Source organism: Cytobacillus firmus, from assembly GCF_023715565.1.
GTDB classification, from domain to species: Bacteria; Bacillota; Bacilli; order Bacillales; family Cytobacillaceae; genus Cytobacillus; species Cytobacillus firmus_C.
Window position 1 is genome coordinate 1 of the sequence record NZ_JAMBOJ010000009.1, and the last position, 57,671, is coordinate 57,671.

The window sequence follows — 57,671 nt, forward strand, 5'->3', positions numbered from 1 at the left end:
TGATAGGCGGGACAGCCCTCATTTCGAAGAAATGGTTCAAAGGCTTCTTGAGGAATACTTTCAACTAAGTGATGGACATGAAAGGCAATATCATTTTTTTGTATATTTACCTCACAATCCAAAGGCAGAACTAATTGATTCATGTTATAATTTTTAAACATAAGGACCCTTCTTTCTGATTTGATTTGGTATGGTAACTTAATTGTATCAGAAGTGGTCCTTATTTTTCTCAAAAACAATCAAAGCCGGTGACATTTTACTCGTCGTAAAATGTCACCGGCTTTTTCATTTCAGAGGTGGGTTTTGTCCCAGCCTCTTTTGTTTGCTAATTTACTCATATCAGTCGCCTTCTATTTTACTCTTTATTCTTACCTTCCCTTGCTTTTTCCTCCTGGCTGACAAAGAAACTATGGACTGGTTTTGCCAGCTGTTTCATGCTTTTTTCGAAGCGATCAGTAAGGTGGGAGGCACGCTCGTAAACAACAGCCTTTAAATGATCTAATTGCCTGCTGATCTTTTCGGCGATTGCCTCCTGCCGGTGTAAGCGTTCCATTATCGACTTGCTTGCCTGTTCCTGTTCTTGAAGCTTCTTGTTTAATTCTTCTTTCAATTGCTCCTGCGTATTAAACTTTTTTTCAGCTTCCTCCGAAAATGATGCGAACTGCTGGTCTAACCGCTCCATTACTGTTGTATGAAATACTTCTTGTACATCAAGATTTTTGCTTAATTCTGCTTTCATTTCTTCCTGTACCTTAAAATTTGTTACGGCCTCTTCAGAGAATGCCTCGAATTTATCAAATTTACGGGATAGGGCCTGTGTTGCCGCTTCATGACAGGAAACCTGTTCAAAAATCTTCTGGTTTAACGGCTCTTGAATTTCAAGAGTTTCAAGAATCTCTTTATTTATTCCCTCCAGGACTGAAAGCCTTTTACTCAATAAATCGTTTTCCTTAGCGCGCTCATTTATCATTTCCAGAAAACCCGTTAAAAAAGCATCCTGCTTGTCAATCTTTGCCGCCAAATATCCTATATGATTATTTTGTTTGCCAGCAGCACTTTTTACAAGCTTACCCATATCAACAAATGAATCCTCTAGCTGTGTCTTCATATCTTCATAAGTTTCTGATAAGCGGGTATTAACAGTCTGCTGCTCTTTAATTACTTCCTGCAGGAAGTTGAGACGGTAAGTACCCTGATTGGTCACAGTATCTGAATGGCTTAGATAAAGCTTAGGGTTAGCATCTTCATTTAATTTTTGTGCCATAGGAACACTCCTCAGTTTCACCTTTTTTATAGCCTATGCCAGATCTTTTTGTGATGGGTGGGCAATGTCCTATAAAGCCTAAACATTTTTCAGTAAAGCATCCTTTAATTAAACAAACTTCGTAAATCGTAATAAAATGTTGCAAATAATTTAAAAAATAGTTAAATTATTAATTGTCAGTTAATCGGCAGGGATGTCAACCCTCTGACTACATAGGGAGTCAACCAAAAATACCTCTAAACAAAAAGAAGGAGAGGACAAAAGCATGAGGAAATTATCTTTTTTGCTTTCAGCAGCTACACTGACACTAATGCTGGGAGCATGCTCAAACGAAGAAGCTTCTAAAAAGGATGAAAAGGAAGAGGCGGCAGCTGAAACGACAGAGTCTGCTGATGAATCCAAAGAAGTTCGCTCAGCTTTGCTGAACTTTCAGGGAGAAGTGACAAAAGTAATCCGCAACACAGATGCAAACTTAACTGTTGAAGGTCAGGATCCAGCGGAGGCTGCTGCAGCATTTGAAAAGGACGCAAAAGCCGTATCTGTACCCGAGGAATTAACAGACTATACTGAGGATATTGAAGCTGCGATTGATAGCTTATCCCAATACTATGTTAAAAAAGCCGAGCTTATAAAAGCTGGGTCTGAAGATATGGCGGAAGCAGAGCCATTTAAAGAGGAATATATTGATTCCATGACGAAAGTTTTTGAAGAAGTGGAATTATCTCCACCTGCTTTTAAAAGTGTTTTTCAATAATTGTCAAAAAACAGCCCATTTTATGAATTGGGCTGTTTCCTTATTAAGGGACATCATGCCCCAATGAAGTTTGATAAATCTCAAACCACTGATCCCGGTTAAGTTTATAAGATAACGAACGGACAGCACGCTCAATTCTTTCTATCCTGCCGGACCCGGTGATTGGCATGATGCGGGCAGGATGGTTTAAGAGCCATGCAAATAAAACCTCATCAATATCTTGCGCTCCGATTTCTTCTGCTACTTTAAGTAATACAGTTCTTAGACGCTCAGGTTTTTCTTCAGTACTGCTGAAGATTTTTCCGCCGGCCAAGGGGGACCAGGCCATCGGAGCAATTCTTTTTTCCAGGCATAGATTTAATGTGCCATCCTCGAAATTCTCCAGTTGAAAGGCAGACAGCTCAATTTGGTTAGTAATCAGATCCATTTCAAGGTATGACTGAAGCATTGTGAAATGATGGCTTTTAAAATTCGAAACCCCAAAATGCCTAACCTTGCCGTCGTTCTTTAATGTTGCAAATGCATCAGCAACTTCTTCAGGATCCATAAATGGATCAGGACGATGAATGAGCAGTGTATCTATGTAATCTGTTTTCAAATTTTGCAACGACTTCTCAACAGAAGCAATTATATGTTCTTTTCCGGTATTGTAATGATGTGATTTATGCTCTGGCCGGTTTGGTGATTCGAGTACAATCCCGCATTTCGTAACAATTTCCATTTTTCTGCGGAGCCCCGGCTTTATCTCCAGTGCCCTCCCAAATAGGCTTTCACATGTATAACTTCCATAAATATCAGCGTGATCAAATGTCGTAATGCCCTGTTCAATACACTGTTCTATTAATGCGATTAACTCTTCATCTGAAAATTTCCAGTCTGCCAGTCTCCAGAGTCCATGGACAATTCTTGAAAACGACAGATCTTCCGCCATTTGTACTCTATCCAAACATATCATCTCCCCATTTTTAGTATAGTTATTATCTCTGATAATCTTAAGAATACCAAGCTAAACGACTGCAAAAACACAAGAAAATGAGGAAACTGTCAAGTTACCTCAGTGTTATACTCATATTTTCTGCAGCGGTTTAACCATATAAAGAACAACGGGTAAAAAAGGAAGGAACAGAATAATCCATCAGATTGTTTTTTGTAGAACTTTTTTCCCGGCTCAATAGCAAATCGGTTTACGATTTCTTTTGAAACGTTTACACTAAAGGTATACATAGTTGACAGCTGCATATTTAGCGATGCTGTTAAAAAAATTTTTGAATCTGAAAGGATGGATGAACGTGGGTATTTCTTTATCGAAAGGGCAAAAAATTGATTTAACAAAATCAAATCCCGGATTGTCTAAAGTAATAGTAGGACTTGGCTGGGATACGAATAAATATGATGGCGGCTTGGATTTTGACCTTGATGCCAGTGTTTTCTTATTAGATGCCAATGGCAAATGTGCATCAGATAAAGATTTTATTTTCTACAACCAGCTTGAAGGAGGCAATGGCTCAGTCGTACATACTGGAGATAACAGAACAGGTGAGGGAGATGGCGATGACGAACAAGTCAAAGTTAATCTTAGCGCTATTCCTGCAGCCATTGAGAAGGTTTCTTTTGTTATTACTATCCATGATGGCGAAGGACGCGGCCAGAACTTTGGACAGGTTTCTAATGCATTTGTTCGCATTGTCAATGAAGAAACAAATGAAGAATTAATCCGTTACGATTTAGGCGAAGATTTCTCAATTGAAACTGCCATTGTTGTAGGTGAATTATACCGTCACAATGGAGAATGGAAATTCTCTGCGGTTGGCTCAGGCTACCAGGGTGGACTTGCACGTATTGCAACCGACTTCGGATTGCAGGTAGGTTAAGTTCTATTTTGCCAGGCAGAGCTGCAGTGCTTTAACCTGGCTTTCTCATTAGGAAATATTTACAGCTAATCAGTCGTGAAAGAACGGAACTGTGTTATGAAGGAGTGAGTATCTTGGGTATTCAATTATCAAAGGGTCAAAGAATAGATTTGACCAAAACGAACCCCGGTCTGACGAAAGTCATAATCGGTCTGGGCTGGGACACAAACAAATATAGCGGCGGACATGATTTCGACCTTGATGCATCTGCATTTCTCGTTGATGAAAACAATAAATGTGCAAATGATCATGATTTTATTTTCTACAATAATCTTCAGCATCCAAGCGGGGCAGTTATTCACACTGGAGACAATCGGACAGGTGAAGGGGACGGTGATGATGAGCAGCTTGTTGTAGATTTCACCAAAATCCCTTCTCACGTCGATCGCATTGGCATAACGGTTACGATTCATGAGGCAGAATTAAGGCAGCAGAATTTCGGCCAGGTTTCCAATGCTTTCGTAAGATTAGTGGATGAATCCAATGATCAGGAGCTGCTTCGCTTTGATCTTGGAGAAGTTTTTTCGATCGAAACAGCCGTAGTTTTCTGTGAGTTATACCGAAATGGAAATGACTGGAAATTCAATGCCATTGGCAGCGGATTTTCAGGAGGTTTGGCGGCCCTATGCCGAAACTACGGACTGCAGGTTTAATTTTCACCTCAGACACTCGACTTATATCGGGTGTCTTTTTTGTGCATTTACAGAGCTTTGGCTAATTATCCCATACTTGAAAAAATGGCAAGTGGGAACAATAGGTTTGAGAAAAACCTTGAGAGGAAGGGATGCCGTATGTCACTAGAATGGTTTGACAGGGTAAGCGGTGAATTGCAGGACCATCTTGAATCCATTTGCAGCAAATATGATCAGATTGGCCATATGTCGGTTGACCGGGGTGCCAAGCATCCCAGAATGGAATTTTTCATTGAAACCGATGATAATGACCGAGAGTACTTTTGCACACTTTTCTTTGATCCGCATAATGAAGAGTTCTATGTAGAAGACTTTGACTTCGAACTTGGACATACTTCTAAAACCATGCTTTTTGATATTGAAGACATCATCGATACTGTCCATGAAAGCCTTCATGACTATATGAATGAGGCAGATGATGTTGAATTCGACCTTGAAGATAATGATGAAATTCATGCATCAGAAGAAGATTTTATCATCGCCGATGAATATGACTTCGGCGGCGAAGGAGATATCTTTGAAGAAGTGGATGTAGAGTGGGAAACTCCTGAAGTGACCGCCTTTTTCAAGGAAGATGAAGTGGAGGTAACTTATCAGTTTGGAGTAGTCCAGGAAACAGGTGATGGCGTTCTGCGCAGGGTTAATCGCATTTGGACAGATGATGAGGAAATGATCAAGGATGAAGATCACTTTATCTTCAGTAAAGAAGAGGCAAGCACAATCATTGCTATGATTGCAAGCCACATGGACTCAATCGGCGGGCATGAAGCAGATTATCTGTAATATAGAAGGATCAACAAGTGGCTATCAAGAATTCTTAGAGCCACTTGTTTTTTGATAATAATGCGATTTGCAGATGTCAAATACACTGTTTATTCAACAGCAGCACAAAAGTGCCTTATTTTTCAGTTAGTACTATTCAGGCTTGCCACACCCATAAACTAACTTAAAAGCAAGTGAAAAGAGGTGCTTTATGGGAATTCACGTCGTTCAGGCAGGCGATAGTCTTTGGAGCATTTCTCAAAAGTTTAATATTCCCATCCTGGATATAATAACGGCAAACGGGCTTGAGAATGGGTCTGGCATTATCCCTGGTTTAGCTCTATATATTCCGGAAGATGGACCTGTTATCAGGGTTTATCTTGTAAAACAGGAAGACACACTTTGGAGCATTTCCCAGCGCTTTCAGACATCCATTAATGCAATTTTGTCAGCAAATCCGGGGATCATTCCGGATAGGCTCTATATCGGCCAGAAATTAAACATCCCATCAGCACGAAAATTAGGTATGGTGACTCTTGGCTTCATTGTCCCGTATGATCCCGAAACATTTTTACCTGCTTTCAGGGAAACAGCGCAACATTTAACCTACATCGCCATTTCCTCTTACTCGCTGACAAAGGAAGGGTATGCCTATATAGTGCTTGACGATACAGCCGTATTGGCAGAAAGCAGGCGTTTGAATGTTATCCCTCTGCTGATGATCCGAAATCTTGCACAAGAGGAGTTTAATGCTGAATTAATTGGAGGAGTACTCGAAAGCCCAGTTTATAGAAGGAATTTAATCTTAAGCCTAATGAACTTTGTCAGCCTAAAAGGGTATGGAGGCATCAGTCTGGATTTTGAATTTATCCCGCCGCAAAGGCGCCAGGATTTCAATTCATTCATTAAAGAATTAAAAAATGCCTTAGGGCCAAAAGTTCTACATGTTAATGTACATGCTAAGACGGAAGATATCCCGACAAACCGGATAATAGGGGCATATGATTATAAAACCATTGGAGAGGTAGCAGATATTGTTGCAATAATGACTATGGATTACGGTTATCCCACAGGTCCTCCCAATCCCATCGCTCCAATATGGTGGGTCGAGGAGGTTATTAAATACTCAGCCACCCAGATTGAACCGAAAAAACTCCAAATCGCCTTGCCGTTATATGGCTATGACTGGAGAATAGCGGATAATTTGACCCGCTCATTTTCCATGCAAGCCATACAAAATTTAGCATTAAACAGAGGTGCGATTATTCAATTCGATGGGTATGCAGCATCACCCTGGTTCAGATACTGGAATGGAGCAGAAGAGCATGTGGCCTGGTTTGAAGATATCCGCAGCATTACTGAAAAATATAAATTAATTGACCAGTATAATCTATTAGGGATGACATACTGGCAATTGAGCTTGCGTTTTCCGCAAAACTGGGCATTTGTGGAGAGAAATTTTACAATTATATAGCCTATTCTAAAGTATTTCCTTCATTTCTTCTTCGAAATAAAACATTTTCGGATTCTCTTTAATTGTATACGTGTATTTTTTCATTTTCGCCACATAGCATGTTTTGTTGATTGTCACTTTTTCTCCTGTATCAACCAGAATCACTACTTCATTATGATCAAATTTATTTCTGCGCTTCACACTGATCCCTCTTTCGTTCATTCGATTAGGTGTTATTTTCATTATCTCATACTTCGGGAGAATTAACCTTAGATATAATTAAACATTCATTTTTTCTTTTGCATAATGGGAGGTAAATGCTATATTAGTCTAATTGAATATCTTAGTGAATAAAGGACGAGACAAATGACATCTACACATGGGCTTTTAAGAGCTTGGCAAAAGGCCATCCAGGCAGAGATTTCACACTTAAAAAAATATGGGAGCTCCCGCTGGTTAATATTAAATGGGCGTCTGCTTTCAAAATCAGATGCCTTTTTGTATTTTTTCGATACACCTTCAGTCATTAAAATACCAACTGGATCATCCATAAAAATAGACTGGGGAAGTAAGAGGGTGGAAGGAAGAATACTTTCTGCTGAAGGAAATAATGTCATTTTGGCATTAAAAGAGGATATTGGCAGCGACTTATCGGAGGCCTATTTGCTTCATGACCCATGGGAACTATTGGATCAGCTTTTTCAGCGCTTAGAGGACATAAAAGACAGCAAAAGAAAGAGAGCCAGAATTAAAAAATTGATGGATCCTTCAATGTCTCCCAGACATCCTGCTGATAAAGTAAAGAGCAGTACCCATGAACTGATATTACGTTCTAAATATAATCCAGTCACATACGTCTGGGGACCGCCAGGCACGGGAAAAACCTACACACTGGCACGTGTGGCTGCCAATAAATATTTTAAAGAACAAAATGTTCTCATTCTGGCCCATTCCAATCAGGCAATAGATGTCCTTATGGCAGAGATTTCTATTTTTGCATCAGGCAAAAGAACAATTGCTGATGGTGATCTGCTTCGCTACGGATCACAAATCGGTCCGTCATTGATCAATCATCCTTCATTAACAGCCGAATTTCTTTTAAATAAGCAGCACTCTAATCTTTCAGGGCAAAAAGCGGATCTAATGGAGGAACGCCGCCTGCTAAAACAGGATTTATCACGCTCATTCAGCCAAAGAGATTCAGATCAGCTAATTGAAATTGAAAAGAAGCTGTCGGGGGTGCTTGAAAAAATCAGGCAAAAGGAAATAGATTTTGTAAAAAACGCTTCCATTATTGGCACTACACTTGCAAAGGCAGCAAGTGACCCGGCAATTTATGAAAAAAATTTTGATCTGGTCATCATCGATGAAGCCAGCATGGCTTATGTTCCACAGGCTGCCTTTGCGGCTTCGCTAGGAAAAAGGGTAATCATCTGCGGGGATTTTAAACAGCTTCCTCCTATTGCTGCCTCAAAACATAAGCTGTCGGAAAAATGGCTGAGAGAGGATATCTTTCACCACTCAGGCGTGTCTGATGCAGTCAACGATGGACACTTGCATCCGCACCTTTTTCTATTAAAAGAACAGCGCCGTATGCACCCTGACATTTCCGCCTTTTCCAATAAACATATTTATCATTCACTTGTAGGTGACCACCCCGATGTATTGGCCGCCAGAGCGCCTATTGCAGCCTGCACACCTTTTCCAGGCAAAGCCTCGATCCTGATCAACACCTATGCATCAGGTGAATATGGCATAAAAGATGGCAGCTCAAATTCAAGAATCAATTTTTGGAATCTACTCCTTGGATTTCAGCTGATACATGAAGCTTACATAGGAGGAAGCAGGTCGATAGGATATGTCACACCTTACCGCGCACAGGCATTATTAATGGAACAGCTGATCGGCGAGCTATATGAAGAAGAAAGAGCATCTGCAGATATTATTGCGGCGACCGTTCACCGTTTTCAGGGGAGTGAACGGGATGTCATGATTTTTGACTCTGCCGATACCGCTCCACATGACAGAGCCGGAATGCTGCTGACTGGAAAAGATAGCGAAAGGCTTTTGAATGTTGCCATAACAAGAACTAAGGGGAAATTCATTCATATTTGCGATTTGCAATTTATACAAAGCAAAGTATTTAGAAACAAAACATGGCGGAAGCTTGCAGATCATCAAGCACACAATGGACAGGCCATTCATCCTGAACAAATTGGCAGATGGATAAAAAATCAGCATCCGCGCCTTCATTGGATGCATGCAAGAAAATTGGAGAAAGTGTATGAGGATATTTCAAAAGCCAAGAAGGAAATTATTATTTCACTGCCAAATGGAGAGGGATTGGGAAAAGAGTGGGAACAGGTACTTTCGAAAAGGCCTCCAAGAACTAAGCTGATCCTGCATGGAAAGCATGCGGTCCCTTTCATTTTTCCCGATGAGATATCAGCAATATGCCTCCCGTTCCCGTTCCTATTAATAGACGGACATATTCTGTGGCTTGGCATGCCGGCGGAGACCCATAAAAACGCCTTGCCGCCATATGTAGCAGCCAGGCTCCAGTCAGCAGCCGCAGGTTCATACCTTACATCTTTAATCAAATAAAAAGGCTCTTTTCGTATAAATTGTTGTTTTTCGCTTATTAATGTTGTCCGTTGATTGCAGCGAGAGGATGCTCAGCGAACCACGGGGCGGGCGGTGAGCCTCCTCGACGCTGCGCGTCTGTAAGGTCTCACCTGTCCCACTTCTCCCCGCACGAAGAAAATGCGAATGCATTTTCGAGGACTCGCACCTTCCGCTCCAATCAACTCAGTAAATATAATATAAATAGCAACAAACTTTGCGATAACAGCCAATAAAAAAGACGCCCATAAGGGCGTCTTTTTCTACGTATTGCGGCGACACAACTGCACTCCACATAGTGCATTGCCCAAACGGGCGTGTCTGTCGTCTTATGCAATTAGCTCATCGCTTAATTAATATAGCATGATTTCAAATAGAAAACAAGCCTTTTTTGCGGGCAGTCCCTTATGCTGAAAGTTGAAACTTTTTATACAGTTTGTTCGTTTAATATATAATAAAGGGAAATAATAAGGGAACTTAAAGAAATAGCGAAGGAGTCACCATGGAAAAATTTCAGCGTTACAAAGAAGCTTTTGCAGGATTTTGGCGCAAAAAGCACCTGACACAAATTTTGCTGCTTTTATCACTAACTATATTACTCTTAACCATTCTCTTTTTTGCGTTTCTTGCAGCTACAGCAAATGTGGAGACTTTAAAAGAGGGATTAAGACAATCAACTGTAGTTTACGATAAAGATGGAGATGCCGCTGCCAGTCTTGCGGAAAATAGAGCAGAGGGTGCAAATATTGAAGAATTGCCTGAACATGTGGGCAATGCAGTTATCGCGATTGAAGATGAACGCTTTTATAAGCATAACGGCTTTGATATAAAAGGGATTGCCAGAGCCTTCTTCGGCAACTTATTTGCCGGGGGCATAACGGGCGGAGGAAGTACTATTACCCAGCAGCTCGCCAAAAATGCTTTACTTTCACCTGAACAGACCTACAAGAGAAAAGCTGAAGAACTGTTCCTCGCAGTTGAAATCGAAAAAAATTATAAAAAAGATGAAATACTGCAAATGTATTTAAATCAGGTTTACTTCGGAAGTGGCTCATGGGGAATTGAACAGGCATCCAATAAGTATTTCAGCAAAACACCAAAGCAATTAACCATCAGCGAAAGTGCATTGCTTGCAGGATTGCTTCAATCGCCTTCTGCACTCGACCCATACAATCATTACGAACGGGCAATGAAAAGAAGGAATGTTGTCCTTGGGAAGATGAAAGAGCATAAATTCATCTCAGCAGATGAGTATGAGAATGCAGTGAACGAAAAGATTCAATTACAGGAAGGAACCCGAAGCAAGAATGAAAGGAAATACCCTTACTATGTTGATGCAGTACTTGATGAAGCAATAAATACGTACGGATTAACACAGGAAGAGATATTTACCAGAGGATATAAAATTTACACGGAAATGGATCAAAACCTGCAATCAAGCCTTGAAAAGGTATATCAAAAAGACTCAATCTTCCCGGCCGGCATGAATGGTCAAATTGTCCAGAGCGGTGCAGTCCTTCTTGATCCAGCGACAGGGGGAGTCAGAGGGCTGGTCGGCGGCAGAGGTGAACATGTTTTCCGAGGATTCAACAGGGCCACACACATCAAAGCCCAGCCCGGATCAACACTAAAGCCTTTAGCCGTTTACACACCTGCCCTTGAAGAAGGATACTCACCAACATCGATGCTGAAGGATGAACCCGTCACATACGGTGATTACACACCGGCTAACGCTTCAGGACAATATGCAGGCGAAGTATCTATGTATAAAGCTGTGGAAAACTCGATCAATGTACCGGCTGTATGGCTGCTTAATGAAATTGGACTGGAAAAAGGGCTGGATTCACTTGAAAGATTCGGCATTCCACTCGAAAAAGAAGATGAATATCTCGGAATTGCCCTGGGCGGAATGAGAAAGGGAATTTCACCTTTAAAGCTGGCCGAGGCATACGCGGCTTTCCCTAATGGCGGCAAACGCAACGATGCCCATTTAATTACGAAAATTGTAGGCCCGACCGGAAGCATCATTGCGGAACGCGACAAAAAAACAGTTAAAGTGACGACGAAAACCGTATCTAACCAGATGACTTCCATGCTTTTAAATGTAGTTGAAACCGGCACAGGTAGCGCTACGAAGATAGAAGGAGTTCAAATCGCCGGAAAAACGGGTTCAACCCAGCTCCCCTATAAAGACATTAACGGAACAAAGGATCAATGGTTTGTAGGCTATACACCGAATTTGGTTGGCGCTGTCTGGCTGGGGTACGACCATACTGACAGGGAACATTATTTGTCAAAAAGCAGTTCGGAGACAGCAGTCCCTGTTTTCAGATCAATAATGGAGTCAAGCCTGCCACACATGCAGGAGGGCGAATTTGCGACTAAATCGGTAAATGAAAAGCTCGAGAAAAAGGAATTAACAGAAGAAATTGGTAAAACCATTAAAGAACAAGCTGAAAAATTCGAAGGAAAACTGAGAGAGGATCTTCCAATCTGGAAGGAAAAATTGAGAGAAGGAAAGCAGGAGCTTGAAGATTTCGGCAGATTCCTGAAGGACAAATGGGATCAATTCAGCAATTGAATAAGCGTTAAATGGAGAATGGCTTACATAGCTATTCTCCTTTTTCTCTCCGCAGTTTTCACATGGTTTGTTGCTATTTATATATTATTTACAGAGTTGATTGGAGCTGAAGGTACGAGATCCTCGAAAATGCATTCGCATTTTCTTTGTGCGGTGTTTTTCCCGGGAAGCTTATTCAACGTCCTGCGGAAGTAGCGGGACAGGTGAGACCCCGCATACGCGAAGCGTCACGGAGGCTCACAGCCTGCCCCGCGATTCGCTGAGCATCCTGGACCGGAAATCAACGGGCAACATTAATAGGCGAAAACCAACAATTTATATAAAAAGAGCCTTTCTTTAAGAAAACTTTATACTGGAATAATTCAAGAAAACAGTGTAATCTAAGTATTTATAGCACTCACTAACAAAATGACAGCATTCGCTATCATAATGCTAGCTGTCAGACATTAATAGCCAGGAGGATTACAATGAGTGGAGAAACCCGTATTCAGCTTAATGTCCGCATATCAAAAGAGACTTCAAATAAGCTTGATGAAATTGTTGATTATTATCAGGAAAACACGAAACTCGGCAGGATATATAAAGGCGATGTGTTAACAGATATTATTGAAAAATCATATGAAGTAATGAATAAGCAAAAAAACCTCAATAAGAAATTCTAATTTATAGCTGGAGGGAGATTACATGAGGGATGTTAAACTGACCGATATCTATCAGCATCGGATCGCACAAAAGTATATCACTCGCTCCGGCATCGCTCATGCTATTGCCGTTGCCTATCATGCATTCCAAATTGCAAAGGAGATGGAAGTAGATGTTGACTCAGCAGCCAAAGCGGGCTTTATGCACGACATCGGCCATTATACCTGGTACAAAAACGGAAAGTGGGATTATGACCTATACAGGCAGAATGACATTCATGCCATTAAAGGTGCCGAGCGGGCACATAAACTCCTGATCAGACTTGGCGAAAACCCGATCAAAGCAAAGGAAATTGCCTTGGCCATCCTTTTTCACACGGATTCATTTCTGCCTGGAGGAGAAGTTGTCAGAACCCCGCTGCAATCCCTGGTCAAACTGGCAGATGAAAAAGATGAAGAACCCGGTGGAGCTCATCACTATCGAGAACTTGATTTTGAGCGAGCTATGAACAGCCTCGAAATACTCGATAATAAGATTGATCATTACCTTGAGAAAAAAGAAGAATAACCTGCATTTCTGTCATGTTTTGCGCTTCCCCAGGAAATTCAGTTTTAATTTTTTGAAGGGAAGCGCATGTTTCATGAAGAATTATAATTTATAGCGATGATCATGTTTTTGAATTATTATGTGCAGGGATGGTGTTGCGGCAGTGAGGGCAAGGACACGAAGACAACAGTCATTAAATGTGGAAGAAATAAAATTTAGAGTAACAACTGTATTTCTGCATCTATCATTTTATGCAATGATTATATTTATCTTAATACTGTTTTTGGAGTTATTTGGTTAACGTACATAGAAAAATCCCGGGTAAAGCCAGCTTCTTTCCCGGGAACTGGTCTAGGACTTTGTCAAAACACCTTTTTCAGATAAATATTCTTCCACTTCTATAAAATCATTTACCGGAACAAACCTTATGCCCCTTTCCCGGAGAAGGTCCTGAAGCCCTTTTTTGGCAAAGGTAATATCAGCATGCTCTGCAGGGTGGGAGTCCGGTTCACTATCCCCCATAAAAAATACAGTTTCATATTCCTTCTGCAAGTCCTGAATGACCTTCGATTTATCAATGCCATATTGTTCATGATAATGCTGATGATTTTTATCAATATTCATATGAACATTCTTCTCATGGTAATATCCTTCATTCGAAAAGACCTTAACATCTTTAATACCATACTTCTTTAAGATGTGATGGATGTAATAGTCTGTGCCTGCACTTAAAATATAAAAATCTCCGCCATCCTGCTGTATCCTTTCAATAAACTCAGGAACATATTCATCTATTTCAATGGAATAAATATCGCTGATAATTTGTTCCTCATCCTGATTAATGGATGTGAAGACCTTATCCAAAAAGTCAATATCCTTAATCTCTCCAGCCTTCCATTTGGGCATCAGCTTGCGCCCCTCCGGAAAATATTTATCCATCATAATCAGATAAAAGTCTCTTTTAGAAATCGTTCCATCAAAATCCGAGACAAAAGCCCATTTTTTCATTTTAAAACCTCCAATAAGACATTTCTTCCTTTTAATCTATCTTAACTTTACCCTTTGTTTTTTATGTTCAATCAGGGAAAAAACGGCTTATGATTTTATTCCTGATGAGATTAATGGTATTATTAATTTGATTTTTACATAAGGAGATGATTAGTATGGCAGAAAAAGGATACATATTAATGAAAAACGGTGAAAAGATTGAATTTGAACTATATCCTGAAGCAGCACCAGGGACAGTTGAAAATTTCAAAAAACTTATAAATGAAGGCTACTATAATGGCTTGAATTTCCATCGTGTAATTCCTGGATTTGTAAGTCAGGGAGGCTGCCCGAACGGAACAGGCACTGGGGGTCCAGGGTACACAATCAAGTGTGAAACAGAAGGAAACCCTCATAAGCATGTAGAAGGATCTCTTTCTATGGCACACGCGGGCCGCGATACGGGCGGAAGCCAGTTCTTTATCGTTCATGAGCCACAGCCTCACTTAAATGGAGTTCACACTGTTTTTGGAAAAGTTACTTCCGGCATGGAAGCAGTTAAAGCAATGAGCAATGGCGATGTTATGGAGAAAGTTGAAATTCTTGAAGGATAATCAGTTTTAAAAGAGCCTTTAGGGGCTCTTTTTGTTTTTTACCAGACTATTTAGGTAAAATGAATATAGCTTGCAATATCGGAAGGATGGTTATATGGAGCCTATTAAAGACCATTTGAAAGAAAATCTTGATTTGCTTTTTGTCGGTTTCAATCCAAGCATTCGATCTGGAGAGACAGGCCACCATTTTGCAAACCCAAATAACCGCTTTTGGAAAATTCTTCATGAGTCACGCTTAACTCCCCGTAAATACACCGCAGCGGAAGATTATAAATTATTGGAATTGGGCTATGGAATGACAAACATTGTCGCGAGGCCTACTAAAGCAGCTGATGAAATAACCAGGGAAGAATATAAAGAAGGCAGAGAAGATTTAATAAAAAAAATCTCTGAACTTAAACCAAAAGTCGTTTGCTTTGTTGGGAAAGGCGTATATCAGGAATACAGCCGCAAAAAAAAGCTGCCATGGGGAATTCAGGAGAAATCAGTAGTTCCCGGCACTATCGATTTTGTTGCACCTTCATCTTCAGGGCTGGTGAGAATGAAAATTGATGAAATTATTCAAATCTATGCAGAGATTCCGAAGCTGTTAAAGACTCTTTAATTCAGCAGACTGCCATTTATAGTCCAATTTTCACAAATTTTGCCTTTTTATCCCGCAAATTCTATTAAAGATCACTACCATTGATACTGTCGTTAAATAGTCAGAATTGTTAAAATGTAGTTAACATCAGGAACCGGCTCTAATTAATCTCTTAAGGAGGGAAAGAAATGGAGCAAAATGTTCGTGTCATTCCTTATCAGGTGATTCAGCAGGAAGAGGATGTTACTGAAGTTCCAAGTGGCGTAGAGCTGATTCAAGCGCCAAAAGTTTGGAGTGAATCAAAAGGAAAAGGAATCAAAGTAGCTGTACTTGACACGGGGTGCGACATTAGCCATCCTGATCTGAAAGACCGTGTAGTAGGCGGCCGTAACTTTACTGACGATGATAAAAGCGATCCAAATAGTTTCAAGGACTATAACGGGCACGGAACACATGTGGCAGGGACTATTGCTGCCCATGAAAATGATGCCGGTGTGATTGGTGTAGCTCCTGAAGCTGATCTCCTTATTGTAAAGGTCTTAAATAAAAATGGTTCCGGACAATACGAATGGATTATTAAAGGCATCCATTATGCCATCGAGCAAAATGCAGATATCATCTCCATGTCGCTTGGAGGTCCGGCAGATGTTCCGGAGCTGCATGATGCGATTAAAACTGCTGTAAATAAGAATATCCTTGTTGTGTGTGCAGCCGGAAATGAAGGGGATGGGGATGACTCGACCGATGAGTTTGCTTATCCAGGCTGCTATAATGAAGTGATTAGTGTTGGGGCTATTAACCTCGAAAGGGATTCTTCCGAATTTACAAACTCTCATAATGAAATAGATTTAGTGGCGCCGGGAGAAGGGATACTTTCTACCTTTCTGAACGGCGAGTACGCAACCCTCAGCGGTACGTCAATGGCCGCCCCGCATGTTTCCGGGGCTTTGGCCTTAATCAAGGAATTTTCAAACAGACAGTTTGAAAGAAAGCTTACAGAACCCGAGCTTTATGCTCAATTGATCAGAAGGACGGTTCCGCTTGGCAACTCTCCAAAACTTGAAGGAAACGGACTCGTATATTTAACCGTTCCAGAGCATTTAGCCGGAATTTTTGACCAGGAGTTCAAATCGACGGTTCTTAATGCCATATGATTAAAGTGACTAGTATAGCAGCGGAATGGGCAGAGGCTCAGTCAAGGTATATTGAAAGTGTACAGAATGAACCCTACTATAATCCTGAAGAGGATATTATTAATCAAGAGAATTACTACCCAACCCTTGATTTTGAGAAAGAGGATCTCCCGGAACAGGTTCATTACCTGTTGGTTCAAAGCCATGACAGGCAATTAAATTATTCACCTCACCAATACGTATATCCCTGGGTGGACCTGCAGGAGAACCTGAAACTTAAAAGCTTGTATTCAGGTAAGGGGATGGATCCTCTTAAAGCGATAGACCAGGATCTCAAACTTCTGCAGACTATTCGTGAAAGTGGTTTTCACAGTAATGGAAGAGAACTATTTAACACTGAGCATGTCGTCCCGCAATCATGGTTTGATGGAAGACAGCCAATGAAAGGGGATTTGCATCATCTTTTTGCCTGTGAGCCGGCATGCAATAGTATGAGAAGCAATTTTCCCTACTTTGATTTTGAAGCCTATGTCCCGGAAATGGAGGCGGCAGGCGTCAGGAATGGCTGTGGAATGGCAGAACTGAAGAAGTTTGAGCCGGAATATGGAAAAGGGATTGTCGCAAGAGCTGTATTCTATTTCGCTGTCAGATATAAAAAAGAACTTTTATTGGACAAGAAGATGGATATGCAGACTTTGCTGAAATGGCATGAAGATAATCCGGTGACTATATATGAAAAGCATAGGAATGCTGCCATTCAATCTCTTCAGGGGAACAGAAACCCCTTTATTGATTTTCCTGAGCATGCAAAGAGAATGCTGGGATAATGAACAAACCCGTCTGAACTCAGGCGGGTTTGTTTTATAATAAAAAAAGAAGGAGGAGTTATTACACGTGCAGCCATTTACAGAAAAAGTGATAAAAATTATTCAAAATATCCCAAGAGGAAAAGTCATGACATACGGACAAATCGCAAGGCTTGCCGGGAGCCCCCTGGGAGCAAGACAGGTGGTCCGGATTCTTCATACTCAAAGTGAAAAGCATCAGCTCCCGTGGCATCGCGTTGTGAACGGGAAAGGGGAAATTGGGTTTAGAGACAGTGAATGGCATGACATTCAAAGAGAACTATTAGAAAATGAAGGGATACAATTTAATATAAATAAAAGAATAGATTTACAGGAATTCGTCCATGAATCTTCAAAATCGATATAAAGAAGCGGGCATCCAATCGGAAGCCACGCCTCTTTATAATCAAATATACCTAATTTGTTTTTGAAGCATATTCCTCAATCATCTCAGCTGTAACATACTTTCTTGCAGGTATTATGCCCTGTTTGGATAGTTCATTTATCTCAGCAGTTACTTCATTTATCTTATCTGCAGAAAAAGGAAGTCCCCTCCTGCAAAGATCCAATGCTTGTTCAATATAATACTCTCGCTGCTGATCCAAGGCAGCAAACCTCGTGATTATCTTATTTTGCTTTCCAACATGTTCAGATATTGCTTTATGTACACTCATTCTTTCCACCCCTTATAAAATTCACCTTTTTATATCATACCATTTTTTCTAAAAGTTTCTAAGAATAAATATTCTTGCTGGAATAATATTTTATTTAGTAAAAATAGAAAAAAACAGTGATCCCACATAACTTGTACTGTAGAGAATAAAATAGTTAAGCAAGCAAAAAAATGAATCTTTTTCCTCATTATGGAAATAAAGGGAACTCACCTTTCTAAGAAGAAATGGTAATAAAACAATGGAAGGTGGCTTAATACATATGAAAAAGAGTGTAAAAATGTATATCAGTTTATTGCTGGTATTTATGCTGGCACTTGTTCCTTTAGCCCAGCACGAATCTCCTCATGTACAGGCAACAGAAGAAGGCAGTGAACTTGTACAGCAACTGAACCAATTGCTGAATAATGATCCTATACTCCAGGGAGGCCTTGCAGGAGTCAGTATCCGAAATGCAAAAACCGGCGAGCTAGTGTATGACCACATAGGTGATGTGCGTTTGCGGCCGGCGTCTAATATGAAGCTCCTTACAGCGGCTGCCGCTCTTGAAACGCTGGGTAAAAATTATCAGTTCACCACAGAACTTCTCCACACAGGCTCAATAAAGGGGAAGACACTGCAGGGTGACTTGATATTAAAAGGAAAAGGAGACCCAACTCTTTTAAAGGAAGATTTTGATGCATTTGCCGCTAAAGTAAAGGAAGCAGGCATAAAGGTTGTTCATGGCAACCTGATCGGTGATGACACCTGGTATGATGATGTGCGTTATTCAACCGATCTGTCATGGAGCGACGAATCCTGGTATTATGGCGGACAAGTCTCAGCACTTACTGCCTCCCCAAATGAGGATTATGACGCGGGCACAGTCATTGTAGAAGTATATCCTGCAGAAAAAGCCGGGCACGAACCGATTGTAAAAATGGTCCCGGAAACAGACTACATAAAAATCGTTAATAATGCGAAAACCGCTGCTAAAGGGGGAAAGAATAATATCCATATTGAAAGAGATCACGGGACGAATACCGTTACAATAGAAGGAGAAATCCCAGTTGAAGGAAGCCGTTCAAGGGAATGGATCTCTGTATGGGAGCCGACTGGCTATGCATTGGATCTATTAAAGCGTTCTCTCGCTGAACAAGGGATAAAATTGAAAGGGAAAACAGTAGCAGGCACTGCCCCTGAAAGAGCAAAGCTGTTTGCTGAACATAAATCCATGCCGCTTAAAGAACTTTTTATTCCTTTTATGAAACTAAGCAATAATGGCCATGCAGAAACATTAATCAAGGAAATGGGCAAGGTTGTCAAAGGGGAAGGCAGCTGGGAAAAAGGGCTTGAAGTATTGGAAGAACAGGTGAAGGCCTTTGGAATGAATGAGGAAACTCTCGTGCTCCGGGACGGTTCCGGGATTTCACATGTAAACTTAATTCCGGCCAACGAAATCTCTAAACTTCTTTTTGAAGTCCAGGACGAAGAATGGTTCTCTTCTTATTTGAACTCATTGCCGATTGCCGGCGACACAGACCGAATGGTAGGGGGTACTCTAAGAAATCGCATGAAAAATTCCAATGCAGCCGGGAATGTCAAAGCAAAAACTGGTTCCATCTCGACTGTCAGTTCGTTATCAGGTTATGTTAGAACATCCAGTGGGGATGAGCTTGTTTTTTCCATTATTTTGAACAACCTAACTGAAAGTGACAAAGGAAAAGTGATTGAAGACAAAATTGCTACATTGCTAGCCGATCAATAAACTCAATAAACTGCAAAAAAGGGCAGTATACCGACTTGACGGAATACTTGCCCTTTTTTTATGCCTTACTCTGCTTTTGCTGCCTGTATTTGAAGGTCAATTTTCACTTTATCTCCAACAAGGACTCCCCCTGTTTCAAGCGCTGAATTCCAGGTTAACCCGTAGTCGCTTCTTTTGATAGCGCCGGCTGCTGTAAAGCCAACTTTTTCATTTCCCCATGGATCTTTGCCTGATCCTTCATATGTCACAGCAAAGGTCTCTGTTTTTGTTACACCATGAATCGTAAGATCGCCTGTTACATCATATTCATTGTCACCCTTGCTTACAATGTCTGTTGAAGTAAATGTCATTTTCGGATGGTTCTCTACATCAAAAAAGTCTGAAGAACGGAGGTGATTATCGCGATCTTCATTTCGTGTATCTACACTAGAAAGTTCAACATTAAATGTAATATCCGCAGTTGTTAAATCTGCAGGATCTGCTGTAATTTCAGCATCAAAGCTATTAAAGCTGCCTTTCACGTTTGCGATCATCATATGCTTGATAGAAAAGTCCACACTGCTGTGTGCTGGATCAACTGCCCATTTAGTTTTTGTCATTTTAATTCTCCTCCATTAGTTTGAATTCATTTGTCTCGAATTCAAGATATTTTAATTATAAACAAATTATATGCCGCTTCAAGTTTTATGTCAATGATATTTTTTGAAAAGATGGTAAAATGAAGACTACTTAAATTTCCACTATCATACATAACCTAAGTCATAATGATTACATCGCATATTGGCGTTGTTTAAAGGGGACGGAACATGAATCAGCTTGAACAGATATACACTAATGCTGAAGAGCATACAAAAATAAAAATTCTGGAGGATGCCGACCGTTATCTGGGCGGACAGGAATCAATGCCCTCCTATAAGGAATATCTTTCTGAAAGATTTCATTATATCGATCAAATCTGGGTAAATGTGTGGCTGAATAAAATAACCGCTAAAATATCCAAGCAGGAAAAAAAGAAATATTTAAATGAAAAAGGGTATGACACTGAGAATGTTGATAGGAAAATAATCAATCATCTGTTCCGTACTGAAATGAGAGATTATCAGCCTTTTAACAGTTTGGACTGGCTTAATGCCCTGTTTGAAAACAATAAGGAAGCTTGGGCTGAGCGCTATAAGAAGGCAAGAGTCCATTATCTGCAGAAAGCAGAAGAGGAGCAGCTCCAGCGAAGAAAATATCGAACTCGTGAAAATATCGAAAAAAACATCGAGGAAATTATTGAAAAAGATTATAGCCTTCTTTATCTTCATGTCAGACATAAGACTTCAAAACAGCTTGTTTCTGATTTTGAAAATAGGACAAGGTATCAGAAGGTGGATACCTTCGCACTGGAAGAAAAGCTTGAGGAAACTGGCAGTTTCAATGCCGAAGATTATACTGTCATGGGAGAATTCTTTGAGGAGCTGACAGGGAATATTCATAAAGCATTGTATTATGGAAAAGGCTATTTCGAATATGAAACGTATTACTATGTCTATAAAAACCATATATCTGGATTTCTTTCTGATTCTCTGCAAACACTCATCCTGCAGAACCTTCCGCAACATCTTTTCGAGGAATATGAAGATGCATATGGTAAACCGCTGACCGGGAAGTCTGTTAAGAAACTTATAGCCCATACAATACACAATCTAAATGACAGCTTTTTTGAAGCTATTCAGGAGGAATATGTTGGTGATTTGGTCAAGCTTGCTGAATTTCCATTTGACCCTGAGCGCCATCAAGAACAATTGCAGAAGGACATTAAAGACCGGGAAAGAAAAATAGCAGAAGAACTGGCTGAGCAGCAGCGGAAGAAAGAGGAAGAAGAACGCATGCTCGAAAATATTTTCGGGCAGGAATACAGTCCTTCAGTGGAACGCGCAAAAAAATATGTACTTCATATCGGAGAAACCAATACCGGGAAAACCCATCATGCGCTTGAATGCATGAAAGCTGCAAACAGCGGTTTGTATCTCGCTCCTTTGAGGCTTTTAGCTCTCGAGGTATATGATAAATTAAACCGTGATGGTATACCCTGTTCTTTGAAAACCGGTGAAGAAGAGAAGACGGTTGCAGGTTCACAGCATCTATCCAGCACAGTGGAGATGTTCTACGAAAAGGATTTTTATGACGTCATTGTGATCGATGAATCCCAGATGATTACTGATAAAGACAGAGGCTTTTCCTGGTATAAAGCCATTACTAAGGCTAATGCCAATGAAGTCCATATTATTGGAAGCCGAAGTGCAAAAAGTATGATGCTGCAGCTGCTTGGCGACACAGATATTGAACTGAATGAATACAGCCGGGATATTCCACTTGAAGTGGAGGCAAAGGAATTTAAATTCAGTCATGTTCGAAAGGGCGATGCACTTATTTGTTTTTCAAGAAAGAGAGTGCTTGAAACGGCATCAAGACTTCAGCAGGAAGGACACTCAGTAAGCATGATATATGGAGCAATGCCTCCTGAAACCAGAAAAAAACAAGTCCAGCGTTTTATAAATGGTGAAACATCTGTTATCGTTTCCACTGATGCCATTGGGATGGGGCTTAACTTGCCTATCAGGAGAATTGTGTTCCTAGAAAATGATAAATTTGACGGAACGAAACGAAGGACCCTTACTTCCCAGGAAGTGAAGCAAATTGCTGGGAGAGCCGGCCGAAAAGGACTTTACAATATTGGGAAGGTTGCTTTTACAAAAGATATCAAAAGAATGAAAGCTCTGCTTGAAATGGAAGATGCACCGGTACACAGCTTTGCTATCGCCCCGACCAATTCAGTATTTGAAAGATTTCAAAGGTTTTACCGCGATCTCGGATCATTTTTTGAGCTTTGGGATAAATTTGAAAGCCCAAGAGGAACCAAAAAAGCAGCTTTAACCGAGGAGAGAGACCTATATGAAAGGGTTCGCGGCACAGAAATAGAAGCAAAGCTCGGCCTGATGGATTTATATGGTTTTCTCCATCTGCCCTTTTCAAAAAAAGAATCCGATCTTGTCCGTCAGTGGGAAGAAACCATGTATGCCATAATTGATGGCGAGGAGCTTCCTGAGCCCCGTATCAAGAACCGCAATTTGGAAGATCTTGAGCTGACTTATAAAGCAATCGGCCTGCATTTATTGTTCCTATATAGACTTGAGCAGAGAACCGAGGCGTTATATTGGGAAAGATTAAGAGAAGAAATCAGTGACCATGTCTATGAAAGACTGAAAACGGACATTAAGGAGCTCTCAAGAAAGTGCAGAAAATGCGGCAAAAAACTGCCATGGGAACACGAATATCAAATCTGCGATGAATGTCATTCTTCACGTTCAAGAAGAAGGTATCATTACTATAGAAGGTAAATTTTAAGCCTGCTGGAATAACAGCAGGCTTTTTCACTTTCAAAACGGGCGTTTCCGCAAAGTTTGTTGCTATATTATATTACATTTACTGAGTAGATTGGAGCGAAAGGTGCGAGATCCTCGAAAACGCTATCACATTTTCTTCGTGCGGTGTTTACTCAAAGCAGCATATGCAAAGTTCTACCGGAGTAGCGGGACAGGTGAGACCCCACAGACACGGAGCGTTGAGAAGGCTCACCGCCCGCCCCGTGGTTCGCTGAGCAACCTCTCGCTGCTATCAACGGACAACATTGATAAGCTAAAACAACAATTAACGTGAAAAGAGTTTTCAAAAAAGACAACAAATTTATGAATTTCATCCGTCCCTTTTGAATACATATTCATGGAAAACAACTATGCAGGTCTCAAAGGGGCGGTAAAATTGGCAAGCAGCACACATCAGGCAGAAGTAAATATTCCGATTGAGTCAATATGGAGCTTTGTCAGTGATATTGGGAATTGGGCGCCATTAGTGCCCGGATATATTGCACATGAGGTATTGAATGACAAAGAATCAACCTGGAGCTTCAAAAGCGATATGGGGATTATCAAGAAAAAAATCGAATTAAAAGTAGATATAACGAGCTGGCAGGAACCAACAAAGGTTACGTTTCAGTTAACAGGACTTAATGAGAAGTTTACGGGACATGGCTACTTTCTTGCGGAGAATGGAAGGAATAAAAAAAATATCATGACAGGATCACTTGACATTTCAGCAGAGGGAATGATGGCTAAAGTTGCCAATTCCTTGCTAAATACAGCTCTTCCTGAAATTACTTCAGAACTGACAGAGGCTGTGGCATTAAAGGCCGAACAGGAATACAGAGAGCATGCAGGCGTATAATTTGCCCCAATGAAAAGAACTCATATACTCTGAGTTCTTTTATTTCGTATATCGATTAGCGTAGCTGGAGGCCACGAATGCTTCCGGCTTTATTTTTGGTTCAAGGCCGATTGATTCGATCCTGGACACCATTTCTTTAACGAATTCCCTGGTTTTATTTCTTTTGCCTGATCCGATGTCCATATGCCCTTCCATTGAGAATGATCCGCCCTTATAAAGGAATGGCAGAACAATATCAAACATTTTGTCTTTGTAATCCTCTGTGAATAAAGAGACCACTTCTTCAGTAAGTGAGGTTTCATAGGAGATTCGCTCATGAAGATGCAGCATTTTTCTTGGTATAACAGTTTTCCGGATACATGCCCAGGCGCCTTTTCGCTCATTTTGGATCACAACCCCGGTTATAAACACAGTGCGATTGCAATGCACCTGTGAATCTGTACCAATCATCAATCTGAAGTTCCCATCAGGATTTCGTCTTATAAAAAGTAAGATCCGGTCGAAAACCTGCTCAAAAGTCATATTCCTCTCCTGGAGATTTTGAAATTTATATTCAGCATTCACTTATTATCACCACATTAAGTATTTTGTCTCGGAGTATCACTCTTCCACAACCTTTAACTTAAAATGTAATTCTTATTACTGCCATTATATTGAGGGACACTGAACAAGTTGTATAATTTTTAGAAAAAATTGCTGCTGCTGCGCAGAAACAGAAAATGAATGGGAATCTCCATATTGATAAAAGCTACAGTAAAGAGGAGGTTTGCTTATGAACAAAACACTTATTTTAATACTAAAATTAGGAGCAGCCATGATTGCTTTTGCCATAGCGCTTGATTTATTCTTTGATGCAACATTCGCAGATATTCTTTCCTTCAGTATTCTGGTAACAGCCATATCCTATTTGCTCGGAGATCGCATCATTCTCCCTCGGCTGGGAAACAGTAATGCCCTTATTGCTGACTTTTTCTTAGTTTATGTATCTGTTTGGGTGTTTGGGAGTGTGCTGCTTAACGGTTACCTGCAAATTGCTTGGGGAAGCATCATTTCAGCAGGTATTATCACTCTTTCTGAAATCTTTGTCCACAGAATGCTTGTAAATAAAAGGGCAGTCAGCCAAGAGAAAGAGGGCGGCCAAACTGCTCTCAATCCGCGGCTTGCCTACGGAATGGAAATAGCTGAAGAAAGAGAGCCAACAAAGGATTGGGAATAAATTGATGTTTGCACTTAGAAGCCCACTGCAGGCCATTTGGTCTTAACCTGGGCTTTTTATTTTGAACTAACCACTTTTTTCGCGTTTTTATCCAACAGAATGCTTGCTATTTTACCGCTTAACACACAATATAAATAAGGACATATTAATAAAGACCAGGAAAAGAAAGTAGGGTTTTATTTGCAGGAATTTTTAAAACTTGGCATTTCAGAAGAGCTATCAGATATTCTGCTGCAACATGGCATCGCTAAGCCAACGCCTATTCAGGCGCAGGCTATTCCAGCTGTTATGGGAGGAAAGGATGTCATTGCCCAGGCTCAGACAGGAACCGGAAAAACATTGGCATTTATCTTGCCTATTCTGGAGAAAATGAACCCAGATGCCCTTCAGATCCAGGCTCTGATTGTAACGCCGACAAGGGAACTGGCATTACAGATAACAGACGAAGTACTGAAGCTTACGAAAGACAGTGATATAGATGTCTTAGCTGTATATGGGGGGCAGGATGTGGACAAGCAGCTCAAAAAGCTGAAAAAGAATGTGCAGATTGTCGTGGGGACACCTGGACGGCTGCTGGACCATATCAAACGAAATACCATTGATTTATCACAAGTGGATTTTTTAGTATTGGATGAAGCCGATCAGATGCTGCACATAGGCTTTCTTGATGATGTTGAAAGAATTATTAAAGAAACACCTGACAAAAGGCAGACAATGCTTTTTTCTGCCACTATGCCGGCAGAAATAAGAAAACTGGCAAACAGACACATGAAAGAGCCGCAGTATATCCAAATTGAAAAAACACAGGGGCCAGCCCATTCAGTTAAACAAATAGCGATACATACCGTTGATCGCGCCAAGCAGGGTACGCTGATAGAGCTGATTCAAACCCATAGACCATTTTTGGCCGTGATCTTCTGCCGTACAAAACGCAGAGTAACTAAATTATTTGAAGTGCTGAAATCGAACGGTTTTGATTGCGATCAGCTTCATGGGGATTTATCACAATCGAAACGTGAACAAGTAATGAAGAGATTCAGGGACGCAGAGATACAGCTATTAGTTGCAACGGATGTAGCTGCCAGAGGGCTTGATGTCGAAGGGGTCACCCATGTTTTTAATTATGATATCCCACTCGATCCCGAAAGCTATGTCCACCGCATTGGGAGAACCGGCCGTGCGGGCATGAAAGGATTGGCAATTACGTTTTATTCGTCTGCAGACAAGCCGCTCCTTGAAGCAATTGAAAAAGGACTGAAAATTACTATTCCTAAGCAAAACCTTGGCAATAGCGATATCAAGCCTGATGCAAAACCTGTAAAAAAGAGGCATGACTCCAAACGCCAACCTTCCTCTGGAAAGAAAAATGACAGCAGAAAAGGAAGCCAGCCAAAATCAAAAGAAGACAGGTTTTCCAATGAAAAAGGCAGAAAAGACAAAAGCAATTCACCCCGGACAGGCCGCACAAAAAACCAAGGGAAAAAGACACCGTCTTCCACAGCTTCAAGAAATACATCAAAAAGACGGGGAAGATAAAGATATTTGAGGAGGAAAGCAATTTGTTAAAAGACCGGATGGAAAAGCACTTGAAAGAACAGCCCGCTGAACTTTATAAAAAAGAGCAGGAATTTGCCCAAAAGCACGGGCTCTTGAATAATGGTCATGAAGTAGAAACCAGGAATCGAGAAGACCGCTTTAATGAAGCATATATAGAAAGAGGAGATAAGGAAACAGAGGAAGTTCTCGGACAAGAATCTGCCGACTTTTTAAATCAGCCGATAGACTACTTCAAAAATCATAAAAATGAATTTATGTATCTGGAGTCGAAGTGGTTTGACCTGATCGGGGCGGATGCTGTTTCCTTTGAAACTGATGATGTTTTTGGCAACTATGAAGTCATGCTGGGACTGAAGCTGCCAAAAAAAGCAGAATCAGCTATGAGAGCATTTATAGATGAGAATACTCATACAGGCACGCCAAAATACAGCCTGATGTTCAGCCAGCAGGATGGGCTTTGGGATTTTAATTTTTCACTCAACGATATTGACGGCTTTAAAGAGGAGCTATCTATTCAAGATGCATATCAATTAGTTTACGAATTCCTTTTTAACCTTGTGTCAGAAGTGGAAGAAACCCGCAATAAGTAAATACTTACAGCCAGATATTAGGATGAACTCTTAATTTTTTGTCCAAACCATGATAAACGTCATGGTTTGGACATGACACCTATGTCTACAAAGCTGTTCGCAAACCCTTTATTATTAAAATTAACGTCATGATGAAGGGAATTAACAAATGACTTCAAAACAAAAACAACTCAACTTAAAAAAACAAATGGCACCTTATGAAAAATCAGATTTAACAAAAAGCATTATGCAGCTGGTAAATACGCTGGGACCATTTTTCCTGCTGTGGTTCATGGCTTATAAAAGCCTGAGCATTTCTTACTTGCTGACGCTTGGCATATCTGTCGTTGCAGCAGGCTTTCTTGTCAGGACCTTCATTATTTTCCATGATTGCTGCCACCATTCCTTTTTCAAAAACCGCAAAGCAAACAAAATCATTGGCACAATCACTGGGATCCTGACCGTCTTTCCTTATCACCAATGGCAGCATGACCACAATGTGCACCATGCCACCAGCGGTAATCTGGACAAGCGCGGTACTGGAGATATCTGGACACTGACAGTGAAAGAATATCAGGATGCGTCATGGTCCACTCGTGCAGCATACCGCATTTACCGCAATCCTTTCGTTATGTTAGGTATAGGCCCTATATATGTATTTTTGTTAAAAAACCGTTTTAACAGAAAAGGGGCAAGAAAGAATGAACGCATCAATACGTACCTTATAAATGCGGCCATCGCCGGTTTGTATGCGTTTATGTGCTGGGCTATCGGATGGGAAGCGTTCCTGATGGTTCAGGGGCCGATCTTTATGATTTCCGGAGCAGCCGGAATTTGGCTTTTCTATGTACAGCATACATTTGAAGATTCCTATTTTGAAGAGGATGATAAGTGGGAGTATGTTAAAGCTGCTGTAGAAGGAAGTTCCTTTTACAAGCTGCCAAAAGTACTTCAGTGGCTTACAGGGAACATCGGGTTCCATCATATTCATCACTTAAGCCCGCGCGTTCCTAACTATAACCTTGAAAGCGCCCATTATAATACAGCTGAACTTCAGAATGTACCGACGATTACTCTTTCTACCAGCCTGAAGTCACTTCAATTCCGCTTATGGGATGAAGAAGCACAAGACTTCACCGGGTATGGAGCAGCAAAGAAGTCTTCTGTCAGCAAAAACCAGAGCAGAACTAAAACGGCATCTGTGAAGCCGTAAACTGAATGTATAAGCTGAAGAACAGCTCCTTTGTGGTATGATAGCAAAGGAGCTGTTTCATTATTTCACGAATAAAAAGAGGTACTTCATATGTTAAAAAATTATTTAACTGCATTGAAAAGTTCAGGCATTTCTCCATATATATGGAGTGTATTCAGCATTCTGCCGTTTTATTTCATCTTCAGATCTACATCTAAAATCGCCATAGCCGTTGGAATTATCCTGACTATCCTATTTTTTATATCGCTGCGTTTTGCTTTTCTTTCGCGGAAATGGCCAGTTTATTTATGGACTGGCATCTTAATCAGCATATCGATCACAATGACCATTCTTTTTTCATTTATTTACTTTGCCTTTTATATTGCTTATTACAATGGACATATCAAAAACAGGATTGCCTTTTTAACGCTGTATGTCATCCACCTGATCGCAACCACCATCTCCATAAACATTAATTTTGTCACCCAGAAGCCATTATTTCTCGAGCAGATCCCTTTTATTATTATCATTTGGATCAGTGTGATTTTGCTGCCTTTTAACATTCATAATAAGAAAAAGCAGGAAAGGCTTGAGGAACAGCTCGAAGACGCCAACAAAAGGATCGCGGACCTCGTTAAACAGGAAGAAAGGCAGCGGATCGCCCGGGATCTTCATGATACACTCGGACAAAAATTGTCTCTTATCGGGTTAAAAAGTGATCTGGCCAGGAAGCTCATCAATAAGGATCCTGACCAAGCAAAGGAAGAGCTTGTAGATGTTCAGCAAACAGCCAGAACAGCATTAAACGAAGTTAGAAAAATGGTTTCCCAGATGAGGGGAATCAGGCTGAAGGAAGAAATTATCCTTGTTAAGCAAATTTTAAAGGCCGCATCTATCCAATTCATCGGGGAAGAGGATATCAAATTAAAGAATGTATCCCTGTTCCTTGAGAATATTTTAAGCATGTGCATGAAAGAAGCTGTAACAAATGTAGTAAAACACAGCAAGGCGACAGAATGCCGTATCAATGTCGAGCAAACCTGGAATGAAGTCAGCATTACTGTCCAGGATAACGGGGTCGGCATGAACCCCTCAACAGATGTAGGCAAGGGGTCTGGTCTACTTGGCTTAGGGGAGCGGCTGGATTTTGTCAATGGAAGCCTTGAGATTGAATCTGAGAATGGAACAACGATTATAATGAGAGTACCTACAGTCGTGAAGGAACCGAACAAGGAGGAGAGGGCATGATAAAGATCGTCATAGCTGAAGATCAACGGATGGTGCTGGGTGCTTTAGGATCCCTGCTAAATCTCGAAGATGATATGGAGGTCATTGGGAAAGCTTCGAATGGGAAAGAAGCCATATCCCTCGTCAAAACTCTTAAACCGGATGTATGCATCATGGATATTGAGATGCCGGAAAAAAGCGGCCTGGAAGCAGCTGAAGAATTAAGAGACAGCGGCTGCAAAGTTATTATTCTGACGACCTTCGCGAGGTCAGGCTATTTCCAGCGTGCCCTCAAGGCCGGTGTAAGAGGTTACTTGCTAAAAGACAGCCCAAGTGAGGAACTGGCAAGCTCTATCAGAAACGTCCTGGAAGGAAGGCGCATCTATGCACCTGAATTAATGGATGATGTCTATGGCGAAGAAAATCCGCTGACAGACCGGGAAAAAGAGGTACTGGAACTGATAGCGAACGGCAAAAACACTAAAGAAATTGCCGACCAGCTCAGTATTAAGACAGGAACTGTGCGAAACTATATCTCGGCTATTCTTGATAAACTCGAAGTTACGAACAGGATTGAAGCCATAACCCAATCCAAAGAGAAGGGCTGGTTTAAATAAAATTTTAAATGAAAAAGGACAGCGGCCCATTTTGGCTTAGCTGTCCTTTTTCATATTTTTTATTTCTTCCATCACAATGAAGGCAAGATCATCATTTCCGAACAAGGATAGAACACCAAGCAGAGTCTGATCAGGCACATCGCCTGCTTCTGCTTTTGGGACAGTCAGGTCCAGAGCTTCCTTTAGTGAACTGTTTTCTCCCTGATCCGGATATGCCTTTAAATAGATTTCCTCCGGATTTAAATCGTGATTGATGCACCACTGGGCAAATACGAGGATCATCATTTTCTCTTCGCCCTGATAGTTTTGAATAATTTTATCTTCAAGCTCTTTACTGTTCATTATCATAAATCCCCTTTTGTATTGATATATTGATTATAAATTTAAAAAGATGATTTTTCACCTTTATTTCTTTTTCTTTTGCTTATAGAATTTTCAGTAATCCTGATTAATTCTAAATTTATTGTCAATTCGTATTGACATTTATATAGTAGAATATCATAATATTAGAAAAACTTATAAAAACTTTAACAAATAACTGCACTACTGCCTTGAAGTAGAAAAGAGCGGAAGGCAACCCTTACAAAACAGCATACAAGTCTTTTAATGACTTCAGCTATTGCTGTTGAGCATCCAAATTGGTTGTTTCAGGGAAGCGAGCCCTTTCGTCCACGCTGGGAGGATGACTGGGCGTTTTTATTTACACTCTTTTAAGAGCAGCACGAAAAGCAGGCATTAGGTTTTTAAATCATCTACAGATAGGGAGTTTTGACAAATGACAGAATTTAAAATTGAAATCAACCACACACCTAAGAAAAAACAAAAACCTGCATTTGATAACCTGGTGTTTGGCAAGAACTTTACAGATCATATGTTTGAAATGGATTATACTGCCGGACGGGGCTGGCACGACCCAAGAATTGTACCGTATCAGCCGCTTTCTCTTGATCCCGCCGCAATGATTTTCCATTATGGTCAGAGTGTCTTTGAAGGGTTAAAAGCCTATCTTACCATTGATAATGAGGTATTGCTGTTCCGCCCTGAAAAGAATATGGAGAGATTGAATAAATCCAACTCCAGGTTATGTATTCCTGAAATTGATGAAGAGCTTGCTCTTTATGCCTTAAAAGAATTAATTTCAGCTGATCGGGACTGGATTCCGAATGTTGAAGGAACTTCACTGTATATCCGGCCGTTTGTCATTTCAACTGAGCCATACCTGGGAGTGGCTCCATCAACGAGATACAAATTTATCATTATTCTTTCGCCGGTAGGCGCTTATTATAAGGAAGGCATCAACCCTGTTAAAATTGCTGTTCAAAATGAATACGTGCGTGCCGTAAAAGGGGGAACAGGCACAGCTAAAACAGGAGGGAACTATGCAGCAAGTCTCAAAGCTCAGGAGCTTGCAAGCTTAACGGGATATTCGCAAGTTCTATGGCTTGATGGAAAAGAAAATAAATATATTGAAGAAGTGGGAAGCATGAACATTTTCTTCAAAATTAACGGAGAAGTTGTAACACCAGAACTTAATGGCAGCATCCTGGAAGGAATCACTCGAAACTCTGTACTGGAGTTACTGAAATATTGGAATGTTCCGGTGACTGAAAGAAGAATTTCTATTGAAGAAATCTATCAGGCACATGCCGATGGCCAGCTTGAAGAAGCATTTGGAACAGGCACGGCTGCTGTTATTTCTCCAATTGGAGAATTCTTCTGGGACAACAAGATTATTGAAATTAATGAAGGTAAAACCGGGGATCTGTCCAGGAAAATCTATGATACACTGACCGGCATTCAAAAAGGTACCGAATCTGATCCATTTGGATGGAGTGTAAAAGTGGCAAAGAAAGAGACAGCAGGCATTAAATAATACTTTATGACTGGATCGGCATCTAAAGCCGATCCTTTTTCTATTTTAGGCATGAAATCCCTCTAAAACGGGAAAATATAGAAAGAACCTATTAAGGAGAGGGGATTAAAAAATGGACAAGATTGAAGTAGGAGAAGTTTTTACAATTAGTGATGAAAATGATCAGGAAATGGAAGTGGAGGTTCTCGCATCTGCAGAGGTTGATGGGAATCAATATGCTGCTGTCAGCTTTGTCGAAGATCTTGAGGAAGACACAGAAGAAGATATTGATGTGTTCTTTTTAAAACTGGATGAGGATGGCGACTTTACACCCATTGAAAGCGATGAAGAATTTAACAAAGTCTCAGCGGTATTCGAAGAAATGATAAAGTGAAACTATAATCAGTGGGGCTTTTCCCACTGATCTCTTTTTTTACATATCCTGGAGAACGACTACGGAAACAGCAGGTGATCCAATGAAAATACTTTGCATCGATGGCGGGGGGATACGCGGTGTTTTTGCCGTAAGCATTTTAAAAGCTCTCGAAAAGGAACTGAAACAGCCTGTCTGCGACTATTTTGATATAATCGCAGGCACAAGCACAGGGGCGATCATTGCCTCTTCACTGGTCATGAAAAAAGATATGAGCGAGGTCCTGAATGGATACGAATCATTCGGGAAGAAGATTTTTGTCAAACAGGCTAAGGTCGGCCTTTTTAAAAGTGTCTACAGTGATAAGTATATGCGGCGCTTTTTCCGGAAAGCCTTTGGTGAAACGCAGCTGTCCGATATAAAAAAACCGCTTTTGATTCCAGCTGTCGATGTAACACATGGCAAACCGTTTGTGCACCGTTCCAATTACGGAAGTCCCGGCAATGATAGCCTATCCATGAAGCTTTGGGATGCAGTGCTTTCCTCCTGTTCTGCACCTGTCTATTTCCCGCCTAACAACATCAGCAACAGTTATTTATCCATAGACGGAGGGTTATGGGCGAATAATCCATCTCTCATTTGTATTACGGAGGCTATGCATCACTTCAAGATTGAGCTGCAAAACATAAAAATCCTTTCGCTAGGTACAGGTCTCCAAAAAATTGATTTTACGATTGATCATGATAAATATTGGGGTGTAAAGCATTGGCTGCCATTCCAGCTACCGTCCATGAAAGTGACGCCCAAGTTATTGGACTTGGCTCTGCATTTATCCTCCGAATCTGTGACCTACCATTGCAAACATCTTCTTGGAGAAAATTACCTGCGCATTAATGAAGATCTGGGTGAAGAAATGCCTTTTGACGAAGTAAAGTTTGTGGAAGAATTGATTTTGCTTGGAGAGAAGGTCTACCAGGACCGGCGGGAGGAAATTAGGAAGTTCTTACTTTCATGAAAAGGAGCAGGGACTTTTCCTGCTCTATTCTCATTTTATCACAGAATAATACTTTAAGGCTCTTCTGTGTTTTGTAGAACTTCAGCAATCGTTTCAGTGAGGCTGTGAGGACCCTTTGCGTCATGGCCAGCTTCCCAGTTCATCATTCCGCCAAATCCGCGGTTTAAAGCCAGGATGGTTTTCTTTTTCATGGTGGCTGATCCATTATAGTAATAGCTGATGCCATTTATGCTGATTATATCTTTTCCTGCATATTCAGGATTATTGTTTATGACGGCCTGATAGGATACAGGCTTAACAGCAGGATCCTCCGGCTGAGCATAAAGTGGAACACCTAAAACCAGCTTATCCTTGGAAATCCCCTGTGAATCAAAGAGATTCCCCCAATATTTGACGATATTCTCTGTAAAAGAATAGGGAGACAGATTAGCAGCATTGTATCCGCCATCCCACTGGCCGTCATATGCCATGATATTTACATAATCAACTTTAGTGAACATGTCAGGCTCATACACAACATATCCGTTCTCTGTACCTGTAACACTATGAACCTTGGCATGAACCGCAACAGATAGCTCCTTGCCGTTTGCATGGAGTGCTCCGCTCAAATGATTGATAAAAACAGCCAGGAATCTTGCATCCTCCTTTGAACGCGGATGCTCAAAATCAATATCAATTCCGTCAAGGTTTTCCTTTTTAACCAGCCCCAAAAGTTCTGTTACTAGCCTGCTTCTCGAGGAATCTTCCGCTATTGCCTGTTTAAAATAATCATAGGATTCCCCGCCCTTGAAATGAAACCATCCCCCCAGAGCCAGGAATGCCTTCACATCTTGCTTATGAGCATTTGACACCACTTTCTGCAGATTATTCCGCGCCGTCTTACCAGAAAATGAAATGCTTCCGTCCATCTCAGGATGAAGCAGGGACAGGCTGTTTAATAGACTGGAGCCCATATGTGTTTTTTGTATAATAAATGCCGGCAGCGAATCCGCCGGAAAAAATAATAGCAACCATGATCAAAACGTGATATTTTCTCTTCACTTCTGGAAAACCTCCATCTTTCAATCCTTTAAAAGTGTAACAAAAAAGAAAAGATGGAGGGGGTGGTAATTTATTGCTGACATTCCATTCCTCAGAATAAACAATAAACTTTTAATAAATATGATTCTCATCACATTACGGGCCTTTCCTTCATGGTACATTCCTTATAAGTCTAGTAACAGCCTTGAAAAAGGATTGAAATAATAGGAGGAATTGTACAGTGAGCGAATTAATTAATAACCGTGAGCATCCCGATTATCATAGCCATTCTATTCATAACAACAATGAAACATCTGCTCAGCCTAAAGCGGAAGAACAGCCTGGGCATCCCGTCCATACTTTCACACGGGAGAATAAGGCAATTGATAAGCATTTGAGAGAAAATGTTAAGATTCATATTGAGGCGTTCATCCAAGATGATCACGAGCAAAATGTTTATGCACTATTGGAAGACTTCACCCTGCTCCTTGATCTTGATAAGCATTACAGCCGAAAGGAAAATTTGCTTTTTCCTTACCTGGAGAAGTACGGAATTTATGGCCCAACAAATAATATGTGGAGCATCGACGACTTTATCAGAGATGGCATCAAGGAAGCCAAGAGCCTTCTCACCCATTACGAGGGGGACAAGCAAAAGGTCATCAATGCCGTCCGTTTCGTTTTTAATGAAGTCAGTGCCATGATTTACAGGGAGGAAAATATCCTTTTCCCAATGGCCTTAAAAAACCTTACAGAAGATGAATGGGTAAAGATTGCCCATGAAAGTGACGATATCGGTTTCTGCCTAACCGGACCAGAAAAGGAATGGATGCCCGAACGGAAAGGGATTGACGGGAACGCCATATCGGAAGGCTACATCAAAATGGAAACCGGCATGTTATCCTTAAAACAGCTGGAGCTGTTATTTAATCACTTGCCTGTAGATATCACCTTTATTGATCATGATGACGTAGTCCGGTATTTCTCTCATGGCAAGGAAAGAATCTTCGCCAGGACAAAAGCCGTAATTGGGCGAACCGTTCAAAATTGCCATCCGCCCCGCAGTGTACATGTAGTGGAGGAATTGCTCAAGGACTTCAAGGAAGGACTAAAAGACTCTGAAGATTTTTGGATTAAATTCAGGGATAAATATGTTTACATCCGTTATTTCGCTGTACGGGATGATAAAGGGCTTTATATAGGTACCCTTGAATTCACACAAAACATCAATCCCATACAGGAAATCGAGGGAGAGAAAAGGATTCTTTCATAATCAAAAAAAGCTAAAGAGCATCACGCTCTTAGCTTTTTTTGATTTTTGATGGATTATTGACCTTGTATAAAACAGGTTCTTCGATAATGAATTCCTCATCACAGTCTTTCCCTTTAGGTAATTTCTTTTTAACTATTTTTCCATCGAATTCGAGGCTTTCACCAGGCTCAAGTTCAAATTTCTTTAACGTTTTCGAATGGGAGCACCAGCCAATCCCGACTTCAATCGATTCGTCCTTCTGAATGATAAGATCTTCAAGTATGATGACTTCATCATTGGCTTCATTGAAATGATTCCAGCTCAGGGCAAACTGCTTAACTCTAGCTGTAAAGTGGACCTTTTCTGCCGGAAGCTCCAATGCAGGCTGTTTTTTCTTTTTTGCTTTATTGAGTGCAGGTTTATCACTTTTGCTTTTTTCCTTTGTTGCGTCCTCAGACTTCTCTGCGTCTTTTTTGGAAGATTTCTTTTCAGAAGAAGCTGAGGAGATATCCCTAAAATCAGCAGCCAGTGCCTTTCCAAAGCTTGGGGATTGCATCTCCTTAAGGTAAGCAGGATGTATGCAGCTCAGATTTCCATCCTGAAACTCGATAATAATTGTATAAAAGTCACCAGACTCTCCGTACTTCTGGTACCCTTTAACCGTTACAAGGCGCTGCTGTGTTTTTTCTTTATACCAGAATTCCTTTTTTACTTCCCTAGTAGTGGATAACCCCCATTCCCTGACTTTCTCTTCATAATGGGCATCATCCTGAAACGTTTCGAAATCACCCGCTGGAGGGAAATATGCAGTATTATTTGAGTCTTCTATATGAGGCAAAGTAATAGCCAAACCGTCCACATCCTTTCAACATTATTTTAATAGCCAAAAATGATAAAATCAAAAATGAGGAAGGGTTTTTGCGATAACTTTTGAATATAGTTAATTATTAGTGGCTGTTTTTTGTAAAGTATGTTGCTTTTATTTTACCTCTGAGGTGATCTTCGCTGCGGGCAATTGATCCTCGAATCCTGACGCATTTCCCTCGTGAGGTGGTTACTAGAGGAAGTTTATTCAATGTCCTGCGGGAAGTGAGGGATCGAGAGACCCCGCAGGTGAAGCCGAGGAGGCTTACGTTACTCCCCGTGGGTTCGCTGCGTGCCTGATGCAAAAATCAACGGGCTGAATTCGATGACATAAAAAAATGTTTGCTGTAAAGGAGTCTATAAGATGAAGACATACAAAGACAGAAATGACATTCCCCTGAATGAAAAATGGAATCTGGAAGATATATACCCAAGCTTGGAGAAATGGGAAGAAGATTACAGGCAGATTGAACAACTCGCCGATAAGCTGAAAACCTTTGACGGACAAATCCATGATGGTCATTCTCTTTATCAATACCTCGAAAAAAAAGAAAAGCTTTCTTACATATTTAATAAGCTGTATGCCTATGCGATGCTGAAAACCGATGAAGACACACGCGTAGCAGATTCGCAGGCGTATGTAGATAGGGCAAAGCAATTAAGCGTTAAAGTCAGTTCTTCGACATCCTTTTTTATGCCTTACCTCTTAAGCCTGGATGAAGAAACCCTAAAAGCCTATATTGCTGAAGAAAAGGGCCTGAAATATTTTGAAGAAGATCTGCTCGAATCCTTCCGTTATAAGCCGCACGTTCTAAATAAGGACAAGGAAGAAGTTCTATCCCATCTCGGTGAAGCACTTTCCGTTCCCAGCCATACTTTTGGAATGATTAATAATGCAGATATAAAATTTGGCGATGTAACAAAAGAAGATGGCGAGAAGATTGAATTGACACGGGGCATGTATGCGAAAATTATGGAAGAAGAAGACCGGGAAAAGAGGAAAGAAGCCTATAAGGCTTATTACCAGCCTTATGTGCAGCTGAAAAACTCCATTGCTTCCACCCTTTCTGCCGCAATAAAAAACAATGTCACCATGGCCAAAATCCGCAATTATCCTTCAGCACTTGAAAAAGGACTATTCGGTGATCAGGTGCCAAAGGAAGTGTATGTAAACCTAATTGAAACGACTAAAAAGAATATCCGGGCTATGCATCAGTATACCGCAATCCGTAAGGAACAATTAAGCGTTGACGAGCTGAGGCAATATGATTTAAGTGTTCCTTTAGTAAAGGGTGTTAAACCAGAAATTTCCTATGAAGAAGCTTATGACACAATGTGTAAAGCGCTCCAGCCTCTTGGGCATGATTATATTTCTATTCTGAAGGAATTTAAGTCTGGACGCTATATTGATGTGCGTGAAACTCCAGGGAAGCGGTCAGGTGCTTATAATCTCGGCATTTATGGAGTTCATCCATATATCCTTCTGAATCACCGGGATGATCTGGACAGCCTCTTTACACTTGCTCATGAATGCGGGCATGGTGTCCACAGTAAACTGAGCTCACAGCATCAGCCGCAGATCACAGCCCGATATAGCATCTTTGTGGCGGAAGTGGCTTCAACAGTCAATGAAGTGCTCCTGATTCATTATTTGCTAAACACGGAAAAGGATAAAGACGTCCGCAGGCATCTGCTTAATCATTTTATTGATCAGTTTAAAGGTACCTTTTTCACTCAAGTCATGTTTGCTGAGTTTGAGATGAAAACCCATGAGTTAGCAGAAAAAGGAGAACCGCTTAACGCCGAAGTATTCAGCAGGATTTATGAACGATTATTCCGTGAATATAATGGGGATGAAATTGTTTTTGATGAAGAAGTAAAATTCGGCTGGGCAAGGATCCCTCATTTTTACCGCCCATTTTATGTTTATAAATACGCTACCGGATTTGCGTCTGCCATTCATTTAGCAGCGAAAATTCTTGAAGGGGACAAAGAAACACTTCATAGCTATCTGGAGTTCTTAAAAAGCGGAAGCTCTGATTATCCGCTGGAACTGTTAAAGAAGACCGGAGTGGATCTGACTTCTCCATATCCAATTGAAAACTCACTTCAGAAATTCAAAGAGCTTGTCGAAGAATTTGGAAACCAATAGAGAATGGGCCTGTTTCTTAATATAGAAACAGGCTTTTTACTGTTATAAATAAAAGTGCAGCATGCTGAAATACATTAATGGACAGGATGAAATATTCCTGCAATAATTGATGCAAACTTTAATTAAAACGAAGAAAGAGCAAATATGAGTGTGAAGGATGAAAGGATGAAAGTACTTCTGGCAAGTCCGAATTTTCACCAGGCAAGAGGAAACACAGTTACCGTTCAGCGAATATCCGAAAACCTTAACAAGCTGGGCATTGAGACTGAAATTATCAATATGACAGACAGCTGCAAATTATCAAGACTGCCAAAAGCTGATATTGTGCATGGCTTTAACGCTTATCGGTTTGGTCAATTTATGAAGGGGCTTGGTGAAAAACCTGAAAGATATGTCGTAACCATGACCGGCACTGATTTAAATATCGACCTTCATGATCCGGAAAAGAAAGCTGAAGTCAGTCAAACTATTATCAATGCCGAAGCTATTCATGTATTTGATAAAGAAGCTAAGCTTCTCCTCGCAGGTGAAATACCTGAAGCAAAAGATAAAATCAGCGTTATCCATCAGGGCACTGTAATATTTTCTGAAACAGGAGCGGATTATCAAAGAGAACACGGGACTTTTGTATTTCTGCTGCCGGCAGGAATCCGCAAGGTGAAGAATATTCCTTTTGCTATTGAAAATCTTAAGGTGCTATATGAAAGGAATCCCAGCATCCGTCTTTGGCTGGCGGGTCCTGTTATTGAAGAAGAAGAGGGAAATATCGTAAGGACCCTTACTAAAAGACATAAAGAATGGGTTCAATATTTTGGCCAGATTCCTCATCATCATATGGGAGAACTATACAGGCGAGCGGATGCTGTATTGAACACATCCCATTCTGAAGGTCAGCCTGCCGCCATTCTAGAAGCAATGGGGTATAGCCTTCCAGTTCTTGCAGCCAATAACCTGGGCAACCGAAATATTATTTCACATCAGAAAACCGGTTTAATCTATAGTAACACGGTCGAATTTCTTGATAATGCAGACAAACTAGTGAATAATAACAAATTGAGGATTAAATTGGGGCATGCTGCCAAATTCTACGTGGAGGGCAGTCATTCTTCGGAATTTGAAGCCAAAACACTTCAGAAAATTTACGAAACCATCTTAGCAAAACCCCAAGTATATATTGAGTAGGCAAGGAGGGAGAAATATGTCGAGAGAAGAAATCGTAAAACTGACTTCTTTATCAACTAAAGGCGGCTGAGGATGCAAAATTGGTCCTGAGGACCTGGCGCAGGTTCTGCGTCATTTGCCAAAGTCTGTACCTGACCCCAACCTCCTGGTAGGATTGGATACATCAGATGATGCAGGCGTATATAAAATAAATGATGAAACTGCCCTTGTGCAGACACTGGATTTCTTCACTCCAATCGTTGACGATCCGTACATGTTCGGCCAAATCGCCGCAGCCAATTCGCTGAGTGATATTTACGCTATGGGCGGCAAGCCTATAACTGTCATGAATATTGTAGGGTTCCCTATCAGCAAATTGGATAAAGGCATACTTGCAGACATTCTGGCTGGCGCATCCGATAAAGTAAAAGAATCAGGTGCAGTTTTAGTAGGGGGGCACTCCATTGACGACCAGGAGCCAAAATTCGGCTTATCTGTTACTGGAACCGTGCATCCTGAACGGGTGAGAACCAATGCTTCGGCCAAGCCTGGTGACAAGCTGATTTTAACCAAACCGATTGGTGTAGGCATCCTGACTCAAGCGATAAAAAGGGATATGCTGCATCAGGAAGGAATTGACCGAGTGATGGAAGTCATGGCTGCTTTAAATAAAGAGGCAGCAGAGGCTATGGATAACTATCAGGTTAATGCCTGCACAGATATTACCGGTTTTGGACTTCTTGGACATGCCATGGAGATTGCGGAAGGAAGCGGCACAGGGATAACGATTGAAAGAAGTGCTGTCCCAGTCCTCCCAAAAACAAGAGAGCTTGCTGAACAGAACATTATTCCCGGCGGTTCTAAAAAGAATCATAAGTGGCTATCCGGACGAATTCAATACGAAAATATTGATGATGTTGACCAAGTGATTCTTTGTGATGCTATAACATCAGGAGGACTTTTAATAACCGTTCCTGAATCAGAAGCTGAACCACTCCTGAATGACCTTAAGGCAAAAGGAGTTGAATGGGCTTCCATCATCGGGACAGTCACAGATCAGAATCCCGGAAAGATTACGGTGATCTAAAAAGGACTCGAACAGAGTCCTTTTTTACCTTTACTAACAAACAAAATAAATAAGGAAGTGCTAACATGAAAAAATTCTTAATGCTCTTAACTATCTTTTCACTGCTGCTTTTATCAGCGTGCAGCGGAAATGAAAAAGATAACACAGATAAAAATGGAAAAGATCAATCGAAAGAAAAGTTTACCATTGGTGTCATACCTGTTCAAACAGAGGGATCGATGGAAGCTGCCATGGAAAAACTGCAGTCAACCTTATCCGAAAAACTCGATCGGGAAGTAGCTGTAGAAGTTTATCCGGATTATAACGGTGTGGTGGAAGCCATGAACTACGATAAAATTGATATGGCTTATTTCGGCCCGTTAACATATGTAGTTGCCCATGAGAAAAGCGGAGCAAAAGCCATCATTACACAGCTGATTGATGGAGAGCCATTCTATTACTCATATATCATCACCCACAAAGACAATCCTTGGAATTCACTTGAAGATTTATTGAAAAACAGCAGTGAAACGGATTTTGCCTTCGGTGATATCAATTCGACTTCAGCATCTCTTATCCCTGCCATGGAACTGAAGAACCGCAAAGTCTATAAATCAGAGAATGATCACAGCTTTAAAAGCGTACGTTTTACCGGCTCACACGATGCTACTGCATTGGCAGTTCAAAATAAACAGGTGGATGCAGGTGCAGTCGACAGCGCCATTTACAACCAATTAGTGGATTCAGGAAAAGTTGACGGAGATCAAATTAAAACGATCTGGAAATCAGAAAAGCTTTTCCAATACCCTTGGGCTGTACATGAAAATACTGATGAAGAAACAATTAAAGCACTAAAAGAAGCGTTTCTTGCAATTGAAGATCCGGAAATTCTGGATGCATTCGGAGCAAGCGGATTTACAGAAGCAAGCAACAAAGATTATGAAAGCATCCGCGAGGCTGCCCTAAAAGAGGGACTTATTAAAGAATAGGGCTGATAAGATTGTGGTTTAAAAAACGCAGCATAGTAACATATTTGATGTTGGTTTTATTTGTTTATCTAAGCATGAGGCTAACGGAATTCGATTTATCGAAATTCAAGGACTTCCGAAATATGATAGATTTTCTGTCCCATTGGTTCCCGATGGATTTTTCTCTCCTTCCAAGGATCCTTGAAGACAGTCTGGAAACCTTGGCTATGGCTTTTCTGGGAAGCTTTTTCGGTCTTATTATCGGGCTTCCCTTAAGCTTTATGGCCGCTAAAAACACAGCCGGCTCAAAATATATTTACCATATAACAAGAGTGGGCCTCAGCTTTGTCCGCTCTATTCCTGAAATTGTTTTTGGTTTGATTCTGTTGACGGCTCTTGGACTCGGTCCTTTTCCGGCTGTCCTGGCCATTATGTTTCATAATATTGGAGTACTGGGGAAACTGGTTTCAGAGCTCATTGAAGCCTCCGATCCAGGCCCTCAGGAGGCCATGAAGGCGGTTGGGGCAAAAAGCTGGTTTGCTTCCCTGTTCAGCATCCTGCCTCAAATATGGCCTAATGTATTATCAAATTACTTTTACCGGTTTGAGGTTGCAATAAGAACTTCCCTAATCTTAGGCTTCATTGGCGGGGGAGGAATCGGCCAAAGGCTTTTTAATGATTTTAAAACCTTCCAGTACAGTTCCGTTTCGCTCGATGTCCTGGTCATTATGGTCATTGTTATTCTAGTGGACCTTTTCGGAAGCTATGTCAGAAACCGAGTGATATAAAGGAGGCAGGAAATGCTTGAGATTCGAACTATAACTGTCCGTTATCCCGGCATGAAGCATAACGCGCTTAATTCAATAAATCTGACGATACACCCTGGAGATTTTGTTTGTGTGCTGGGTAAAAGCGGTGCCGGAAAATCCACTCTGATCCGCTGTTTAAATGGTCTCCAGACACCTTCATCAGGGGAAATCATCCGGGATGGCCAATCTTTTGCCGAACTTAGTGATGAACAGCTACGGAAAATCCGCAGGGAGATGGGAATGATCTTTCAGCATTTTAATTTAGTTCCCAGATTGACTGTCCTGCAAAATGTCCTGACAGGCATGTTCGGCTACAGAAGCAGCTTTAAGAACCTCATTGGATGGTTTAAGGAGGAAGAAAAGGCACGGGCTAACCAAGTCATTGCAGAAGTTGGCTTAACAGAGTTTGCCGAACGCAGGGTTGAACAGCTTAGCGGAGGGCAGAAACAGAGAGTTGGTATTGCAAGAGCGCTCCTTCAAAACCCAAGGTTCCTGCTGGGAGACGAGCCTGTTGCCAGCCTGGATCCCGGAACTTCAGACCGGATCTTCAGCCTCCTGAAAGAGATGCATGATCGGCATGGCCTTCAAACCATCATTAACGTCCATGATGTTCAATTGGCTAAACGCTATGCGACCAGGATTATTGCCTTAAAAGATGGTGAAGTTGTTTTTGATGGCAAACCAGAGCAGTTTACAGATGATATGTATGTATTTACTTATGATGCAGAAAGTTATTACGGAAAATCATATATCCCATCAACTAAAGAAGAGGGGGGAGAAGAATGGCCAATTGTCCATGAGTAGTGGATAGCTCGAACGTCGTGTACGTTTCGAACGACCCTGACATCCAATTAATTAATGCCGGTCAATCATCAAAGAAAACCTTAACCCTTTCTTTTGACGATGGACCCTCAAGAGTTCTTCCGGAAATATTGGATATATTGAAGACTGAAAAGGTTCCCGCTGTTTTCTTCTGGCAATCAAGGCTTTTATACACCGGGCGCCCGTGGAAAAGGGTCCTCGAAGAAGGCCATCAATTAGGAACTCATTCTTCCAAGCATTCCAATTATGTTAAATTGTCTCCAGAGGAACAATTCCGGGATCTAAGGACAAGTAAGTTAAAGATTGAATCCATCACAGGCCATGAAGTGAAGCTATTCAGGCCCCCTTATGGACAGTATAATGAGCATACCATTGCTGCAGCGAAAGAGCTCGGGCTCTCCACCATATTGTGGCGAATCTCGTCCATGGACTGGGAACTCAAAGAAGAGCCTGAACAAATTGTCTCAAACGTTTTAGAGAACCTGGAAGACGGAGCAATCATTCTATTGCATGAATTAAGCCAGACTGTTGATGCCCTGCCTGAGTTAATTGCTGAGATCAGGGGAAAAGGCTACGAATTCAGTTTGCTGTAAAAAGTATCCTCTCTGAGGGTACTTTTTTTGTGTAAAGAAGTATTATTTTCATAAGCCGCTTTATAGATTGTTAGGTACAATTCTATAAGGGGTGGAGCGAGAGCTTGTTTACGAATATTTGTGACTGAAAACTGGACTTTTATATCGAGGCTCGAACGGACAGTTTGTCGAGCGCTTTTTTATTGATGAAACCAAGAGCTTTATTTTTAAACCACTTACAAACAATACTCAGCTTGGAGAAGAAGTGTGGATTTTCGAAAATGTATTGGCGGAACTGCCTCTAACGTTCTCAAAAATCCTGTCGTATTATGTTCAGACCACACTAAGCAATAATTGGATTATCTTAGAGGATCTTGGCACCATCACACATACTTTTGATTCTAAGATTGCACTTGAACTAACTGCGTTAATGGCCAAATGGCACTCTTTGCCCGCTGAACGGTTTGCCAATACAAGGCTGAGCGGTCCTAAACCGGCTATTGAGGAAATGGCAAACCAAATTTTGCAGAACAAAGAAAAAGTTTTTACTATTTTTAGGTTACATGATATTTCAGAAAGATTAGGAAGCATCCTTTTCAGTACATTTACCTCTAAGCCTTTTTCTGCTGTGAAGGTTCTTTGCCATGGGGATTTGCACCAGGGGAATTTTGGGTATGCGGACGGTAAGACGGTGGTTCTGGACTGGGAACATTGCCATTTAAACATACCTTATTGGGACTTATATCATTTAATCGATATATCACATCCGGATTTCCCTAAGCCTTATGACCATACTTTACGAAATAAGATTCTGGACTGTTATTGCGAAGAATCTCTGTTCCAGACAGGGTGAAATTCAAATTTATTTTCAGCTGTTTTTTCGGTTTGGATGATGCTGTTAATCCAATCAGATTTAGACAATCAGAGTGCGAAATGGACTTCCGAACAGCTGTCGAAACAGTTAAAAGTAACAATACGCAATCTCGTTGAATGTGCGAAAGAAATCATTTAGTTCAAGCTAATTGACAGAAATCGACTAATATGATATTTAAATATTGTTTAGCACTCTTAAGGTATAAGTGCTAATGCAATCAAGAACAGTAAGGGGAGAGACGAACATGGAAACGAAACAGTTTCAGGCAGAATCTAAGAGATTATTGGAAATGATGATTAACTCCATCTACTCTCAAAGAGAGGTGTTCCTGAGGGAGCTTATTTCCAACAGCAGTGATGCGATCGATAAAATTTACTACAAAGCACTTACAGACGATTCGTTAACGTTTGAAAAAGACAGTTACTACATAAAAGTCGTTCCAGATAAAGAGAACAGAACTTTAACAATTAAAGATTCCGGCATCGGCATGACAAAGCAGGAACTGGAAAACAACCTGGGAGTCATTGCCAAAAGCGGTTCGCTCGCTTTCAAGAGAGAAAATGAGATTAAAGATGGCCATGATATTATTGGGCAATTTGGAGTAGGATTTTATGCTGCTTTCATGGTAGCTGATGTGGTAACCGTAATCAGCAGGGCACTTGGCAGTGAACAGGCATATAAATGGGAATCACATGGTGCTGATGGATATACGATTGAACCATATGAAAAAGACACGGTCGGCACTGAGATTATTTTAAAAATCAAAGCAAACACAGAAGATGAAAGCTATGATGAGTACCTTGAAGAGTATCGTTTAAAGTCCATCATAAAAAAATACTCTGATTTCATCCGCTATCCTATTAAAATGGATGTGACTATCAGAAAACCAAAAGAAGATGCTGAAAATGAGTTTGAAGAAATAACAGAAGAGCAGACCATCAACAGCATGGTACCAATTTGGCGCAAAAATAAAAGCGAGCTGACAGACGAAGATTACGAAAAATTCTATCAAGAGAAGCATTATGGCTTTGACAAGCCGGTAAAGCATATCCATATTAATGTGGATGGCACCATCCGCTATAATGCCATTTTATATATTCCTGAAAATATTCCATTTGATTATTACTCAAAAGAATACGAAAAGGGCCTTGAGCTTTATTCGAATGGCGTTTTAATTATGAACAAGTGCGGAGATCTTCTGCCTGATTATTTCAGTTTTGTCAAAGGACTGGTGGACTCCGAAGATTTATCACTTAACATCTCAAGGGAAATGCTACAGCATGACCGCCAGCTTAAGCTTATTGCCAAAAACATCAGCAAAAAGATTAAAAACGAACTCCAGCAGCTGATGAAAAATGAACGGGAAAAATACGAACAATTTTATAAGTCATTTGGACGCCAATTAAAATATGGTGTCTACAGCGATTTCGGAACTCATAAGGAAACACTTCAGAATTTATTGCTGTTCTATTCTTCAACAGAAAAGACCTTAACATCTCTTGATGAATATGTATCAAGAATGAAGGATGACCAGAAATATATTTATTATGCTTCCGGAGAGTCATATGAAAGAATCGAAAAGCTTCCGCAAACCGAGCTTGTGGCGGATAAGGGTTATGAAATTCTGTACTTTACAGAAGATATTGATGAGTTCGCTATTAAAATGCTGATGTCCTATAAAGAGAAGGAATTCAAATCGGTCTCAAGCGGTGACCTCGGCATAGAGAACGAAGAAGAAAAGCCGTCAGAAGCAGAGGAAAAGGAAAATAAAGAACTGTTCAGCACCATGAAGGAAATATTATCAGGAAAAGTAACAGATGTCCGTATTTCCAAAAGACTTAAAAGCCATCCGGTGTGCCTGGCTGCAGATGGGGAAGTCACCATAGAAATGGAAAGGGTACTCAGTAGCATGCCTGACAATCAAAATGTTAAAGCGAACAAGGTACTGGAAATCAATTCAAGCCATGAAGTATTCCAGGCTTTGAAAAATGTTATGGAAAATGATAAGGAAAAGTTAAGTCTATATACTAACCTTCTATATAACCAGGCCTTGCTGATTGAAGGCCTGCCTATCAGCGACCCTGTGGAATTTACGAATGATATCTGCAAAGTTATGGTCTAATGAACATACAAACAGCCCGATTCAATTGGGCTGTTTTTGTCGTCCAGGAATATTTTATGGACTAATAAACACACTAAGCAATAGTGAAGAACTATGCTTGTATGGCAATTTAGATGAACTATCTCGCTGATAAAAGGAGAAAAAATACATTCTATAAATCGGGAAGGAGATTAACATGTCTGTTTTCGTTTACCAAACTTTTGAAGTGAAGCAGGAGGATTTCGTTGAAGCTTTAAAAAATCTGAGGATGATCCAAAGCTTTCGGAACGAAAATTACCAGCACAAGGTTGAGCTATTATCGCCAATATCAGGAGATGATCATACTTATGCTTTTCTTTCCACCTATGAGGGTCTCGCTGAAATGGAATTGCAAAACAAAAAAATGTTTGAAGATGAGGAATACAAAAAATTGATTGAACAATTTTTCCTAGAGGATATTGTGCAGGGAAGCATGAAAACACAGCTTTTCCGATCTGTTACAGGCTTAAAAAGCGAAAGTTCCGAGAAAAAGAAATAAGGTTTTTGGCAAATTTCCATGTGGCATTGAAACCGAAGCCGATCATCAGCTGAATCGGCTTATTTTTTTGCCAGTATGCGACGCATAGAGGGAGGTACATCATGGATTTTTTTCTTCCAAGCGGCAATTCCTCGAAAAAAAGTGAATCAGGTGATTTAAAATGGTGGCAATTATCACTGATTGGTGTGGGCTGCACCATCGGGACTGGGTTTTTCCTGGGTTCTGCGATAGGAATTAAGATTACCGGGCCAGCCATTGTTTTTTCATTTATAATAGCGGCTATTGGAACATATATAGTCTATAACCTTTTAGCAAAAATGACAGCAGAAGACCCTCAGGAAGGATCTTTCTGCTATTATGCCAATAAAGCATTTGGGAAATGGGCAGGATTCAGCTGCGGCTGGAATTACTGGTGCTCCAATATATTAATCATGGGAAGCCAGTTAACCGCACTATCCATCTTAACAAGGTTCTGGCTGCCCCATGTCCCGCTTTGGATTTTTGCAGCAGGATATGCCATTCTTTCCATTATCGTCGTTTTAACAGGAAGCAACGGCTTTGATAAGGCAGAAAACCTCTTTGCAGTTATTAAGACCGCAGCTATCATTATGTTTATCATTCTGGCTTTTGCTGCATTGACAGGAATAATGGATGGCAATGTCAAACATCCGGGATTCCCGGGTTCTGCTGGGGCCTGGTTTCCAGAGGGCTTTAAAGGTTTTTGGTCATCTTTAATTTATGCTTTCTATGCATACGGAGGAATCGAAGTCATCGGGTTGATGGCTACCAGGTTAAAGAAGAAAGAAGACGCTCCAAAAGCCGGCATCATTATGCTGATCGTCCTGGTCATCATCTATGTCATTTCACTTGGCTTAACCGTTTACATGGCTTCACATGGGGAATTTAATGAAAAAGAAAGTCCATTCGTGACTGCCATGGAACATTATAACCTGGACTTTTTCCCGCACGTTTTTAACGCAGCCATCATCATTGCCGGCTTCTCAACCATGACTGCTTCACTGTTTGGAGTAACATCATTGCTGGTTACTTTATCTAATGATGGCGATGCTCCAAATTTTTTTTCAAAAAAAATTAAAAAGTGGAAGGACCTGCCGCTGCCATCGCTCGCACTTGCCACAGCGGGTTTAATTGCATCCATTGTAACTGCGCTGCTGTTGCCGGGAAAAATTTATGAATACATTACCACTGCTGCAGGGATCATGATCTTATTCAATTGGTCGTTCATTATTATTTCGGCGATGCGGATATTGGAGAACAAGATATTTGGCAAGCTCCTTGCTATTTTGGGATTAATCCTGATTCTAGCTGCAGTCAGCGGAACATTAATGGAAAAAGAAATTCGATTCGGTTTTTTCGTAAGTTTACTATTTGTGGCATTAATAGCGTTTGCAGCTCTGATTATGCAAAAGGTAGTATGGAAAAAGGAAAGAAAAAGAACCTTTTAAAAACAAACCAAATTTCTAGTGATGTTTTCTAGTGTTTGTTTTTGGCAAGTTTCGTAAAATTGCCAGCATATTTGCATTCCGCTAAGCGAAAATTAAGAATCGGATGATTAAAAACCCATCCAAATTCGTTTCTTAATAAGGGAGTGCTTGCAGTTGAATAACTGGATTTCAGCGCTTTTTAATAATATGGGAAATATGCGCAGGCCAATGATGAATATGTTTGGCATAAAGAGAAAGAGCAACTGGGGTTGGCTATGGGGATCGCTCATCAGCATAGTGCTGAGCACAGCAGCGGTAGTTTTTACACGAAGCCGAAACCACAACGCCAATATGCATCCAATGCAGCAGATCATGAACAAATCAAATTTGAACAATGCTTTTAAGAACCAAAACCTGTCAGCACTTACTGAAATGGCAGATGAGCTTGGTTTTGAGAAGAAGAAGCAATAGAAGATAAATGGAACAAATGCCCCGCATTAAATGTAATGCGGGGCATTTGTTAAGGGAGGGGGTAAAATCATATACTGATAATAATTCGATTTTCTAGTTAACATAATATATATTATAGGAAGTAGTGAATTAAAACGAAAAAAATGTCTCATTATAAGAGTATACTTAAGATAGTGAGACAGTGTTAAAATTTTTATCAAATTTGTTTAATTTGACATTTATAGAATTTTAAAATGAATTTTCAGCTGAAATTTATTTACTGCCAAAATTCATTTTCATTAAGCTCCTGGTTTTATGTTCGATACTCCAGCTGATATTAGTTTAATCTTTACTTAAGGGATATTCTGATGATTTATAAACCCCTCTTATAATTAAGATTAATTTCATCTAGTTTACATAACATAATTACGTGCAACCTTTATCAAAGCTTTTATTCACTATCCTGTGTACTATTAAAGAATATTTCTTCCTGATCTTTATTTTCTTTTTTATTGTTTTTATCTTTATCACCCATTTTTCCATCAGATTCATAACTTAATTCAAATGTATTTTTTGGTTCCTTCTTCATTTCAATCGCTCCTGTGTTTAGATGATTTGGTACAGCATCTTTTCCATTAATGAATGCGTTTTAACCTATACGCGAACACGTGTTCCATATATGTGTCTCACACTTGAATCAGTGCGGCAGTTAAATACTTTCTGGGTGTCTCATAATAAATCAGCTTGCTGAATTCCGGATATACAGATTCAAAGTATATAAAGATTGGGGAATCAAGCAGCCATGGATAGTTGGAGTAAAATGAACGGTCACCATAAATCATGGCTGTCAGCGCCAGATCCAATTCCTTTTGGAAAATGAGAAACCTTATTTTTGAGTATTGATGATCAAATTCCCCGTTGCTGATATATACCCTCCCGCTCAGCACATACTGCCCCATTTGAGGTATCCATTCAGCAAAAACTTCATCACGAAATTTAGGATTAATTGCACTTAAATCATAGCATCCCCCTATTGCCAAAAATAACTCTCCAGTTGCATCTGAGTGTGTAAGTGTATATTTCCTGCTGTCTACGGGTCTGAATTCCGTCGCAGGAGGCATATATTTAACAGACAGCTTAGATGGATTAAATTTGCTCACATGAAGGCCCCCCTATACAAATTTCCTTATGCCCAGTATATGGGATCCTTAAAGAAACGTGACAAATGCCCAGTCACTAACGGGTGCGCGAATTCATTTTCATAACTTTTGTATCTTTTAAAATCCACTTCCCATCTTCATACAGCCAAAAGGACTCTACAAAGGCAATGGTATCTGCATTAAATGCACCGCTTATTCTTTGAACTCCCAATAATCCCTTCTTCCCTTCTATAGGGATGATTTTCAACGTGCTATACGGATTTACCATTAGCTCAGTCGGCTCACTAAGCTTTCCATTTACATACAGACCAAGCCGTTCGTACTCTTCACTTCTATCCCGTAAATCGAACGTATACGATTGTTTGGTATTCTGGATGCTGATAGTAGCTTTGTAGCCATTTTCAAATTGACTATTGATTACTAAGGGATCCGGAACAGACAGGTCGATTAGCTTAAAGTCCTTTAAAGTATATAAATAAAAATTCGACAATCCGCCGCTTCCGCCAGTAGGAATACTAATATACATATCATTTATGGAATCATGGTTAAGATCTTCAAATTGTATATGAGGTTCATAACCCCCTTCAAGCTCCGCTTTATACGTTTTACCATCTGAAGCCTTGACCCTGAGTGATATTTCCTTTAAAAATGCAGCGCCTTCCTCATAATAAACTCCCTTAAGATAGACAGTATCTGCCTTTTGATCACCGGTAACATCCACTTTATCTTTTGACAGAGTATCAGTCTTTTGGTCTTGTTCACCTGCATATACACCGGTTATGGCGGATAAAGACATAAAAAAGAACGCCGCAAACGCAAAAAGCAATTCCTTCTTCATTTATGAATCCCCCCTATTTTTTATTATCTTGTCCAACTATGGAAATTATATGTAAAATGACAAAAAACCTCCTATCCATAGGATAAGAGGCTGTTAAATACTTAAATACTTATTTTGCTTCTTTTTTTAAAGCACTTTCTTTCGTTTCCCAAGATTCTATCCCTTTTAGGCCCGGAATGGAATCAGCATAAAACACAGGGTCTTTTCCTTCTTTCCTCTGTGCCTTGTAATCACTCAATGCGGCATAGGCAATTTTAGCAAGCAATATAATCGCAATAAAGTTAATGATCGCCATTAAGCCCATAAATAAATCAGCAAGGTTCCATACAATGGCTAAATCAACTACGGATCCGAAGACCACCATTCCGATAACAGCTATGCGATAAGTAAACAGCGCAGAGCGGCTTTCTTTAATAAATTCAATATTGGTTTCGCCGTAATAATAATTTCCAATAACAGAAGTAAAAGCAAATAAGAAAATAGCAACTGCAACGAAAGTAGATGCCCATGATCCAACATGTGTGCTAAGGGCTGCCTGAGTCAATTCTATGCCAGTAAGATCAGAGTTCGCATATTCGCCTGATAGCAGGATAATAAAAGCAGTTGCAGAACAGATTAAGATCGTATCCACAAATACGCCAAGAGTTTGGATAAGCCCTTGTTTTACAGGATGGGAAACGGCTGCTGTTGCGGCTGCATTTGGTACACTACCCATACCTGCTTCATTTGAGAATAGACCTCTTTTTATCCCCATCATCACCGCTGCACCCATCGCTCCCCCTGCAGCCTGATCAATGCCAAAAGCACCTTTTACTATGCCGGCAACCAGATTAGGAACTTCAGTAATGTTCATGATGACTATGACGATAGCTACACCTAAGTATATAATTGCCATGATCGGCACAACAACTTGAGAAACATACGCAATTCGTTTAACACCACCGAAAATGATGACAGCTGTTAATGCCGCAAGTATAAGTCCAATGGTTAAACGGCTTGTGCCAAACGCTTGATTAAAAGCAAGGGAAATCGTGTTGGATTGTACAGAGTTAAACACCAACCCAAAACAGAATGTAATGATGATTGCAAAGATTATTCCCATCCAGCGTTTATTCAGGCCTTTTTCCATATAGTACGCAGGCCCGCCCCGGAAGCCATCTTTATCTTTCACTTTGTAGATCTGAGCAAGAGTACTTTCAATGAAGCTTGATGCCCCTCCAATAAATGCAATTAGCCACATCCAGAAGACAGCGCCAGGTCCACCTGCAGCAATCGCAGTTGCTACACCGGCAATATTACCTGTCCCAACACGGGAAGCTGCACTAATAGTGAAGGCCTGAAAGGATGATATCCCTCTTTTGCCCTCAGCAGATACCATTGCTTTATCGCCTAATATTCTGAACATTTCACCAAAATATCTTAATTGGACAAATCTGCTTTTAAAACTAAAAAATAAACCAAGAATAATTAACGCGGCAATCAAAATGTACGTCCATAAAAGATCATTTAGAAAGCCTACGATAGTTTCTAATAGTGCCATGCTATTCCCCCTAAAAATTTTTATTATCTTACAAAAACAACACACTCTTTATAATCTATCAAAAGAATTTTTAATAGACAAGTCGAATATTCATCCATAGGAGTAAAAATTCAATATAAACCTTGATTTCATGCAAAATATAATGGTTTTTTTAACAAGGCATTTAAATATTTTTATTCGTTTCAATCAAACTAGTATAAACTTTTTATACAATCAGCTTTCATAAGAATAACATTATTCACACTATTCCCGATTCATTTTTATATAAAAGATAATCTACACACCGAAATTTATCGGTTCAGCAGACAAATAAACCCCTGTTTTCACAGGGGCTCTTTATTCTATTCAGTTGCATTGACCGTATTTTCTGCCCTTGTCTTCCAAATGCATTTTGCTTTGCCGCTTTCGGAATCGTCAATGATAAACGATCCATTTGAATACCGGTCATTAAAGCGGATAGCCGAAGCATTAACCGTTTCTATATGGCCATTTTCTGTTTCAATGTATAAATCATCTTTACTTCGGACAATTACACAGCCAACAATACGATGAGGATTTGATTTCAATTCACGAAGCATCACTACGCCGCGCTTGGCACGTGAGGTCCGTTCAAATTCAGTCAGCTTCATTTTTTTAATGGAGCCCCGCTGTGTAACAATTACAACAGCCTGCTCTTTCGGATCCTCAATAAGCTGAGCACCAGAAACAAAGTCGCCGTCTTTCAGATTGATGCCTTTTACACCGGCAGCTCTTGCCCCTACTATGCTGACCTCTTCCTCATGGAACCAGAGACCGTATCCCTGGTGAGTCGCAAGGAAAATTTCCTTCGTGCCATCAGTTAAATAAACGTCAAGAACTTCATCATCGCCTTTAACATTGACAGCAACTAGAGGTTTTGAATATCGCTGCGCCTTATATGATTTCAGCTCGGTTTTCTTTACCATGCCATTCTTTGTCATAAACAGAAGATATTCGTTGGTCTCAAAATCTTTTACAGGAATGGCCCGGATAATCGATTCATTCCGGTCAATCGGAATGATGTTGGCAATATGCTGACCGAGGTCTTTCCAACGGATATCCGGCAGCTGATGAACCGGGCAGTACAGATAGTTTCCTTTATTTGTGAACACAAGGAGAACATCAGTTGTATTCATATCAAGCTGGGCTATAATTCTGTCAGAATCCTTCATGCCGAAATCCTGTCCGTTAGATGCTGCAAACGATCTCTGGCTAGTACGCTTGACATAGCCTTCCTTTGTTACCGTTACAATAACATCTTCACTCGCTACCAGAACTTCAAGATTAATCTTGATTTCCTCGATTTCCGCTTCAATTCTGGTACGGCGTTCATCAGCAAAGCGCTTTTTAACATCCCGTAACTCTTTTTTAATAACCGAAAGCAATTTTTTCTCGCTGTCGAGAATAGATTTAAGCTCGCCGATTAGCTTAGCAAGTTCCTCGGCTTCTGCTCTTAATGCAGTTATATCAGTATTGGTTAAACGGTATAGCTGCAGGGAAACGATTGCTTCTGCCTGAGGTTCAGTGAACTCAAACTTTGCAATCAGATTATCTTTTGCATCCCGTTTATCTTTGGAAGCGCGGATCGCTGCAATCACTTCATCGAGAATAGAAAGAGCTTTCATGAGGCCCTCAACGATATGCTGGCGCGCCTCGGCCTTTTGCAGCTCATACTGGGATCTGCGTGTAACGACTTCTTTACGATGGCCTATATAAGCATCCAGCAGCTCTCGTAACCCCATTAATTTCGGGTGGCGATTGTGAATGGCAACCATATTAAAGTTATAAGGAATCTGCAGGTCACTGTTTTTGTACAGGTAGTGAAGGACACCTTCAGGATCTGCATCCTTTTTTAACTCGATTACAATGCGAAGGCCGGTCCGGTCTGTTTCATCTCGGACTTCGGCAATGCCTTCCACTTTCCGGTCTAGGCGGAACTCATCAATCTTCTTAACCAGATTTGCTTTATTTACTTCATAAGGAATCTCGGTGATGACAATCTGTTTTTTCCCTCCGCGCAAATCCTCAAATTCAGCCTTTCCGCGGACAATGATTTTTCCTCTTCCAGTTTCATAAGCTTTTTTTATTCCCTCGACTCCCTGGATTATGCCTCCTGTAGGGAAATCCGGACCTTTGATATGCTCCATCAGATCATCTATTGAACAATCAGGCTTATCCATACGTAAAATAACACCATCAATAATCTCATTTAGGTGATGGGGCGGAATATCAGTTGCATACCCCGCAGAAATGCCTGTTGAGCCATTGACAAGCAAATTCGGATAAACTGCAGGCAAAACGGTTGGCTCACTGGACGTGTCATCAAAGTTCGGAATGAATTCAACGGTTCTTTTCTCAATATCTCTCAGCAATTCGGAAGAAAGGGGAGATAAACGGGCTTCTGTATAACGCATGGCTGCAGGGGGATCTCCATCGATGCTCCCATTATTACCGTGCATTTCCACAAGAAGGTTACGGACCTTCCAGTCCTGGCTCATCCGCACCATCGCGTCATAAACTGAAGTATCGCCATGCGGATGATAATTGCCGATTACATTACCAACTGTTTTAGCGGACTTTCTAAAGCCCTTTTCATGGGTGTTTCCTTCCACATGCATGGCATAAAGAATCCGTCTTTGAACAGGCTTTAGCCCATCACGTGCATCAGGAAGGGCACGATCCTGAATAATATATTTACTATAACGCCCAAAGCGGTCGCCTAATACATCTTCAAGAGGAAGGTCCCGGAATTTTTCAGCAGAACTCATGAGTCAACACCCTCCTCCTCTAGTACTGTAATATTTTCATTTTCAAGGATGCTTCCATCTTCTTCAAGTCCGAATGCCACATTCGATTCAATCCATTTGCGGCGGGGTTCAACCTTATCGCCCATTAAGGTGGTCACACGGCGTTCGGCTCTGGCTGCATCATCAATTTTAACGCGGATCAATGTGCGCGACTCCGGATCCATCGTTGTCTCCCACAGCTGGTCGGCGTTCATTTCCCCAAGCCCTTTGTAACGCTGGAGCATATAACCCTTACCCACTTTTTTAATGGTATCCTGAAGGTCATCATCACTCCATGCATACTCGATCACTTCTTTTTTGCCTGAACCTCTGCTGACTTTGTATAAAGGAGGCAGCGCAATAAATACCTTCCCCGCTTCAAGCAGTGGTTTCATATATCTGTAAAAGAACGTGAGCAAAAGCACCTGGATATGTGCTCCATCAGTGTCGGCATCTGTCATGATGATTACCTTATCATAGTTGACATCATCCAGATTAAAATCCGCGCCGACACCCGCCCCAACGGCATGGATAATAGTATTGATTTCTTCATTTTTAAAGATATCCGCAAGCTTTGCTTTTTCAGTATTGATTACTTTACCTCTAAGTGGAAGTACAGCCTGGAAACGCCTGTCCCTGCCCTGTTTGGCAGATCCTCCCGCCGAATCACCCTCAACCAAATATAATTCATTTCTTTGAGGGTTCCGGGATTGGGCCGGAGTCAGTTTTCCTGAAAGCATTGCTTCAGATTTTTTCCGTTTTTTTCCGCTTCTTGCTTCCTCACGGGCTTTGCGGGCCGCTTCCCGTGCCTGGAAAGCCTTTATCGCCTTTTTAATTAACAGAGAGCTTGTCTCGGGGTTTTCTTCAAGGAAATAAGATAAATGCTCGGAAACAACTGAATCAACAGCAGAACGAGCTTCACTTGTCCCCAGCTTTCCTTTCGTCTGGCCCTCAAACTGCAAAAGCTCCTCTGGAACACGAACAGAGATGATCGCAGTGAATCCTTCACGCAGATCCGCTCCATCCAGGTTTTTATCCTTTTCCTTCAGAAGATTAACTTTGCGGGCATATTCATTAAAAGCTCTCGTCATCGCAGTTTTGCTCCCTGCCTCATGCGTTCCGCCGTCCTTTGTGCGGACGTTATTGACGAATGAAAGAACATTTTCCGAGTAGCCATCATTGAATTGAAAAGCAAAATCCACTTCAATTGCATTGCTTTCGCCTTCAAAGCTTACGACAGGATGCAGAACATCCTTTTCTTCATTTAAATATCCTACAAATGCTTCAATGCCGTTTTCATAGTGAAAAACGTCATGAAAATCATTACGCTCATCTATGATTTCTATTTTCATTCCTTTTAGAAGGAAAGCAGATTCACGAAGACGCTCACAAAGCGTTTCGTAATTATATGTGGTTGTCGAGAAAATGGACGGATCCGGCTTAAAGTGAATCGTAGTCCCTGATTGATTTGTCTTGCCGACCTTTTCTAATGTGGTCACCGGCTTGCCGCCAAGCTCGAAACGCTGTTCATATACAAAGCCGTCA

57 protein-coding genes and 1 pseudogene (1 of these 58 running past the window's edge) are annotated in these 57,671 nt (G+C 40.8%); 40 read left to right on the top strand and 18 right to left on the bottom strand.

Going from position 1 to position 57,671, the window contains the following annotated elements:
* Both M3205_RS04925 and M3205_RS04930 read right to left on the bottom strand, forming a co-directional pair.
* Positions 1-161, bottom strand: a pseudogene (locus tag M3205_RS04925) (IS5/IS1182 family transposase); the annotation flags it as partial.
* Positions 162-355: 194 nt separating this feature from the next.
* The gene (locus tag M3205_RS04930) at positions 356-1,264 is read right to left on the bottom strand and encodes a hypothetical protein (RefSeq protein ID WP_251168890.1); all 909 of its coding nucleotides are present in this window, start codon (positions 1,262-1,264) and stop codon (positions 356-358) included.
* A 265-nt stretch (positions 1,265-1,529) separates the two neighbouring features.
* On the opposite strand from M3205_RS04930, the gene M3205_RS04935 reads away from it, so the two are divergent.
* On the top strand, positions 1,530-2,018 hold the full coding sequence (locus tag M3205_RS04935) for a hypothetical protein (RefSeq protein ID WP_251168891.1): 489 nt from the start codon (positions 1,530-1,532) through the stop codon (positions 2,016-2,018).
* A gap of 43 nt (positions 2,019-2,061) precedes the next feature.
* On the opposite strand, the gene M3205_RS04940 is transcribed toward M3205_RS04935, so the two are convergent.
* Positions 2,062-2,964, bottom strand: a complete 903-nt coding sequence (locus M3205_RS04940; RefSeq protein WP_251168892.1) for an aldo/keto reductase — start codon at positions 2,962-2,964, stop codon at positions 2,062-2,064.
* A gap of 343 nt (positions 2,965-3,307) precedes the next feature.
* Here M3205_RS04940 and M3205_RS04945 point away from each other — a divergent pair, with 343 nt between their 5' ends.
* From M3205_RS04945 to M3205_RS04960, 4 genes are all read left to right on the top strand, one after another.
* Positions 3,308-3,889: a TerD family protein gene (locus M3205_RS04945; RefSeq protein ID WP_251168893.1), complete on the top strand. Its 582-nt coding sequence runs from the start codon at positions 3,308-3,310 to the stop codon at positions 3,887-3,889.
* Positions 3,890-4,002: 113 nt separating this feature from the next.
* A complete protein-coding gene (locus tag M3205_RS04950) occupies positions 4,003-4,581 on the top strand; it encodes a TerD family protein (protein WP_251168894.1) in 579 nt (192 codons plus the stop codon).
* A 138-nt stretch (positions 4,582-4,719) separates the two neighbouring features.
* On the top strand, positions 4,720-5,403 hold the full coding sequence (locus tag M3205_RS04955; RefSeq protein ID WP_251168895.1) for a hypothetical protein: 684 nt from the start codon (positions 4,720-4,722) through the stop codon (positions 5,401-5,403).
* A 190-nt stretch (positions 5,404-5,593) separates the two neighbouring features.
* Positions 5,594-6,856, top strand: coding sequence for a glycoside hydrolase family 18 protein (locus tag M3205_RS04960; protein ID WP_251168896.1), 1,263 nt, complete (start codon positions 5,594-5,596; stop codon positions 6,854-6,856).
* Between the two features lie 6 nt (positions 6,857-6,862).
* On the opposite strand, the gene M3205_RS04965 is transcribed toward M3205_RS04960, so the two are convergent.
* A complete protein-coding gene (locus M3205_RS04965; RefSeq protein ID WP_251168978.1) occupies positions 6,863-7,078 on the bottom strand; it encodes a hypothetical protein in 216 nt (71 codons plus the stop codon).
* A 123-nt stretch (positions 7,079-7,201) separates the two neighbouring features.
* Between M3205_RS04965 and M3205_RS04970 the strand changes: the two genes are divergently transcribed.
* The 4 genes from M3205_RS04970 (at position 7,202) to M3205_RS04985 (ending at position 13,247) form a co-directional block, all read left to right on the top strand.
* The gene (locus M3205_RS04970) at positions 7,202-9,439 is read left to right on the top strand and encodes a DEAD/DEAH box helicase (protein ID WP_251168897.1); all 2,238 of its coding nucleotides are present in this window, start codon (positions 7,202-7,204) and stop codon (positions 9,437-9,439) included.
* A gap of 520 nt (positions 9,440-9,959) precedes the next feature.
* On the top strand, positions 9,960-12,038 hold the full coding sequence (locus tag M3205_RS04975; RefSeq protein ID WP_251168898.1) for a transglycosylase domain-containing protein: 2,079 nt from the start codon (positions 9,960-9,962) through the stop codon (positions 12,036-12,038).
* 467 nt (positions 12,039-12,505) lie between these two features.
* Positions 12,506-12,700 (top strand): hypothetical protein, encoded by a 195-nt coding sequence (locus M3205_RS04980; protein WP_048010032.1) that lies wholly within the window; start codon positions 12,506-12,508, stop codon positions 12,698-12,700.
* Positions 12,701-12,722: 22 nt separating this feature from the next.
* Positions 12,723-13,247 (top strand): HD domain-containing protein, encoded by a 525-nt coding sequence (locus tag M3205_RS04985; protein WP_251168899.1) that lies wholly within the window; start codon positions 12,723-12,725, stop codon positions 13,245-13,247.
* A 330-nt stretch (positions 13,248-13,577) separates the two neighbouring features.
* On the opposite strand, the gene M3205_RS04990 is transcribed toward M3205_RS04985, so the two are convergent.
* Positions 13,578-14,234 (bottom strand): MtnX-like HAD-IB family phosphatase, encoded by a 657-nt coding sequence (locus tag M3205_RS04990; protein WP_251168900.1) that lies wholly within the window; start codon positions 14,232-14,234, stop codon positions 13,578-13,580.
* A gap of 155 nt (positions 14,235-14,389) precedes the next feature.
* Here M3205_RS04990 and M3205_RS04995 point away from each other — a divergent pair, with 155 nt between their 5' ends.
* The 5 genes from M3205_RS04995 to M3205_RS05015 all read left to right on the top strand — a co-directional run bounded on the left by M3205_RS04995 (position 14,390) and on the right by M3205_RS05015 (position 17,755).
* Positions 14,390-14,827, top strand: coding sequence for a peptidylprolyl isomerase (locus M3205_RS04995; RefSeq protein WP_251168901.1), 438 nt, complete (start codon positions 14,390-14,392; stop codon positions 14,825-14,827).
* Between the two features lie 94 nt (positions 14,828-14,921).
* Entirely contained in the window at positions 14,922-15,431 is a 510-nt protein-coding gene (locus tag M3205_RS05000; RefSeq protein WP_251168902.1) for a mismatch-specific DNA-glycosylase, read from the top strand.
* Positions 15,432-15,598: 167 nt separating this feature from the next.
* The gene (locus tag M3205_RS05005; protein ID WP_251168903.1) at positions 15,599-16,564 is read left to right on the top strand and encodes a S8 family peptidase; all 966 of its coding nucleotides are present in this window, start codon (positions 15,599-15,601) and stop codon (positions 16,562-16,564) included.
* Complete coding sequence (locus tag M3205_RS05010) at positions 16,561-17,370, top strand: endonuclease I family protein (protein WP_251168904.1); 810 nt, start codon at positions 16,561-16,563, stop codon at positions 17,368-17,370. The genes M3205_RS05005 and M3205_RS05010 overlap by 4 nt, the downstream gene beginning before the upstream one ends.
* A 67-nt stretch (positions 17,371-17,437) precedes the next feature.
* Positions 17,438-17,755: an MGMT family protein gene (locus M3205_RS05015; RefSeq protein ID WP_251168905.1), complete on the top strand. Its 318-nt coding sequence runs from the start codon at positions 17,438-17,440 to the stop codon at positions 17,753-17,755.
* Positions 17,756-17,804: 49 nt separating this feature from the next.
* On the opposite strand, the gene M3205_RS05020 is transcribed toward M3205_RS05015, so the two are convergent.
* The gene (locus M3205_RS05020) at positions 17,805-18,062 is read right to left on the bottom strand and encodes a YpbS family protein (protein WP_095242729.1); all 258 of its coding nucleotides are present in this window, start codon (positions 18,060-18,062) and stop codon (positions 17,805-17,807) included.
* Between the two features lie 259 nt (positions 18,063-18,321).
* Between M3205_RS05020 and dacB the strand changes: the two genes are divergently transcribed.
* Positions 18,322-19,806 carry a D-alanyl-D-alanine carboxypeptidase/D-alanyl-D-alanine endopeptidase gene (dacB, locus tag M3205_RS05025; RefSeq protein ID WP_251168906.1) on the top strand — a complete coding sequence of 495 codons (1,485 nt, stop codon included), beginning with the start codon at positions 18,322-18,324 and terminating at the stop codon, positions 19,804-19,806.
* A gap of 65 nt (positions 19,807-19,871) precedes the next feature.
* Here dacB and M3205_RS05030 read toward each other — a convergent pair whose 3' ends face one another.
* Complete coding sequence (locus M3205_RS05030) at positions 19,872-20,405, bottom strand: YceI family protein (RefSeq protein WP_251168907.1); 534 nt, start codon at positions 20,403-20,405, stop codon at positions 19,872-19,874.
* A gap of 207 nt (positions 20,406-20,612) precedes the next feature.
* On the opposite strand from M3205_RS05030, the gene M3205_RS05035 reads away from it, so the two are divergent.
* Both M3205_RS05035 and M3205_RS05040 read left to right on the top strand, forming a co-directional pair.
* A complete protein-coding gene (locus tag M3205_RS05035; RefSeq protein WP_251168908.1) occupies positions 20,613-23,189 on the top strand; it encodes a DEAD/DEAH box helicase in 2,577 nt (858 codons plus the stop codon).
* 421 nt (positions 23,190-23,610) lie between these two features.
* Positions 23,611-24,072, top strand: a complete 462-nt coding sequence (locus tag M3205_RS05040) for a CoxG family protein (RefSeq protein WP_251168909.1) — start codon at positions 23,611-23,613, stop codon at positions 24,070-24,072.
* Positions 24,073-24,111: 39 nt separating this feature from the next.
* On the opposite strand, the gene M3205_RS05045 is transcribed toward M3205_RS05040, so the two are convergent.
* Positions 24,112-24,594, bottom strand: coding sequence for a ribonuclease H-like YkuK family protein (locus M3205_RS05045; RefSeq protein ID WP_251168910.1), 483 nt, complete (start codon positions 24,592-24,594; stop codon positions 24,112-24,114).
* Between the two features lie 250 nt (positions 24,595-24,844).
* Here M3205_RS05045 and M3205_RS05050 point away from each other — a divergent pair, with 250 nt between their 5' ends.
* The 6 genes from M3205_RS05050 to M3205_RS05075 all read left to right on the top strand — a co-directional run bounded on the left by M3205_RS05050 (position 24,845) and on the right by M3205_RS05075 (position 30,450).
* Complete coding sequence (locus M3205_RS05050; RefSeq protein WP_251168911.1) at positions 24,845-25,288, top strand: YndM family protein; 444 nt, start codon at positions 24,845-24,847, stop codon at positions 25,286-25,288.
* A gap of 180 nt (positions 25,289-25,468) precedes the next feature.
* Positions 25,469-26,824 carry a DEAD/DEAH box helicase gene (locus M3205_RS05055; RefSeq protein ID WP_251168912.1) on the top strand — a complete coding sequence of 452 codons (1,356 nt, stop codon included), beginning with the start codon at positions 25,469-25,471 and terminating at the stop codon, positions 26,822-26,824.
* Positions 26,825-26,847: 23 nt separating this feature from the next.
* On the top strand, positions 26,848-27,435 hold the full coding sequence (locus M3205_RS05060) for a branched-chain amino acid aminotransferase (RefSeq protein WP_251168913.1): 588 nt from the start codon (positions 26,848-26,850) through the stop codon (positions 27,433-27,435).
* Positions 27,436-27,583: 148 nt separating this feature from the next.
* The gene (gene desA, locus M3205_RS05065; protein WP_251168914.1) at positions 27,584-28,627 is read left to right on the top strand and encodes a Delta(5) desaturase DesA; all 1,044 of its coding nucleotides are present in this window, start codon (positions 27,584-27,586) and stop codon (positions 28,625-28,627) included.
* A 90-nt stretch (positions 28,628-28,717) separates the two neighbouring features.
* Positions 28,718-29,854 carry a sensor histidine kinase gene (locus M3205_RS05070; protein ID WP_251168915.1) on the top strand — a complete coding sequence of 379 codons (1,137 nt, stop codon included), beginning with the start codon at positions 28,718-28,720 and terminating at the stop codon, positions 29,852-29,854.
* Positions 29,851-30,450 carry a response regulator transcription factor gene (locus M3205_RS05075; protein ID WP_251168916.1) on the top strand — a complete coding sequence of 200 codons (600 nt, stop codon included), beginning with the start codon at positions 29,851-29,853 and terminating at the stop codon, positions 30,448-30,450. Before M3205_RS05070 ends, M3205_RS05075 begins: the two co-directional genes overlap by 4 nt.
* Before the next feature lie 36 nt (positions 30,451-30,486).
* On the opposite strand, the gene M3205_RS05080 is transcribed toward M3205_RS05075, so the two are convergent.
* Complete coding sequence (locus tag M3205_RS05080) at positions 30,487-30,792, bottom strand: hypothetical protein (RefSeq protein WP_251168917.1); 306 nt, start codon at positions 30,790-30,792, stop codon at positions 30,487-30,489.
* 433 nt (positions 30,793-31,225) lie between these two features.
* Between M3205_RS05080 and M3205_RS05085 the strand changes: the two genes are divergently transcribed.
* The 3 genes from M3205_RS05085 (at position 31,226) to M3205_RS05095 (ending at position 33,690) form a co-directional block, all read left to right on the top strand.
* Positions 31,226-32,323, top strand: coding sequence for a branched-chain amino acid aminotransferase (locus M3205_RS05085; protein WP_251168918.1), 1,098 nt, complete (start codon positions 31,226-31,228; stop codon positions 32,321-32,323).
* Positions 32,324-32,435: 112 nt separating this feature from the next.
* Positions 32,436-32,696 carry a DUF1292 domain-containing protein gene (locus M3205_RS05090; RefSeq protein WP_251168919.1) on the top strand — a complete coding sequence of 87 codons (261 nt, stop codon included), beginning with the start codon at positions 32,436-32,438 and terminating at the stop codon, positions 32,694-32,696.
* A gap of 82 nt (positions 32,697-32,778) precedes the next feature.
* Positions 32,779-33,690, top strand: a complete 912-nt coding sequence (locus tag M3205_RS05095; protein WP_251168920.1) for a CBASS cGAMP-activated phospholipase — start codon at positions 32,779-32,781, stop codon at positions 33,688-33,690.
* A gap of 53 nt (positions 33,691-33,743) precedes the next feature.
* Here the strand turns inward: M3205_RS05095 and M3205_RS05100 are convergent, their stop codons facing one another.
* Together M3205_RS05100 and M3205_RS25550 are read right to left on the bottom strand one after the other, a co-directional pair.
* The gene (locus tag M3205_RS05100; protein WP_251168921.1) at positions 33,744-34,598 is read right to left on the bottom strand and encodes a glycosyl hydrolase family 18 protein; all 855 of its coding nucleotides are present in this window, start codon (positions 34,596-34,598) and stop codon (positions 33,744-33,746) included.
* Position 34,599: 1 nt separating this feature from the next.
* Entirely contained in the window at positions 34,600-34,731 is a 132-nt protein-coding gene (locus M3205_RS25550; protein WP_285886131.1) for a hypothetical protein, read from the bottom strand.
* A 220-nt stretch (positions 34,732-34,951) separates the two neighbouring features.
* Here M3205_RS25550 and M3205_RS05105 point away from each other — a divergent pair, with 220 nt between their 5' ends.
* Positions 34,952-35,983: a DUF438 domain-containing protein gene (locus M3205_RS05105; protein WP_396105176.1), complete on the top strand. Its 1,032-nt coding sequence runs from the start codon at positions 34,952-34,954 to the stop codon at positions 35,981-35,983.
* A gap of 28 nt (positions 35,984-36,011) precedes the next feature.
* On the opposite strand, the gene M3205_RS05110 is transcribed toward M3205_RS05105, so the two are convergent.
* Positions 36,012-36,821 carry a hypothetical protein gene (locus tag M3205_RS05110; RefSeq protein ID WP_341038007.1) on the bottom strand — a complete coding sequence of 270 codons (810 nt, stop codon included), beginning with the start codon at positions 36,819-36,821 and terminating at the stop codon, positions 36,012-36,014.
* A gap of 369 nt (positions 36,822-37,190) precedes the next feature.
* Between M3205_RS05110 and pepF the strand changes: the two genes are divergently transcribed.
* The 13 genes from pepF to M3205_RS05170 all read left to right on the top strand — a co-directional run bounded on the left by pepF (position 37,191) and on the right by M3205_RS05170 (position 49,805).
* Complete coding sequence (gene pepF / locus M3205_RS05115; RefSeq protein WP_251168923.1) at positions 37,191-38,978, top strand: oligoendopeptidase F; 1,788 nt, start codon at positions 37,191-37,193, stop codon at positions 38,976-38,978.
* A 165-nt stretch (positions 38,979-39,143) separates the two neighbouring features.
* Positions 39,144-40,160, top strand: a complete 1,017-nt coding sequence (locus M3205_RS05120) for a glycosyltransferase (protein WP_251168924.1) — start codon at positions 39,144-39,146, stop codon at positions 40,158-40,160.
* 16 nt (positions 40,161-40,176) lie between these two features.
* Positions 40,177-41,226 (top strand): selenide, water dikinase SelD, encoded by a 1,050-nt coding sequence (selD, locus tag M3205_RS05125; RefSeq protein ID WP_251168925.1) that lies wholly within the window; start codon positions 40,177-40,179, stop codon positions 41,224-41,226.
* Between the two features lie 65 nt (positions 41,227-41,291).
* Entirely contained in the window at positions 41,292-42,194 is a 903-nt protein-coding gene (phnD, locus tag M3205_RS05130; RefSeq protein ID WP_251168926.1) for a phosphate/phosphite/phosphonate ABC transporter substrate-binding protein, read from the top strand.
* A gap of 11 nt (positions 42,195-42,205) precedes the next feature.
* Positions 42,206-42,961: a phosphonate ABC transporter, permease protein PhnE gene (gene phnE / locus M3205_RS05135; RefSeq protein WP_251168927.1), complete on the top strand. Its 756-nt coding sequence runs from the start codon at positions 42,206-42,208 to the stop codon at positions 42,959-42,961.
* Positions 42,962-42,973: 12 nt separating this feature from the next.
* Entirely contained in the window at positions 42,974-43,786 is an 813-nt protein-coding gene (phnC, locus tag M3205_RS05140) for a phosphonate ABC transporter ATP-binding protein (protein ID WP_251168928.1), read from the top strand.
* Complete coding sequence (locus M3205_RS05145; protein ID WP_251168929.1) at positions 43,786-44,397, top strand: polysaccharide deacetylase family protein; 612 nt, start codon at positions 43,786-43,788, stop codon at positions 44,395-44,397. The genes phnC and M3205_RS05145 overlap by 1 nt, the downstream gene beginning before the upstream one ends.
* Before the next feature lie 244 nt (positions 44,398-44,641).
* Entirely contained in the window at positions 44,642-45,229 is a 588-nt protein-coding gene (locus M3205_RS05150; RefSeq protein WP_251168930.1) for a phosphotransferase family protein, read from the top strand.
* Between the two features lie 36 nt (positions 45,230-45,265).
* Positions 45,266-45,388 carry a hypothetical protein gene (locus tag M3205_RS25555; RefSeq protein ID WP_285886132.1) on the top strand — a complete coding sequence of 41 codons (123 nt, stop codon included), beginning with the start codon at positions 45,266-45,268 and terminating at the stop codon, positions 45,386-45,388.
* A 106-nt stretch (positions 45,389-45,494) separates the two neighbouring features.
* Positions 45,495-47,372, top strand: a complete 1,878-nt coding sequence (gene htpG, locus M3205_RS05155) for a molecular chaperone HtpG (RefSeq protein WP_251168931.1) — start codon at positions 45,495-45,497, stop codon at positions 47,370-47,372.
* Between the two features lie 175 nt (positions 47,373-47,547).
* A complete protein-coding gene (locus M3205_RS05160; RefSeq protein ID WP_251168932.1) occupies positions 47,548-47,889 on the top strand; it encodes a hypothetical protein in 342 nt (113 codons plus the stop codon).
* 101 nt (positions 47,890-47,990) lie between these two features.
* The gene (locus M3205_RS05165) at positions 47,991-49,355 is read left to right on the top strand and encodes an amino acid permease (protein ID WP_251168933.1); all 1,365 of its coding nucleotides are present in this window, start codon (positions 47,991-47,993) and stop codon (positions 49,353-49,355) included.
* A 153-nt stretch (positions 49,356-49,508) separates the two neighbouring features.
* Entirely contained in the window at positions 49,509-49,805 is a 297-nt protein-coding gene (locus tag M3205_RS05170; protein WP_251168934.1) for a hypothetical protein, read from the top strand.
* A gap of 430 nt (positions 49,806-50,235) precedes the next feature.
* Here the strand turns inward: M3205_RS05170 and M3205_RS05175 are convergent, their stop codons facing one another.
* From M3205_RS05175 to parE, 6 genes are all read right to left on the bottom strand, one after another.
* Positions 50,236-50,373 (bottom strand): hypothetical protein, encoded by a 138-nt coding sequence (locus M3205_RS05175; RefSeq protein WP_251168935.1) that lies wholly within the window; start codon positions 50,371-50,373, stop codon positions 50,236-50,238.
* Positions 50,374-50,470: 97 nt separating this feature from the next.
* Positions 50,471-50,944, bottom strand: coding sequence for a staygreen family protein (locus M3205_RS05180; RefSeq protein WP_251168936.1), 474 nt, complete (start codon positions 50,942-50,944; stop codon positions 50,471-50,473).
* Between the two features lie 76 nt (positions 50,945-51,020).
* Positions 51,021-51,782, bottom strand: a complete 762-nt coding sequence (locus M3205_RS05185) for a hypothetical protein (protein ID WP_251168937.1) — start codon at positions 51,780-51,782, stop codon at positions 51,021-51,023.
* A 109-nt stretch (positions 51,783-51,891) separates the two neighbouring features.
* Positions 51,892-53,322 (bottom strand): alanine/glycine:cation symporter family protein, encoded by a 1,431-nt coding sequence (locus M3205_RS05190; RefSeq protein ID WP_251168938.1) that lies wholly within the window; start codon positions 53,320-53,322, stop codon positions 51,892-51,894.
* A gap of 341 nt (positions 53,323-53,663) precedes the next feature.
* Positions 53,664-56,108, bottom strand: a complete 2,445-nt coding sequence (gene parC / locus M3205_RS05195) for a DNA topoisomerase IV subunit A (RefSeq protein WP_251168939.1) — start codon at positions 56,106-56,108, stop codon at positions 53,664-53,666.
* A protein-coding gene (gene parE, locus M3205_RS05200) for a DNA topoisomerase IV subunit B (protein WP_311315706.1) crosses the window boundary here: on the bottom strand, positions 56,105-57,671 show its 3' portion. The gene runs 416 nt beyond the window's last position; 1,567 of the gene's 1,983 nt are visible here — the last part of the coding sequence; its start codon lies beyond the right edge, outside the window; its stop codon occupies positions 56,105-56,107. The genes parC and parE overlap by 4 nt, the downstream gene beginning before the upstream one ends.

What these genes read in the sequence shown, in the direction of transcription:
- M3205_RS25555 (WP_285886132.1), top strand. Translation starts at nt 45,266, where the DNA reads ATGATGCTGTTAATCCAATCAGATTTAGACAATCAGAGTGCGAAATGG.
- M3205_RS05070 (WP_251168915.1), top strand. Translation starts at nt 28,718, where the DNA reads ATGTTAAAAAATTATTTAACTGCATTGAAAAGTTCAGGCATTTCTCCA.
- M3205_RS04965 (WP_251168978.1), bottom strand. Translation starts at nt 7,078, where the DNA reads ATGAAAATAACACCTAATCGAATGAACGAAAGAGGGATCAGTGTGAAG.
- desA (WP_251168914.1), top strand. Translation starts at nt 27,584, where the DNA reads ATGACTTCAAAACAAAAACAACTCAACTTAAAAAAACAAATGGCACCT.
- M3205_RS05190 (WP_251168938.1), bottom strand. Translation starts at nt 53,322, where the DNA reads ATGGCACTATTAGAAACTATCGTAGGCTTTCTAAATGATCTTTTATGG.
- M3205_RS05030 (WP_251168907.1), bottom strand. Translation starts at nt 20,405, where the DNA reads ATGACAAAAACTAAATGGGCAGTTGATCCAGCACACAGCAGTGTGGAC.
- htpG (WP_251168931.1), top strand. Translation starts at nt 45,495, where the DNA reads ATGGAAACGAAACAGTTTCAGGCAGAATCTAAGAGATTATTGGAAATG.
- M3205_RS04960 (WP_251168896.1), top strand. Translation starts at nt 5,594, where the DNA reads ATGGGAATTCACGTCGTTCAGGCAGGCGATAGTCTTTGGAGCATTTCT.
- M3205_RS05120 (WP_251168924.1), top strand. Translation starts at nt 39,144, where the DNA reads ATGAAAGTACTTCTGGCAAGTCCGAATTTTCACCAGGCAAGAGGAAAC.
- M3205_RS05095 (WP_251168920.1), top strand. Translation starts at nt 32,779, where the DNA reads ATGAAAATACTTTGCATCGATGGCGGGGGGATACGCGGTGTTTTTGCC.
- phnC (WP_251168928.1), top strand. Translation starts at nt 42,974, where the DNA reads ATGCTTGAGATTCGAACTATAACTGTCCGTTATCCCGGCATGAAGCAT.
- pepF (WP_251168923.1), top strand. Translation starts at nt 37,191, where the DNA reads ATGAAGACATACAAAGACAGAAATGACATTCCCCTGAATGAAAAATGG.
- M3205_RS04995 (WP_251168901.1), top strand. Translation starts at nt 14,390, where the DNA reads ATGGCAGAAAAAGGATACATATTAATGAAAAACGGTGAAAAGATTGAA.
- M3205_RS05185 (WP_251168937.1), bottom strand. Translation starts at nt 51,782, where the DNA reads ATGAAGAAGGAATTGCTTTTTGCGTTTGCGGCGTTCTTTTTTATGTCT.
- M3205_RS04985 (WP_251168899.1), top strand. Translation starts at nt 12,723, where the DNA reads ATGAGGGATGTTAAACTGACCGATATCTATCAGCATCGGATCGCACAA.
- M3205_RS04990 (WP_251168900.1), bottom strand. Translation starts at nt 14,234, where the DNA reads ATGAAAAAATGGGCTTTTGTCTCGGATTTTGATGGAACGATTTCTAAA.
- M3205_RS05100 (WP_251168921.1), bottom strand. Translation starts at nt 34,598, where the DNA reads ATGGACGGAAGCATTTCATTTTCTGGTAAGACGGCGCGGAATAATCTG.
- phnD (WP_251168926.1), top strand. Translation starts at nt 41,292, where the DNA reads ATGAAAAAATTCTTAATGCTCTTAACTATCTTTTCACTGCTGCTTTTA.
- M3205_RS04935 (WP_251168891.1), top strand. Translation starts at nt 1,530, where the DNA reads ATGAGGAAATTATCTTTTTTGCTTTCAGCAGCTACACTGACACTAATG.
- M3205_RS05160 (WP_251168932.1), top strand. Translation starts at nt 47,548, where the DNA reads ATGTCTGTTTTCGTTTACCAAACTTTTGAAGTGAAGCAGGAGGATTTC.
- M3205_RS04975 (WP_251168898.1), top strand. Translation starts at nt 9,960, where the DNA reads ATGGAAAAATTTCAGCGTTACAAAGAAGCTTTTGCAGGATTTTGGCGC.
- dacB (WP_251168906.1), top strand. Translation starts at nt 18,322, where the DNA reads ATGAAAAAGAGTGTAAAAATGTATATCAGTTTATTGCTGGTATTTATG.
- M3205_RS05000 (WP_251168902.1), top strand. Translation starts at nt 14,922, where the DNA reads ATGGAGCCTATTAAAGACCATTTGAAAGAAAATCTTGATTTGCTTTTT.
- M3205_RS04955 (WP_251168895.1), top strand. Translation starts at nt 4,720, where the DNA reads ATGTCACTAGAATGGTTTGACAGGGTAAGCGGTGAATTGCAGGACCAT.
- M3205_RS05005 (WP_251168903.1), top strand. Translation starts at nt 15,599, where the DNA reads ATGGAGCAAAATGTTCGTGTCATTCCTTATCAGGTGATTCAGCAGGAA.
- M3205_RS04980 (WP_048010032.1), top strand. Translation starts at nt 12,506, where the DNA reads ATGAGTGGAGAAACCCGTATTCAGCTTAATGTCCGCATATCAAAAGAG.
- M3205_RS04970 (WP_251168897.1), top strand. Translation starts at nt 7,202, where the DNA reads ATGACATCTACACATGGGCTTTTAAGAGCTTGGCAAAAGGCCATCCAG.
- parC (WP_251168939.1), bottom strand. Translation starts at nt 56,108, where the DNA reads ATGAGTTCTGCTGAAAAATTCCGGGACCTTCCTCTTGAAGATGTATTA.
- M3205_RS05050 (WP_251168911.1), top strand. Translation starts at nt 24,845, where the DNA reads ATGAACAAAACACTTATTTTAATACTAAAATTAGGAGCAGCCATGATT.
- M3205_RS05020 (WP_095242729.1), bottom strand. Translation starts at nt 18,062, where the DNA reads ATGAGTGTACATAAAGCAATATCTGAACATGTTGGAAAGCAAAATAAG.
- M3205_RS04930 (WP_251168890.1), bottom strand. Translation starts at nt 1,264, where the DNA reads ATGGCACAAAAATTAAATGAAGATGCTAACCCTAAGCTTTATCTAAGC.
- M3205_RS05165 (WP_251168933.1), top strand. Translation starts at nt 47,991, where the DNA reads ATGGATTTTTTTCTTCCAAGCGGCAATTCCTCGAAAAAAAGTGAATCA.
- M3205_RS05045 (WP_251168910.1), bottom strand. Translation starts at nt 24,594, where the DNA reads ATGACTTTTGAGCAGGTTTTCGACCGGATCTTACTTTTTATAAGACGA.
- M3205_RS05080 (WP_251168917.1), bottom strand. Translation starts at nt 30,792, where the DNA reads ATGAACAGTAAAGAGCTTGAAGATAAAATTATTCAAAACTATCAGGGC.
- M3205_RS05090 (WP_251168919.1), top strand. Translation starts at nt 32,436, where the DNA reads ATGGACAAGATTGAAGTAGGAGAAGTTTTTACAATTAGTGATGAAAAT.
- M3205_RS05175 (WP_251168935.1), bottom strand. Translation starts at nt 50,373, where the DNA reads ATGAAGAAGGAACCAAAAAATACATTTGAATTAAGTTATGAATCTGAT.
- M3205_RS05010 (WP_251168904.1), top strand. Translation starts at nt 16,561, where the DNA reads ATGATTAAAGTGACTAGTATAGCAGCGGAATGGGCAGAGGCTCAGTCA.
- M3205_RS05075 (WP_251168916.1), top strand. Translation starts at nt 29,851, where the DNA reads ATGATAAAGATCGTCATAGCTGAAGATCAACGGATGGTGCTGGGTGCT.
- M3205_RS05035 (WP_251168908.1), top strand. Translation starts at nt 20,613, where the DNA reads ATGAATCAGCTTGAACAGATATACACTAATGCTGAAGAGCATACAAAA.
- M3205_RS05085 (WP_251168918.1), top strand. Translation starts at nt 31,226, where the DNA reads ATGACAGAATTTAAAATTGAAATCAACCACACACCTAAGAAAAAACAA.